The sequence below is a fragment of the Kitasatospora sp. NPDC057015 genome, from assembly GCF_042673745.1.
Lineage (GTDB): Bacteria > Actinomycetota > Actinomycetes > Streptomycetales > Streptomycetaceae > Kitasatospora.
This window is the reverse complement of record NZ_JBHUSG010000011.1, coordinates 154,514-211,210: the sequence shown is the minus strand read 5'-3', so window position 1 is coordinate 211,210 and position 56,697 is coordinate 154,514. Positions and strand designations below refer to the sequence as shown.

At 74.9% G+C, this 56,697-nt stretch carries 49 protein-coding genes and 1 riboswitch (2 of these 50 only partly in view); of the genes, 28 read left to right on the top strand and 21 right to left on the bottom strand.

Translation table 11 applies throughout. From position 1 onward, the window contains the following. On the bottom strand, positions 1 to 475 hold the 5' portion of the coding sequence (locus tag ACFTWP_RS14185; protein ID WP_380264778.1) for an MFS transporter. It extends 1,007 nt beyond the left edge of the window; only the first 475 of its 1,482 coding nucleotides appear in the window; the start codon lies at positions 473 to 475; its stop codon lies off the left edge, out of view. A gap of 27 nt (positions 476 to 502) precedes the next feature. Continuing rightward, positions 503 to 1,954 carry an RNB domain-containing ribonuclease gene (locus ACFTWP_RS14180; RefSeq protein ID WP_380264777.1) on the bottom strand — a complete coding sequence of 484 codons (1,452 nt, stop codon included), beginning with the start codon at positions 1,952 to 1,954 and terminating at the stop codon, positions 503 to 505. Between the two features lie 230 nt (positions 1,955 to 2,184). Between ACFTWP_RS14180 and ACFTWP_RS14175 the strand changes: the two genes are divergently transcribed. Then, positions 2,185 to 2,625 carry a DUF3995 domain-containing protein gene (locus ACFTWP_RS14175; protein WP_380264776.1) on the top strand — a complete coding sequence of 147 codons (441 nt, stop codon included), beginning with the start codon at positions 2,185 to 2,187 and terminating at the stop codon, positions 2,623 to 2,625. Positions 2,626 to 2,805: 180 nt separating this feature from the next. Continuing rightward, positions 2,806 to 3,603: a peroxide stress protein YaaA gene (gene yaaA / locus ACFTWP_RS14170; RefSeq protein ID WP_380264775.1), complete on the top strand. Its 798-nt coding sequence runs from the start codon at positions 2,806 to 2,808 to the stop codon at positions 3,601 to 3,603. Positions 3,604 to 3,663: 60 nt separating this feature from the next. Here yaaA and ACFTWP_RS14165 read toward each other — a convergent pair whose 3' ends face one another. From ACFTWP_RS14165 to ACFTWP_RS14155, 3 genes are read right to left on the bottom strand one after another with little or no spacing between them, the layout of a single operon-like run. Further along, a complete protein-coding gene (locus ACFTWP_RS14165) occupies positions 3,664 to 4,815 on the bottom strand; it encodes a bifunctional RNase H/acid phosphatase (protein WP_380264774.1) in 1,152 nt (383 codons plus the stop codon). A 4-nt stretch (positions 4,816 to 4,819) separates the two neighbouring features. Continuing rightward, entirely contained in the window at positions 4,820 to 5,563 is a 744-nt protein-coding gene (locus ACFTWP_RS14160) for a zinc ribbon domain-containing protein (protein WP_380264773.1), read from the bottom strand. A 23-nt stretch (positions 5,564 to 5,586) separates the two neighbouring features. Further along, on the bottom strand, positions 5,587 to 6,423 hold the full coding sequence (locus ACFTWP_RS14155) for a Nif3-like dinuclear metal center hexameric protein (RefSeq protein ID WP_380264772.1): 837 nt from the start codon (positions 6,421 to 6,423) through the stop codon (positions 5,587 to 5,589). A gap of 692 nt (positions 6,424 to 7,115) precedes the next feature. On the opposite strand from ACFTWP_RS14155, the gene ACFTWP_RS14150 reads away from it, so the two are divergent. From ACFTWP_RS14150 to ACFTWP_RS14125, 6 genes are all read left to right on the top strand, one after another. After that, complete coding sequence (locus ACFTWP_RS14150; RefSeq protein ID WP_380264771.1) at positions 7,116 to 9,266, top strand: alpha/beta fold hydrolase; 2,151 nt, start codon at positions 7,116 to 7,118, stop codon at positions 9,264 to 9,266. 271 nt (positions 9,267 to 9,537) lie between these two features. Continuing rightward, on the top strand, positions 9,538 to 9,711 hold the full coding sequence (locus ACFTWP_RS14145; protein WP_380264770.1) for a hypothetical protein: 174 nt from the start codon (positions 9,538 to 9,540) through the stop codon (positions 9,709 to 9,711). A gap of 293 nt (positions 9,712 to 10,004) precedes the next feature. Further along, complete coding sequence (locus ACFTWP_RS14140) at positions 10,005 to 10,667, top strand: class I SAM-dependent methyltransferase (protein ID WP_380264769.1); 663 nt, start codon at positions 10,005 to 10,007, stop codon at positions 10,665 to 10,667. A 264-nt stretch (positions 10,668 to 10,931) separates the two neighbouring features. After that, positions 10,932 to 12,242, top strand: coding sequence for a hypothetical protein (locus tag ACFTWP_RS14135; RefSeq protein WP_380264768.1), 1,311 nt, complete (start codon positions 10,932 to 10,934; stop codon positions 12,240 to 12,242). Positions 12,243 to 12,249: 7 nt separating this feature from the next. Continuing rightward, complete coding sequence (locus tag ACFTWP_RS14130; protein ID WP_380264767.1) at positions 12,250 to 13,278, top strand: N-acetylmuramoyl-L-alanine amidase; 1,029 nt, start codon at positions 12,250 to 12,252, stop codon at positions 13,276 to 13,278. A gap of 171 nt (positions 13,279 to 13,449) precedes the next feature. Beyond that, positions 13,450 to 14,379 carry a hypothetical protein gene (locus tag ACFTWP_RS14125; RefSeq protein WP_380264766.1) on the top strand — a complete coding sequence of 310 codons (930 nt, stop codon included), beginning with the start codon at positions 13,450 to 13,452 and terminating at the stop codon, positions 14,377 to 14,379. 164 nt (positions 14,380 to 14,543) lie between these two features. On the opposite strand, the gene ACFTWP_RS14120 is transcribed toward ACFTWP_RS14125, so the two are convergent. The 3 genes from ACFTWP_RS14120 to ACFTWP_RS14110 form a co-directional block, all read right to left on the bottom strand. Then, positions 14,544 to 15,602 (bottom strand): prenyltransferase, encoded by a 1,059-nt coding sequence (locus tag ACFTWP_RS14120; protein ID WP_380264765.1) that lies wholly within the window; start codon positions 15,600 to 15,602, stop codon positions 14,544 to 14,546. Further along, on the bottom strand, positions 15,599 to 16,369 hold the full coding sequence (locus ACFTWP_RS14115; RefSeq protein ID WP_380264764.1) for a class I SAM-dependent methyltransferase: 771 nt from the start codon (positions 16,367 to 16,369) through the stop codon (positions 15,599 to 15,601). Before ACFTWP_RS14115 ends, ACFTWP_RS14120 begins: the two co-directional genes overlap by 4 nt. Positions 16,370 to 16,489: 120 nt before the next feature. Continuing rightward, the gene (locus tag ACFTWP_RS14110; RefSeq protein ID WP_380264763.1) at positions 16,490 to 17,797 is read right to left on the bottom strand and encodes a glycosyltransferase family 4 protein; all 1,308 of its coding nucleotides are present in this window, start codon (positions 17,795 to 17,797) and stop codon (positions 16,490 to 16,492) included. 250 nt (positions 17,798 to 18,047) lie between these two features. Between ACFTWP_RS14110 and ACFTWP_RS14105 the strand changes: the two genes are divergently transcribed. From ACFTWP_RS14105 to ACFTWP_RS14080, 6 genes are all read left to right on the top strand, one after another. Further along, complete coding sequence (locus ACFTWP_RS14105) at positions 18,048 to 18,695, top strand: TetR family transcriptional regulator (RefSeq protein WP_380264762.1); 648 nt, start codon at positions 18,048 to 18,050, stop codon at positions 18,693 to 18,695. A gap of 116 nt (positions 18,696 to 18,811) precedes the next feature. Then, a riboswitch (cobalamin riboswitch) is annotated at positions 18,812 to 18,885 on the top strand. A gap of 107 nt (positions 18,886 to 18,992) precedes the next feature. Further along, complete coding sequence (locus ACFTWP_RS14100) at positions 18,993 to 20,273, top strand: prenyltransferase/squalene oxidase repeat-containing protein (protein WP_380264761.1); 1,281 nt, start codon at positions 18,993 to 18,995, stop codon at positions 20,271 to 20,273. Further along, a complete protein-coding gene (locus tag ACFTWP_RS14095) occupies positions 20,270 to 20,926 on the top strand; it encodes an SCO2322 family protein (RefSeq protein ID WP_380264760.1) in 657 nt (218 codons plus the stop codon). Before ACFTWP_RS14100 ends, ACFTWP_RS14095 begins: the two co-directional genes overlap by 4 nt. 118 nt (positions 20,927 to 21,044) lie before the next feature. Then, a complete protein-coding gene (locus tag ACFTWP_RS14090; RefSeq protein WP_380264795.1) occupies positions 21,045 to 22,103 on the top strand; it encodes an energy-coupling factor transporter transmembrane protein EcfT in 1,059 nt (352 codons plus the stop codon). Beyond that, positions 22,100 to 23,776: an ABC transporter ATP-binding protein gene (locus tag ACFTWP_RS14085; protein WP_380264759.1), complete on the top strand. Its 1,677-nt coding sequence runs from the start codon at positions 22,100 to 22,102 to the stop codon at positions 23,774 to 23,776. Before ACFTWP_RS14090 ends, ACFTWP_RS14085 begins: the two co-directional genes overlap by 4 nt. Beyond that, complete coding sequence (locus ACFTWP_RS14080; protein ID WP_380264758.1) at positions 23,773 to 24,729, top strand: ECF transporter S component; 957 nt, start codon at positions 23,773 to 23,775, stop codon at positions 24,727 to 24,729. The genes ACFTWP_RS14085 and ACFTWP_RS14080 overlap by 4 nt, the downstream gene beginning before the upstream one ends. A 101-nt stretch (positions 24,730 to 24,830) precedes the next feature. Here ACFTWP_RS14080 and ACFTWP_RS14075 read toward each other — a convergent pair whose 3' ends face one another. Next, on the bottom strand, positions 24,831 to 25,163 hold the full coding sequence (locus tag ACFTWP_RS14075; protein ID WP_380264757.1) for an antibiotic biosynthesis monooxygenase family protein: 333 nt from the start codon (positions 25,161 to 25,163) through the stop codon (positions 24,831 to 24,833). A 1,021-nt stretch (positions 25,164 to 26,184) separates the two neighbouring features. Here ACFTWP_RS14075 and ACFTWP_RS14070 point away from each other — a divergent pair. From ACFTWP_RS14070 to ACFTWP_RS14055, 4 genes are all read left to right on the top strand, one after another. Next, a complete protein-coding gene (locus ACFTWP_RS14070) occupies positions 26,185 to 28,032 on the top strand; it encodes an NAD-dependent epimerase/dehydratase family protein (protein ID WP_380264756.1) in 1,848 nt (615 codons plus the stop codon). 63 nt (positions 28,033 to 28,095) lie between these two features. After that, positions 28,096 to 29,937, top strand: coding sequence for an asparagine synthase (glutamine-hydrolyzing) (asnB, locus tag ACFTWP_RS14065; RefSeq protein WP_380264755.1), 1,842 nt, complete (start codon positions 28,096 to 28,098; stop codon positions 29,935 to 29,937). Between the two features lie 80 nt (positions 29,938 to 30,017). After that, positions 30,018 to 31,289 carry an MFS transporter gene (locus ACFTWP_RS14060; protein WP_380264754.1) on the top strand — a complete coding sequence of 424 codons (1,272 nt, stop codon included), beginning with the start codon at positions 30,018 to 30,020 and terminating at the stop codon, positions 31,287 to 31,289. A 112-nt stretch (positions 31,290 to 31,401) separates the two neighbouring features. Next, the gene (locus ACFTWP_RS14055) at positions 31,402 to 32,703 is read left to right on the top strand and encodes a UDP-glucose dehydrogenase family protein (protein ID WP_380264794.1); all 1,302 of its coding nucleotides are present in this window, start codon (positions 31,402 to 31,404) and stop codon (positions 32,701 to 32,703) included. A 34-nt stretch (positions 32,704 to 32,737) separates the two neighbouring features. On the opposite strand, the gene ACFTWP_RS14050 is transcribed toward ACFTWP_RS14055, so the two are convergent. Then, positions 32,738 to 34,816: a DHA2 family efflux MFS transporter permease subunit gene (locus tag ACFTWP_RS14050; RefSeq protein ID WP_380264753.1), complete on the bottom strand. Its 2,079-nt coding sequence runs from the start codon at positions 34,814 to 34,816 to the stop codon at positions 32,738 to 32,740. A 316-nt stretch (positions 34,817 to 35,132) separates the two neighbouring features. On the opposite strand from ACFTWP_RS14050, the gene ACFTWP_RS14045 reads away from it, so the two are divergent. After that, positions 35,133 to 36,134, top strand: coding sequence for a hypothetical protein (locus ACFTWP_RS14045; RefSeq protein WP_380264752.1), 1,002 nt, complete (start codon positions 35,133 to 35,135; stop codon positions 36,132 to 36,134). 65 nt (positions 36,135 to 36,199) lie between these two features. Here ACFTWP_RS14045 and ACFTWP_RS14040 read toward each other — a convergent pair whose 3' ends face one another. From ACFTWP_RS14040 to ACFTWP_RS14025, 4 genes are all read right to left on the bottom strand, one after another. Further along, the gene (locus ACFTWP_RS14040) at positions 36,200 to 36,784 is read right to left on the bottom strand and encodes a TMEM165/GDT1 family protein (protein WP_380264751.1); all 585 of its coding nucleotides are present in this window, start codon (positions 36,782 to 36,784) and stop codon (positions 36,200 to 36,202) included. 279 nt (positions 36,785 to 37,063) lie between these two features. Beyond that, a complete protein-coding gene (locus ACFTWP_RS14035) occupies positions 37,064 to 37,852 on the bottom strand; it encodes an ABC transporter permease (RefSeq protein ID WP_380264750.1) in 789 nt (262 codons plus the stop codon). Positions 37,853 to 37,858: 6 nt separating this feature from the next. After that, the gene (locus tag ACFTWP_RS14030) at positions 37,859 to 39,472 is read right to left on the bottom strand and encodes a dolichyl-phosphate-mannose--protein mannosyltransferase (protein ID WP_380264749.1); all 1,614 of its coding nucleotides are present in this window, start codon (positions 39,470 to 39,472) and stop codon (positions 37,859 to 37,861) included. Between the two features lie 268 nt (positions 39,473 to 39,740). After that, a complete protein-coding gene (locus ACFTWP_RS14025; protein WP_380264748.1) occupies positions 39,741 to 41,030 on the bottom strand; it encodes an MFS transporter in 1,290 nt (429 codons plus the stop codon). 173 nt (positions 41,031 to 41,203) lie between these two features. On the opposite strand from ACFTWP_RS14025, the gene ACFTWP_RS14020 reads away from it, so the two are divergent. Beyond that, entirely contained in the window at positions 41,204 to 41,764 is a 561-nt protein-coding gene (locus ACFTWP_RS14020) for a MarR family winged helix-turn-helix transcriptional regulator (RefSeq protein ID WP_380264747.1), read from the top strand. A gap of 211 nt (positions 41,765 to 41,975) precedes the next feature. Here ACFTWP_RS14020 and ACFTWP_RS14015 read toward each other — a convergent pair whose 3' ends face one another. The 4 genes from ACFTWP_RS14015 to ACFTWP_RS14000 all read right to left on the bottom strand — a co-directional run bounded on the left by ACFTWP_RS14015 (position 41,976) and on the right by ACFTWP_RS14000 (position 45,657). Next, complete coding sequence (locus ACFTWP_RS14015; RefSeq protein WP_380264746.1) at positions 41,976 to 43,793, bottom strand: glycosyl hydrolase family 18 protein; 1,818 nt, start codon at positions 43,791 to 43,793, stop codon at positions 41,976 to 41,978. Between the two features lie 299 nt (positions 43,794 to 44,092). After that, positions 44,093 to 44,257, bottom strand: coding sequence for a hypothetical protein (locus ACFTWP_RS14010; protein WP_380264745.1), 165 nt, complete (start codon positions 44,255 to 44,257; stop codon positions 44,093 to 44,095). Between the two features lie 76 nt (positions 44,258 to 44,333). Then, a complete protein-coding gene (locus ACFTWP_RS14005) occupies positions 44,334 to 44,954 on the bottom strand; it encodes a hypothetical protein (RefSeq protein ID WP_380264744.1) in 621 nt (206 codons plus the stop codon). Positions 44,955 to 45,096: 142 nt separating this feature from the next. Further along, positions 45,097 to 45,657: a DoxX family protein gene (locus tag ACFTWP_RS14000; protein WP_380264743.1), complete on the bottom strand. Its 561-nt coding sequence runs from the start codon at positions 45,655 to 45,657 to the stop codon at positions 45,097 to 45,099. Between the two features lie 144 nt (positions 45,658 to 45,801). Between ACFTWP_RS14000 and ACFTWP_RS13995 the strand changes: the two genes are divergently transcribed. Further along, entirely contained in the window at positions 45,802 to 46,110 is a 309-nt protein-coding gene (locus ACFTWP_RS13995; RefSeq protein ID WP_380264742.1) for a barstar family protein, read from the top strand. A 42-nt stretch (positions 46,111 to 46,152) separates the two neighbouring features. After that, on the top strand, positions 46,153 to 46,785 hold the full coding sequence (locus tag ACFTWP_RS13990) for a MarC family protein (RefSeq protein WP_380264741.1): 633 nt from the start codon (positions 46,153 to 46,155) through the stop codon (positions 46,783 to 46,785). 107 nt (positions 46,786 to 46,892) lie between these two features. On the opposite strand, the gene ACFTWP_RS13985 is transcribed toward ACFTWP_RS13990, so the two are convergent. Beyond that, positions 46,893 to 47,426: an NADPH-dependent FMN reductase gene (locus ACFTWP_RS13985; RefSeq protein WP_380264740.1), complete on the bottom strand. Its 534-nt coding sequence runs from the start codon at positions 47,424 to 47,426 to the stop codon at positions 46,893 to 46,895. Between the two features lie 24 nt (positions 47,427 to 47,450). Continuing rightward, on the bottom strand, positions 47,451 to 47,885 hold the full coding sequence (locus tag ACFTWP_RS13980) for an Lrp/AsnC family transcriptional regulator (protein ID WP_380264739.1): 435 nt from the start codon (positions 47,883 to 47,885) through the stop codon (positions 47,451 to 47,453). A gap of 248 nt (positions 47,886 to 48,133) precedes the next feature. On the opposite strand from ACFTWP_RS13980, the gene ACFTWP_RS13975 reads away from it, so the two are divergent. The 3 genes from ACFTWP_RS13975 (at position 48,134) to ACFTWP_RS13965 (ending at position 50,825) form a co-directional block, all read left to right on the top strand. After that, on the top strand, positions 48,134 to 48,964 hold the full coding sequence (locus tag ACFTWP_RS13975; protein ID WP_380264738.1) for a tryptophan 2,3-dioxygenase: 831 nt from the start codon (positions 48,134 to 48,136) through the stop codon (positions 48,962 to 48,964). Positions 48,965 to 48,966: 2 nt separating this feature from the next. Then, positions 48,967 to 50,238: a kynureninase gene (gene kynU / locus ACFTWP_RS13970; protein WP_380264793.1), complete on the top strand. Its 1,272-nt coding sequence runs from the start codon at positions 48,967 to 48,969 to the stop codon at positions 50,236 to 50,238. 101 nt (positions 50,239 to 50,339) lie between these two features. After that, positions 50,340 to 50,825, top strand: a complete 486-nt coding sequence (locus ACFTWP_RS13965; protein ID WP_380264737.1) for a F0F1 ATP synthase subunit B — start codon at positions 50,340 to 50,342, stop codon at positions 50,823 to 50,825. A gap of 112 nt (positions 50,826 to 50,937) precedes the next feature. Here ACFTWP_RS13965 and ACFTWP_RS13960 read toward each other — a convergent pair whose 3' ends face one another. Beyond that, positions 50,938 to 52,956 carry a choice-of-anchor A family protein gene (locus ACFTWP_RS13960; RefSeq protein WP_380264736.1) on the bottom strand — a complete coding sequence of 673 codons (2,019 nt, stop codon included), beginning with the start codon at positions 52,954 to 52,956 and terminating at the stop codon, positions 50,938 to 50,940. Between the two features lie 212 nt (positions 52,957 to 53,168). Between ACFTWP_RS13960 and ACFTWP_RS13955 the strand changes: the two genes are divergently transcribed. From ACFTWP_RS13955 to ACFTWP_RS13945, 3 genes are all read left to right on the top strand, one after another. After that, positions 53,169 to 53,882, top strand: coding sequence for a 4'-phosphopantetheinyl transferase family protein (locus tag ACFTWP_RS13955; RefSeq protein ID WP_380264735.1), 714 nt, complete (start codon positions 53,169 to 53,171; stop codon positions 53,880 to 53,882). Between the two features lie 180 nt (positions 53,883 to 54,062). Beyond that, the gene (locus ACFTWP_RS13950; protein ID WP_380264734.1) at positions 54,063 to 54,584 is read left to right on the top strand and encodes a hypothetical protein; all 522 of its coding nucleotides are present in this window, start codon (positions 54,063 to 54,065) and stop codon (positions 54,582 to 54,584) included. A 243-nt stretch (positions 54,585 to 54,827) separates the two neighbouring features. After that, positions 54,828 to 56,697, top strand: the 5' portion of a protein-coding gene (locus tag ACFTWP_RS13945) for a BTAD domain-containing putative transcriptional regulator (protein ID WP_380264732.1). Its footprint extends 1,115 nt past the window's final position; the window shows 1,870 of its 2,985 coding nt (coding positions 1-1,870); the start codon lies at positions 54,828 to 54,830; its stop codon lies beyond the right edge, outside the window.

The following is a 56,697-nucleotide window of genomic DNA, read 5'->3' as shown; positions in this document are numbered from 1 at the left end:
GCAGCGGGCCGAGCGCCATGCTGATGCCGACCACGCCGCCCCAGACGCCGATGGCCCGGGCCCGTTCGCGCGGATCGGTGAAGGTGTTGGTGATGATCGACATCGCCACCGGGTTGAGCATCGCCCCGCCGACGGCCTGCAGCGCGCGGAACCCGATCAGCCATTCCAGGCTCGGCGCGAGGCTGCAGAACAGCGATCCGAGGACGAAGAGCACCAGGCCGGTCTGGAAGACCCGGCGCCGCCCGAAGCGGTCGGCCACCGAGCCGAACAGCATCAGCAGCGCCGCCAGGACCAGGGTGTAGGCGTCGATGATCCACTGGAGCCCGGAGGCGGGGGCGTCGAGGTCCCGCTGGATCGCCGGCAGCGCGATGTTCACCACGGTGTTGTCGAGACCGACGATGAAGAGGCTGAGACAGCAGATCCCGAGGATCAGGTACCTTCGGCGGCGGCCCGGCGGGGCGGTGAGTTCGACCACCCGCCGATCATCGCACCCGCCGTCGCGCTACGCGGGGGCGAAGCGGACCGTACGGGTGGCGGGGTCCGCCACGGTCAGTCGTACCCGGATCAGTTCGCCCAGCGGCAGCCGCGCCGGGCCGTCCCCGTCGCACTTGGCCCGGACGGCCGGCTCGCGCAGTTGGACGGTGCCGTTCACCGGCCTGCGCTCGTCGACGTCGACGACCACCGCGTCGAAGTCCTCGCCCTCCCGGCCGTGCAGGAGTTCCGCCTCCACCAGGTCGACGCAGGCCCGCTCGACCTCGGCGGCCCGGCGGTCCCCGCCGCTCATCAGCGCGGGCACCGCGGGCAGCGCCTCGCGCACCCAGGAGGGAACGTCCACTCCCCCGGCGACGGCGGCGCAGATCTCCTGCGCGAAGCGGTCGGCGAGCCGGCGCAGCGGCGCGGTGCAGTGCGCGTACGGCGCGGCGAGCGCGGCGTGGCCGGGGTCGGCGGGGGCGGCCAGGCCCTGCGACTCGTCGAAGGCCCGGTAGCCGGCGCCGCGCAGCAGGCCGGTGCACTCGTTGAGGAAGGCGGCGTTCAGCGGCACCTCGGGATCGAGCAGACGGATCAGCTCCGGGTAGGCCATGTCCTCCGGCCAGCGCACCCCGAGGGCCCGGGCGATCCGGCGCAGCCGGGCGTACGCGGACTCGGGCGCGGCCGGCAGGGTGCGGATCAGGCCGACGCCCGCGTCGAGCATCAGGTCGGCCGCCGCCATGCCGGTGAGCAGCGAGATCTGCGCGTTCCAGCCGTCGACGGGCAGTTGCGCCCGGTAGGCGAGCCGGTAGCCCTGCGGGGACTCCTCGACCTCCTGCTCCGGGACGGGCAGGCTGATCCCGCCGCGGAGCTGCTCCTGCTGTTCGCGCAGCCGGCCGACGGTGGCGAGCAGGGCCAGCTGGTCGTCGGCGCCACCGGAGTCGACCGCCCGCTGGACGCCCGCGTAGTCCAGGCGGCGGCGCGAGCGGACCCGGGCGCGCCGCAGGTCGGCCAGGACGACGGCGCCGTCGGCGTCGAGGTCGATCTGCCAGAGCAGTGCCGGGCGGATCTCGCCGGGGAGGAGGCTGGCGGCGTCCTCGGAGAGCCGGGCCGGGTGCAGCGGGACGCGCCGGTCGGGGAAGTAGAGGGTCTGGACGCGGCGCCTGGCCTCGGCGTCGACGGCGCCGCCGGGGCGGACGAAGGCGGCCACGTCGGCGATGGCGTAGTGGACGCGGAAGCCGCCGGGGCGGTGTTCCAGGTGCATCGCCTGGTCGAGGTCGCGGGAGCCCTGCGGGTCGATGGTGAACAGCGGTACGTCGGTGGCGTCGTGCGCGGGCAGGCGGGGCGACTGGGCCGCCTCCTCGGCCTCGGCGAGCACCTCGTCGGGCCATTCGGTGCGGATCTCCAGGCGGGTTCGCAGGTCGGCCAGCTCGGTGTTGATCCGGGCGGAGTCGGCGGCTACGACGCTCAACTTTCGACGGGGCATGGGCGCAGAATAGGACGTTTCGGCCGCATCCCGGGGGATCTGGGCCTGCCCGCACGGCGGCGGCGCGGGTCACCCGGGATCGCCCCGGGTCGCCGTGCCGGTCGCGGTGCCGGTCGCGGCCCGGGCCGACCCGGGTGGCGGCGGCCCGTCTGACGGCTCGTAAGGTGGCGCCGACGGACGGCTTCGCCGCCGGACGGGTTCGAGTGGGGGATCGGAAAGGGGCGCGGGCGATGGATGCCGTACGGAGCACGGGAGCGGCGGTGGCGACGGCGTTGGCGGTCACCGGGGCACTGCACGCGGTCTGGGCGGCGACGCCCTGGCCGCTGCGGACCGAGGCGGAGTTCGCGGACGCGGTGGTCGGGGTCGGTGCGGAGGGTTTGCCCTCGGCGGCGGCGTGCCTGGCCGTGGCGGGCGCGCTGGGGTCGGCCGCCTACCTGGTGGGCGCGCGGGCCGGGGTGCTGCCGGCCGCCGGACCGGGATGGCTGCGGACGGCGGGTACCGGGACGGTCGCGGCCGTGCTGCTGGCCCGGGGCGCGGCCGGACCGCTGCTGTTCGGCAGCGGTCGGGTCGAGCGGACGGAGCGCTTCCGGCGGCTGGACCGCCGCTACTACTCCCCGCTCTGCCTCGCGCTGGGCGCGGGCGCCGGCGTGGTCGCGGCCGCCGGGGCGTGACCGCGGCCGGGCGCGCCTGGCCGGGTCAGGGCCGTACCGGTGGCAGGGGCCGGACCGGCGACCGGGGCCGGCCGGCAGGAGCCCGGTCCGGGCCCGGGTGAAGGCCGCGGTTCCGCGCGGCGGCCCCGGTTGCGTAGGGTGGCGGGGGTCAGTTGCCACAATTTGTTGAGGAGTGCCGCCGTGCTGGTCCTGTTGCCGCCCTCGGAGGGCAAGGCCGCGTCCGAGGCCGGGGTGCCGCTGGCGCTGGACGGGCTCTCGATCCCGGGGCTGACGGCGGCGCGCGAGACCGTGCTCACCACGCTGGTGGGGCTGTGCGCGGGCGACACCGACCGGGCCGCCGAGGTCCTCGGGCTCAGCCCGGGGCTGCGCGGCGAGGTGGCCCGCAACGCCGGTCTGCTGACGGCGGGCGCCCGACCGGCCGGCGAGGTGTACACCGGGGTGCTGTTCGACGCGCTCGGGCTGGCGAAGCTGGACGAGGCCGCGTACGGGCGGGCCGAGCGGTCGCTGCTGGTCTTCTCGGGGCTCTGGGGCGCGGTCCGGATCGGCGACCGGATCCCGTCGTACCGCTGCTCGATGGGGGTGAAACTCCCGCCGCTGGGGGCGCTCGGGGCGTACTGGCGGAGCGCGATGGCCCCGGTGCTGCCGGAGGTCGCGGACGGGCTGGTGCTGGACCTGCGCAGTGCGGCGTACGCGGCGGCCTGGAAGCCGGCCGGCGAACTGGTGGAGCGCACGGCGACCGTCCGGGTGCTGCAGGAGCGCGAGGTCGACGGGGTGCTGAAGCGGTCCGTGGTGAGCCACTTCAACAAGGCGACCAAGGGGCGGCTGGTCCGTGACCTGCTGGTCACGGGTGCGGAGCCGAAGACGCCCGGCGAGCTGGTGGACGCCCTGCTGGAGCTGGGCTACCGGGTCGAGGTGGCGGCCAGCGGTACCGCCCGCCGGGCCTGGCAGCTGGACGTCGTGGTCACCGAGATCCACTGAGCCGGGCTCCCGCCGCCCCGGCCGCCGGACGGAGGACCGGCGCGGCGGCGGGGCGCCGGTTCAGCGCAGGTGGCTCGTGTCGTTCAGCAGCCGCAGCGAGGCGTTGCCGTCCGTGTAGTACTGGACCGCCGAGACGGCGGCCGCCGACAGCTCCATCCGGTACAGCGCGTCCGGCGGGGCGCCCAGGGCCAGGCGCACCAGCGTCTTGATCGGGCTGACGTGCGAGACCACCAGGACGGTCCGGCCCGCGTACCGGGCCAGGATCTTGTCACGGGCGACGCCGACCCGGTGCGTCAGGGTGGTGAAGCTCTCGCTGCTGCCGGTCGGTCTGGCCTTCGCGGAGCCCAGCCAGGCGTCGAGGTCGGCCGGGTGGCGCTCCTGCACCTCGGCGAAGGTGAGGCCCTCCCAGTCCCCGAAGTCCAGCTCGCGCAGGCCCTCCTCGATCCGCACGTCCAGGCCGAGCCGGCCGGCCACCGCCTCGGCGGTCTGCCGGGTGCGTCGCATCGGGGAGCTCACCACGGCCTGGATCGTGCCGCGCGCGGCCATCGCCTCGGCCGCCCGCTCGGCCTGCCAGCGGCCCTTCTCGGAGAGCTCCGGGTCGCCGCCGCCGCTGCCGGAGAAGCGCTTCTCCGGCGTGAGCGGGGTCTCGCCGTGGCGCAGCAGGACGAAGGTGGTGGGGGTGCCGAGGTCGGCGGGCGCGGCCCAGCCCGCCTTCGGGGCGGCGGTCTCCAGCGGCGCCGGCTCCTCGGCCGCGACCGACCGGACGGCGCCGGGCGCCTTGGGCTCCCACTGCCGGCCGGCCTTGCCCGCGTCCATCGCCTCGTTGGCCAGGCGGTCGGCGTCCTTGTTCCGCTCGCGCGGGATCCAGGTGTACTTGACCTGGCCGCGCGGCAGCACGGTCTTCGCCTCGGCGGCCAGCGGCTGCATGTCGGGGTGCTTGATCTTCCAGCGCCCGGACATCTGCTCGACGACCAGTTTGGAGTCCATCCGGACGTCCACCGTCGCGTCCGGGTCGATCTCCCGGGCGGCCCGCAGGCCGGCGATCAGGCCCCGGTACTCGGCCACGTTGTTGGTCGCGTGGCCGATGAACTCGGCCGCCTCGGCGATGATCAGACCGGTGTCGCCGTCCCGCACCACCGCGCCGTAGCCGGCCGGCCCCGGGTTGCCCCGGGACCCTCCGTCGGCCTCGACGATGAACCTGCGCGCCGGCATCGGGTCAGACGCCCGACTCGGCGGTCCGGACGAGGATGCGGCCACAGTTGTCGCAGCGGACGACGGCGTCCTTGGGCTCGGCCTTGATGGCGTTCAGGTCGGAGACCGCGAACTCCACCCGGCAGCCCTCGCAGCGGCGCTGGTACAGGCGGGCCGCGCCCACGCCGCCCTGCTGCTCGCGCAGGCGGGTGTAGAGCTTGATCAGGTCGGCCGGGATCACCACGGCGACGGTCTCGCGGTCGCGCCGGACCTTCTCGGCGTCGGCGTCGATCTCGGCGAAGGCGGCGTCGCGGCGGGCCTCGGCCTCGGCCAGGGTGACGGCGGCGTGCTCCAGGCGGGCGCCGAGCTCGGTGACCCGGGTCTGGGCGGACTCCATCCGCTCCATGATCTCCAGGACGACGTCCTCCAGGTCCGACTGGCGCTTGGCGAGCGAGCCGACCTCGTGCTGGAGGTTCTCCAGGTCCTTCGGCGAGGTGATCGCGCCGGAGTCCAGGCGCTGCTGGTTGCGGGCCGTGCGGCTCACGACCTGCTCGACGTCCTGCTCGGCCTTGGTCAGCTCGCGGGTGGTGTCGCCGAGCTGGGCCTCGGCGGCGACCACGAGCGACTTGAGCGCGGCGTGGTCGGCGGAGGCCTTGTCGATCTCGGCGTGCTCGGGCAGGCTGCGGCGCCGGTGGGCAAGCTGGTCGAGGCGGGAGTCGATGGCCTGCAGGTCGAGCAGGCGGATCTGGTCGGCGGGCGCGGCGTTCAAGCGGAGTGCTCCTGTGAATCGGGTCAGGCGGTGAAGGGCATGGGGGCGTGCGCGGTCCACGGGTCGGTGACCCGGTGGGAGACCTTGGTCTCCAGCTGCCAGTCGTTCTTGTCCGAGGCGGCGGCCAGGGCACGCGCGGCGAGGTTCAGCCAGGGCCACTCGGTGGCCCAGTGCGCGGCGTCGACCAGCGCGAGGGGCGCGGCCTGGGCGGCCTCGGACGCCGGGTGGTGGCGCAGGTCCGACGTGACGTACGCGTCGACGCCGGCGGCCCGGGCGTCGGCGAGGAAGCCGTCGCCGGCGCCGCCGCAGACCGCGACCCGGCTGATCAGCCGGTCCGGGTCGCCGGCCACCCGGACGCCGGTGGCGGTGGCGGGCAGGCCCCGGGCGACCCGGGCGGCGAAGGCGGACAGCGTGAGCGGCGGCTCCAGCAGGCCGATCCGGCCGCTGCCGCGGCGGCCGGCCGGGTCGGTCGGGTCCGGGACGAGCGGGCCGGTGACGCGCAGGCCGACGGCCTCGGCCAGGGCGTCGGAGACCCCCGGGTCGGCGTGGTCGGCGTTGGTGTGCGCGACGTGCAGGGCGATCCCGGAGGAGATCAGGCGGTGCACCACGCGGCCCTTGAACGAGGTCGCGGCGACGCTGGTGGTGCCGCGCAGATAGAGGGGGTGGTGGGTGACGACCAGGTCGGCGCCCCACTCGACGGCCTCGTCGACGACCGCCTGGACGGGGTCGACGGCGAACAGGACGCGGCCGACCCGGGCCTCGGGGTCGCCGCAGACCAGACCCACGGCGTCCCAGGACTCCGCCCACTGCGGCGGGTAGAGCTCTTCGAGCGCGCTGATGACCTCGGACAGATTCGGCACCTGTCGAGACTACCGTGCGCGCGGGGCCGTCCGGGCGCACGGCCGCCCGGGCCGCCGGCGGCCACCCGGCCCGGGCGGGCGGCGTCAACACCCGTCCGGGGCGGCCGGGTGGGCCGGCGGGGTCGGCGAGCGGCCGGTCCGACGCCCGCGCGCACGGGGGCGCAGGGGTCGCGGGTGCCGCCGGGGCCGGGCCCGGCGGGCCGGACGGCGCCTGCGGCACCCGCGGGGGCGGCCTTCGGGCCGCGCACACCGAAGGGCTCCGGCACCGGTGAAAGCGGAATCGCATCACCCTTATGAGTGAAGTGACCGGCTTCTCGTTGAGCCCCATTCTCCCCGCCAGTAACTTCACTTCCGCGAACGGGAGTTGCCTCGACCGGGGGTCGGAAGGGTGCTCCGCCGAGTTCTCGGTCCGTGCGGCCCGGCCCCCGAGGGAGCCACCGCCGGAGTAGGGCCCCGGGGCCCGACGGGACCGGCGGAGGCGGCCGGGGCACTCCCGTTCCCGGCGGGGCGGTCCGCCGCCGAGGTGCCCGGCCGGCGCCTCGGCTCCGGCACCGCTCGGCCACCGCTCCACGGCGGCTCCCTGGTCGGGGCAGGCGCCCCGACCAGGAACGCCGGAACGACGACCACCCGGAACGACGACCACAGCCCCGTCCCCGGACGGGCCGAGCCGGGAGAGGGACGGTGAGCACGACGTGAACGTGGCCATCAGCAGCTCCACCCGCGCCCTGCGCCGGCTGGGCTTCACCTTCGCCGCCGACGGCTCGCACGCCGCCTGCCTGGCCGCCGGCGCGGACGGCGGCTGGTACGCGGAGAGTTGGCGGCTCCCGGTCGACGGCGCCGCCGAACCGACCGCGCTGCCGCGGCCCGGCAACCACTCGGAGAGCCTGCACTCGCAGCTGCTGTCGCTGGCCGACGGCGGAGTGCTGCTCTGCCGGCACGACGGCGATCGGCACGAACTCGCCCTGCTGTCGCCCGACGACGGCGAGCCGGGCGGGCCGGGTTCCGCCGGGGCCGCCGGCGCGGCGCCGGGCGGGCCCGCGCGGGAACGGCGGCTGGCCGCGCTGCGGGCGCCCGGCCTTCGGCTGCTGCCCCTGCCGGCCGGCGCGACCGACCCGGGCGCCGCCACGGGCACCGGCACCCGCGCCGGGCACCGCGTCGGCGCCCGGATGACCGCTCCGGCCACGGCGCCGGTCGCGATCGCGCTGGTCGCGGAGGCGCGACCGGTCACCACCGTCCGGCTGGTCCGTACCGACGGCAGCGAGCCCGAACCGGTCGCCGAGCTGCCCGGCCGGTACGCCGGCGGCGTCTGGCTCGACCGCACCGGCCGGCTGCTCGGCCTGGACCGGGTGCACGAGGGAGTGGTCCGGAGCGTGGTGCTCGACCTCGAACTCGGCGAGGTCACCCCGCTGCTGGAGCTCGGCGAGCGGAGCAACGACCGGCTGGTGCTGTTCGACCCGGACTCCCGCTTCGTCATGGTGCGCAGCGACGCGCCCGGCACCGACCGGCTCGGCTGGGGGGTGCTCGGCGAGGACCTGCCGGTGCGGTTCCCGGACTGCCTGCACGTGCCCGGTGTGTTCCTGCGGCCGGTCGCCCTGCGCTCGGGGCCGCTCGGGCCGGTCGGCGCCGGTGGGGGCCTCACCCCGTTCCTCGCCGGCCGGCCCGAGGACGTCCGGGTCGCGTTCCAGATCGACCACGGCGCCGCGTCCGCCCTCGCCCTCTGGCAGCCGGCCGCGCACCGGTTGGCGGCGCTGCCCGTCCCGCCGGGCAGGCTGGGCGCGGTGGCGCACTGGTCCGCCGGCGGGCTGCGGATGCCGTACTCCTCCCCCGACCACCCCGCCGCGCTGGCCACCCTGGAGGTCGGCGCCCTGCTCGGGCCCGGCCCGGCGGGAGCGGTCGGCCCGGTGCCGCTGCAGCTGGCGCCGCTGAGCGGTGGCCCGCAACCGCCGTGGCGGGGGGCCGCGCTGCCCGCGCAGCCTTCCGGCGGCCCGCGGACCGCGCCCGGCACGCCGCCCGGCTGGCGGCTGGACGGCAGCACGGAGCCGCTCGGCGGCGGCCGGTGGCACGGCGCGCGGAGCCTCGAACTGGCCGGTCCGGCCGGCCCGTTGGAGGCCGTGGTGTACGGCGGGGAGGGCTGGCTGAGCAGCCCGCACCTGGTGCTGGCCCTGCACGGCGGGCCGGCGGACGCCTGGCTGCTGGAGTTCGACCCGGCCTTCCAGCGGATGGCCGCCGAGGGCCTGGCGGTGGTCGCCCCGAACCAGCGGGGCAGCACCGGCTACGGGACGGAGCACGCGATGGCGGTGCGCGGCGCCTGGGGCGGGCCCGACCTGGAGGACGTCCTGGGGCTGCTGGAGGGCGTCGCCGGCCGGCGCTCGGCGCTCGGGCTGGAGCCGCCCGCCCTGTTCGGCGTCAGCTACGGCGGGTTCCTGGCCCTGCTGGCCGCCGCCCACGCCCCGCCCGAACAGGTCGCGCGCTGCGCGGTGGTGGCCCCCTTCCTGTCCGGTGCCCGGCTCCTCGCCGAGGCCGCGGCGCCGGTCCGGGCGCTCACCGCCCGGCTGGGCGGCGGCGAGCCGATCGACGACGCCCGGGGCCCGCGCGACGTGCTGCAGGTGGCCCACCGGATCGGCGCCCCGCTGCTGGTCCTGCACGGCGACCGGGACGAGGTCGTGCCGGTCAGCCAGTCCCGTTCGCTCCGGCACGAGCTGATCCGGCTCGGCCGGGTGGAGGGCGCCGACTTCCGGTACGTGGAGGCGGTCGGCGCCGGGCACGAGGTGCTCGCGGAGGAGGGCGCGGCGGTGCTGCACGAGCTGCTGGCCGGCTTCCTGCGCACCGGCGGGACGGTCTGAGCCGGGGCCCGCCGGCCGGGCCCCGCGGTGGCCCCGGGGGCCGCCCGAAGTTACCGGACGGTCGGCACCACCGGTCGGCCCGTCCGGATCCGATCGATAGGATCTGGCCCGTTCCGGCCGTTAGGGTGGCCGGGGCAGAGGCTGTGATCATGCGCCTCCGACGCCCGGCGGGCGTCCTGCCCGGGGCCTTCGGCCCGGGGCGTCCTGCCCTCACCGGTGCCGTGCGGCGGCACCGAACCGCTCCCGCACCCTCGCACGGAAGACGATTTCGATGTCCGACACCCTCAACGACACCACCGGTCACGACAGCACCGGCCCCGGCACCGCCGCGAGCGGCACCGAGGACGACGCGCACGGCCGGCACCGCGGTCACACCGCTCCCGACGACAACCCCCGGGCCGACGCCCACGGCCGACACCGGCTGGCCGCCGGCGACCAGCACTGACCGGCACGACCCGGCGGTGCGCCGCTGCCGCCACTGACCCGGTGTCGCCGGGCGGCACACCCGCGGCACCCCGAGGGCCCGGCTGATCGCCGGGCCCTCGCGCTCGTCCCGGCCGTCGTGGCCCCCGCGGCCCTCGCTCCCCGGCCGGTCCGTCCGCCGGTCCGGCCGCCGGTCGTGACCGCGTCCGCCCCGCGGGCGTCCGAGGCCCTGACGACCACCGCCCTACCGTCGAGTAGGGTCCAAGCCCCGGGCCCGCCCCGGCCACCCGTCCGCCGTCTGCAAGGAGCACCGCGATGTCCGACCTCCGGGAGAGCACCGGCCCCGCACCCGAGGTGCTCGCCGCGTTCGAGGCCGCGACCGGCTTCATGCCCGCGGACGAGGGCCTCGCCCTGTACGCGGTCGCGCTCGACGCGGCCCGCCGCACCGGGCTGCCGGTGCTGGAGATCGGCACCTACTGCGGGCGCTCGGCGATCCTGTTGGCCGCCGCCGCCCGCGAGGCCGGCACCGTGGCGCTGACCGTGGACCACCACCGGGGGTCGGAGGAGCAGCAGCCGGGCTGGGAGTACCACGACCCGTCCCTGGTGGACCCGGAGGTCGGCCGGATGGACACCCTGCCGCGCTTTCGCCGCACCCTGCACGCCGCCGGACTGGAGGACCACGTGGTCGCGCTGGTCGGCCGCTCCCCGCAGATCGCGGCGCTGTGGGGCGGGCGGCTGGGCCTGGTGTTCATCGACGGCGGGCACACCGACGAGCACGCCACCGGCGACTACGAGGGCTGGGCGCCGCACCTGGCCCCGGAGGGCGTCCTGGTGGTGCACGACGTCTTCCCGGACCCGGCCGACGGCGGGCAGGCACCGTACCGGGTGTACCTGCGGGCACTCGCCGAGGGCTTCGAGGAGGTCTCGGTGACCGGCTCCCTGCGGGTGCTGCGCCGCCCGGTGCCGGCCGCCGGCTGAGCACGCCCCCCGCCGCCGCGCCGGCTCCGGACTCCCCGCCCCTCCCGCCGCCGCGGGCGCGGGTGCTGCCGGAGCTCCGTCCCGGCCCCCGGCAACCGGCCCCGCCGCGATCACGGATGCTCTAACGTCGTGCCACGTCGCATGGTTGTCCGGGTGCCGGGGCACCCGGTGCGGAGTTCGCCGGGTACGGTGGCCGCGCGGAACTCCGGCACCGCGGCGACGACACGGACACTCACGGCGAGGCAGGACGGCGGGGGCGAACGCATGACGGACCAGAACAACACCGCTCCGGCGGTCTGGGACCCCACGGCCCGGGGGGGCGCAGGCGGCTGGGTACGAGGCGGCGGTCAGGGCGGTCCGCCGCCACCGGGTCCGGGCGGGGGCGCGCAGCCGCCCCCCGCGCAGGGGGAGCCCCCGGCGGCGCCGCAGCGCCCCGGCCCGGCCGGTGACCAGGGGCCGCCGCCCGGCCGCCCCTATCAGGGCGCCGCCCCCGGGCACGACGAGCCGACCCGGCTCGTCCCCCCCGTCCCCTCGGACGCGCCCGGCGGGTACGGCTTCCCGCCGCCGCCCGGACCGGACCGCCCGCCGTACCAGCAGGCCTCGCCCCCGGCGCCGCCGACGCCGCCGTACCAGCAGGCGCCCTACCAGCAGCAGCCCGGCCCCGGCCAGGGCTTCCCCTCCCACGCCACCGCGGGGCCGCCGGCCGGGGCGCCCTACGAGCCCTACCCGCCGGGCCAGTACCCCGCCGGGCAGTTCGAACAGGGGCAGTTCGAGCAGGGCCAGTACGACCAGGGCCGGTTCCCGCAGGGCCAGTACGCCGGTTACCAGGAGATCGACCTCCAGGACGAGGAGCGGCGGCCGCGCAACCGCACCCCGCTGCTGGTCGCGGTCGGCCTGCTGCTGGTGCTCGGCGTGGGCGCCGGCGCGGTGTGGGCGGTGCAGAACTCCAGTTCCGGGCCGGAGAACAAGGCCGGCTCGGCCTCGGCCACCGGGCAGGCCGGCGACACCGGCGGTCAGCCCGCGCCGCTGCCCACCGGGCAGGCCTCCGCGCCGGCGAGCGCGCCGGCCTCGGCCGCCGCGAGCCCCTCGGCGACCCCGAGCGCCGACGGTGTGAAGGCGCAGACCCAGGCCAGGGCGCTGGACGAGCTGCTGACCCGCGCCGAGGGCGCCAAGGCTCCGATCGGCAGCGCGGTGGCCAAGGTCAGCAGCTGCCCGGCGAAGGCCGACATCGAGAGCGCCGCGCAGGTCTTCGACACCGGCGCCCAGCAGCGCGAGCAGTTCCTCGCCGAGCTCGTCAAGCTCGACTTCGCGGACGTGGCCGGCGGCGCGGAGGCCGTCCAGTCGCTGCGGACGGCCTGGCAGCAGTCGGCCGAGATCGACCGGGCGTACGCGGCCTGGGCCCGGGCGGTCAGTGCCCAGGGGTGCCCGAGCGGCAACGCGCCGACCACCGCCGAGAAGAAGCGGGCGGACGAGCTCAATCCGCAGGCGACCCTCGCCAAGAAGGACTTCGTCACGAAGTGGAAACCGGCGGTGGACACCTACGGGCTGACACCGCGCACCTGGGACAGGATCTGAACGACCCGTGACCGGCACCACCCCTCACCACCCCGACTCCCCCGGCCCCTTCGAGAGCCCCGAGGAGGCCCGCCCCCGGCGCGGCCGCCTGCTGGCGGTGACCGTCGGCGGCGCCCTGCTGCCGCTCTGCTTCGCCGGCTGGCTGGGTTGGCAGGCGGTGGCCGGCAAGTCCTCGGACAGCCGTCCGGCCGCCGCCTCGGACGCCCTGGCGCCGACCGGCCCGGCGCTGCCCGGCGGCTCACCGGCCGCGGGCCCGGGGAGCTCCCTGCCCACCGCGCCGGCCCAGGGCGGCACGGCGGCCGCGGCGGCGGCGCAGCCGGCCGAGCCGGCCGCCTCCCCCAGCGCGGCCGCCGCCGGCCGGGTGCTGGTCGGCCGGACGGTGCTGCTGGATCCCGGGCACAACACCGGCAACTCCGCGCACACCGCCGAGATCAACCGACAGGTCGACATCGGCAACGCCCGCAAGGAGTGCGACACCACCGGTACCTCCACCAACGCCGGCTACTCCGAGGCCGAGTACACCCTGGACGTCTCCCGGCGGGCCCGCACGATCCTGGAGGCGCGGGGCGCCACGGTGGTGTTCACCCAGGACGGTGACAAGCCCTGGGGTCCGTGCATCGACCAGCGCGCCCTGGCCGGCGGCGCCGCGCACGCGGAGGCCGCGGTGTCCGTGCACGCGGACGGCGGCCCGGCCGCCGGCAGCGGCTTCCACGTGATCATGCCGGCGAAGGTGGCCGCCGGCCGGGCCTCGAACGGCGCGATCGTCGCACCCTCGCACCGCCTGGGCCTGCTGCTGCGGGACAGCTTCAAGGCCGCCACGGGCGAGCCGTTCGCCGACTACATCGCCTCGCAGGGGCTGGACACCCGCTCGGATCTGGGCGGGCTGAACCTCTCCGCCGTGCCCAAGGTGTTCATCGAGTGCGGCAACATGCGCAACTCCGGTGACGCGCAGCGGATGACGGACCCTCAGTGGCGCCAGCAGGCGGCGCAGGGCATCGCCGACGCGCTGACGACGTTTCTGACGACACCGGGCTGACCAGCGACGGTCTTATTGCAACGACTTCGCCCCATTCCGGAACCCGCCGTGCACACGCTCGGGCGTTGGCCCTAGGCTCTTGGTCCGTTCGGGAGTTTTCCCGTCCGGTGACCGTCCGGCAATCCGGACACGCAAGCTGCCGTACACGACACACCAACGAGGGGAACGTTAGTGAATCTGCGCGCTCTCACCAGGGGAGACGCCGCCGTCGCAGGCGCGGCCGTCCTGCTGTTCATCGCGTCCTTCCTGCCGTACACGACCTTCGACGCCTGTTCCGGTGTCAAGAGCCCGACCTGCTACTCGGTCTCCAACAGCGCCTGGAACACCGGTCTCTTCCCGATCCTGCCGTCGATCTTCCTGCTCGGCCTGGCCGCCGCGGCCCTGATCCTGGTGCAGCGCTTCCAGGGCGCGGCGGCCGCCACCCGCCAGGTGCTCGGTCTGCGGCTCGACCAGTGGGGCATCGCCTTCGCGGTCGCCGCGCTCTGGTCCGCGGTCTGGGCGCTCGGCGGCGGCGGCGACAGTTCGGCGTACGGTCACGGCTTCGGTGCCTGGCTGGCCGTCCTCTCGCTGATCGTGCTCGCCGGTGCGGCCGCCGCCGGTCCGCTGGTGCCCGCGCTGCAGGCGCCGCTGGTCACCGACAAGCCGGCCGTCCAGCCCGGCTACCCCGGCACGGCCGGCTACCCGGCGCCCGGCGTGGGCCAGCCCCAGCCCGGCCAGTACGGCTACCCCGTCCCCGGCCAGGAGGGCGCGCAGCCGCCGGCCTACGGCCAGCCGCAGCAGGGCGGTTACGGCTACCCGGCGCCCGGCCAGCCGCAGGACGCCTCGCTCGGCGGCCAGCCGGCCCAGGTCCAGCAGCCGGTGCAGGCGCAGGCCGCGCCGGTGCAGGCCGCGCCCGCCGCGGACTTCGCGCCGTTCTGGTTCGCCGTCCCGGAGCAGCGCCAGCTGGCTCCGAAGGACAACCCGCACGGCGGCCCGGTGGGCGAGCTCGTCCCCGGCACCTGGTACCTCGCGGTCGAGCAGCGCGGTGCGGCCCTGGTGGCCCAGCTGCAGGACGGCAGCCAGGGTGTGCTGAACGACACCACGGGCATCCAGCGCGGCTGAGTGCCCCGCGGGAGCAGACGAGTGGGGCGGGACCGGATCTCTCCGGTCCCGCCCCACTCGTTTTCGCTCGTTGTCACCGGGCCCGCTTCGGCCCGCTCAGCCGGCTCGTTCGCCCGGCTCCGTTGCCCGGCCCGGTCGCCCCGGCCCGCCCGCCGGGCGGCGGCTCAGCAGCAGTCCTGCACCAGCAGTCCGGTGGGCAGCTGCTCGCCGCCGAAGACCGCGACGGTGGCCGGGTCGCCGCCCAGGGCGGCCACCGCGAGCAGCAGCGCACCCGCCGTCCAGGTGGTGCGCTCCTCCGGCCACACGGCGTCGTTCTCGAACACGTACCCCGTCCAGTACGAGCCGTCGGTGTGCCGCAGCCGCTGGATCCAGCGCAGGATCTCCACCGCGCGGTCGGACTCGCCGACCGCCCAGAGGGCGAGCGCGAGTTCGGCGCTCTCCCCGCCGGTCACCCAGGGCCGGTCGCTGACGCAGCGCACGCCGAGCCCGGGCACCACGAAGCGCTCCCAGTCCCGCTCGACCCGCTCCAGCGCGGCCGGGCCGCGCAGCGCGGTGCCCAGCACCGGGTAGTACCAGTCCATCGAGAAGCGGTCCTTGTCGAGGAACCGCTCCGGGTGGCGGGCCACCGCGTGCTGCAGCCGCCCGGCCGCCAGCTCCCAGTCGGGCTGCGGCTCCTCCAGGTAGTCGGCGACGGCCAGTCCGCAGCGCAGCGCGTGCAGGATGCTGGACGAGCCGGTGAGCAGCGCCTCGTCGGGCGCGGTGCCGTCCTCGTCGAGCCGCCAGGCGATCGGGCCGCCGGGCAGGCGCAGGCCGACGGTGAAGTCCAGGGCGCGCCGGACCGTGGGCCAGATCCAGTCCAGGAACGCGTCGTCGCCGGTGCTGAGGTGGTGGTGCCAGACCCCGACCGCGACGTACGCGCAGAAGTTGGTCTCCTTCGAGGCGTTGGAGACCGCCCCGGCGGTGTAGCCGGCGTACCAGGACCCGTCGGCGTTCTGGTTGGCCGCCAGCCAGCGGTAGGCGGCCTCGGCGGCGGCGTGCTCGCCGGCGGTGTCCAGGGCCATCGCGGCCTCGGTGTGGTCCCAGGGGTCGAGGTGGTGGCCGGTGAACCAGGGGATGGCGCCGTCCGCCTGCTGCTCGGCCAGGATGCTGCGGACGGTGGCGGCCGCCTGCTCGGCGTCGAGCACCCCGTCCAGCAGCAGTGCCTCCGGAACGGCGGCGGTCACGCGCCGGCCTCGTCGGCGGGCTGTGCGGCGGTCTGGGCGGCGGGCCGCTGCGGCTTGCTGGCGTACGCGACGAAGCTCTTGCCGATGACCGGGTTGAGGGCCTTCTCGGCGGCCTTGGTGAGGGTGCTGATCACCGGGGTGCCGACGATGTCCCAGACCAGCAGCTGGTGGTAGGCCTTGACCGGCAGCGCCTTGTCGTTGTCGACGCCGACCGCGCACTTGATCCACCAGTACGGGGAGTGCAGCGCGTGCGCGTGGTGGGTGCCGTACGGCGTGAGGCCGGCGTCGGTCAGCTTCTCCAGCAGTTCGTCGCCGCGGTAGATCCGGATGTGGCCGCCCTCGTTGGCGTGGTACTCGTCGGAGAGCGCCCAGCAGATCTTCTCGGGCAGCCAGCGCGGCACCGTGACGGCGAGCAGCCCGCCGGGCTTGAGCACCCGGAACATCTCGTTGAGCACGCCCTTGTCGTCCGGGATGTGCTCCATCACCTCAGAGATGATGATCTTGTCGAAGTACTCGTCCTCGAACGGCAGCGCGAGCGCGTTGCCCTCCATCGCCTCCGCGGACGCGCCGGCCGGGGCCTCGCCCGCCTCCGCCATCGCCGCGAACCACTTCCGGACCTCGGCGATCTCCTCGGCGTTCTGGTCGAGGGCGACCACCCGGGCGCCGCGTCGGTAGCACTCGAAGGCATGCCGGCCCCCGCCGCAGCCCAGGTCGAGCACCCGGTCGCCGGGGGCGAGCGGGAAGCGCGAGAAATCGACGGTCAGCACTGCGGGGCTCCCATTCCTTGGTACCAAACGTTCTTGAGGTCACGTCGGACGACGCCGCCCGGCTCCGCCGGAGCGATGTCCGGGGTGGCCGCGCACCGGCAACCGCACACGGCCGGGCCGTCAGGCCACGTAGCGCCAGCCCGCACCGGAACGGGCCCGCTGCCCGGCCCCGGTGGCGATCGCCGCCCGGTAGCGCTCGACGGTCAGCTCCGCCGCCCGCTCCCAGGTGAACCGCGCCAGCACCCGCTCGCGCCCGGCGGCGCCCAGCGCCGCCCGCAGCCCCGGGTCGTCCAGCAGCCGGCCCAGGGCCGTCGCCAGCGCGCCGGCGTCGCCCGGCGGGACGGCCAGGCAGCTCTCCCCGTCCGGACCGGCCACCTCGGGGATCGCCCCGCCGGTGGTGGCGACCAGCGGCGTACCGGTGGCCATCGCCTCCGCCGCCGGCAGCGAGAAGCCCTCGTACAGCGACGGCACGCAGGCCACCTCGGCGGAGCGGTAGAGGTCCACCAGCTCCCGGTCGGTCAGCCCGCTGCGGAACTCGATGTACGGCTCCAGCCCGAAGCGCCGGACGGCCTCCGCCACCGGGCCGTCCGAGCGCTGCTTGCAGACCACCACCAGGTGCGCCTCGCGCTCGGTGCGGACCTTCGCCAGCGCCTCCACCAGGTGGACCAGTCCCTTCAGCGGGACGTCCGCGCTGGAGGTGGTGACGATCCGGCCGGGCACCTGCGCGATCTCCCCGGAGGGCGACCACAGCCGGGTGTCGGCACCGATCGGCACCACCGAGACGGCGCCCGGCGCGGCGCCCAGGTGCTCGGCGATCTCGGCCTTGGAGCTGCCGGAGACGGTGATGATGTGGTCGAGCCGGGCGGCCACCCGGCGCTGCATCCGGGTGAAGGAGTACCAGCGGCGCAGCGACAGCCGGCGCAGCCGGGTCGGCGCGGCGTCGAGCTCCAGCTGCCGGTCCACCGTGATCGGGTGGTGGATCGTGGTGACCAGCGGGAACCCGTGCCGCTCCAGGCCCAGCAGGCCGTAGCCGAGGGTCTGGTTGTCGTGCACGACGTCGTAGCGGCCCTTGTGCGCGGCCAGGTAGCGGCGGGCGCGCAGCGAGAAGGTCAGCGGCTCGGGGAACCCGCCGGTGCGCATGGTGGCGACCTCCAGCACGTCCACCGGCCCGCGGTACTCGGCGAGCCTCGGGGTGCGGAACGGGTCGTCGGCGCGGTAGAGGTCCAGGCTCGGCAGCTCCACCAGGCGCACCGAGCCCGGGCCCGCCACCTCGTCCAGCACCGGGAAGGGCTGGGATCCGATCACGTCCACGTGGTGGCCGAGGCGGGCCAGTTCACGGGACAGGTGCCGGACGTACACGCCCTGACCGCCGCAGAACGGGTCGCCGCGGTAGGACAGCAGGGCAATCCGCAGCGGCTGCGCGGTCATCCTCGGCCCCTCATCTCTGCTGCTCGGGTGTGATCCACTCGTCCGGGCCGGAGCCGGCCCACGGCGCTAAAGTAGATCAGGTTTCACTGTGGCGTGGAGCTCGTCATTGAGCATGTGAACAATGAGAGACCTTGAAGATACCGGCCCGTAGCTTGTGGTTCAGAGCCAGGGATGGTGATTCACGCCACGCCCGCGGCCCACTCCGCGACCCGATCTGCGACCCATCGTGACCTCGCGCCCTGGGGGCCCCATGCCGACCACCACGCCCGACCCGGCCGCCGCCCGGATCGCGGGCCCCGCGCTCAGCGCGCGCCAGGCCGAGCGCCGGTCGCGGATCCTGCGCGCCGCCTCCGCCCTGGCGGCCCGGGGCGGGTACGAGGCGGTGCAGATGCGCGAGGTGGCGGACGGCGCGCAGGTCGCGCTCGGCACGCTCTACCGCTACTTCCCCTCCAAGGTGCACCTGCTGGTGGCGGTGATGCAGGAGCAGCTCCAGCAGCTGCACGAGCAGGTCAGGCGGCATCCGCCGGCCGGGGACGACCCCGCCCTGCGGGTGGCCGAAACCCTCACCCTGGCCTTCCACGCCCTCCAGCGCGAGCCGCTGCTGGCCGAGGCGATGGTGCGTGCGCTGTCCTTCGCCGACCGTTCGGTCAGCGCCGAGGTCGACCGGGTCAGCGGCCTGACCTCGCAGATCATCCTGGACGCCATCGGGCAGGCCGGGCCGCCCAGCGAGGAGCAGCGCGCCGCCGTCCGCGTGATCGAGCACACCTGGCACTCCGCGCTGGTCTCCTGGCTCTCCGGCCGCGCCTCGATCGGCGAGGTCCGGGCCGACCTGCGGACCGCCGCCCGGCTGCTCGACCTGCCGGGCGCCCCGGGGTCGGACGCCCCGCGCCGGCGATAACCGGTTCTCGTTCCCGCCCGCGGTGTGCGACCGAGCCCACACCGCACGCGCACCTGGCCGGCGGACGCTGCGGATAGAGTCGACGGGCACCACAACTGCATCCGCCTCTCTTCCGGGGAAAGCCGGTGCGAAACCGGCGCTGACCCCGCAACCGTGAGCCCGCGCGCCCAGGCGCCGGGCGAGCCGGACCGCCCGGGGAGCGGCGAGCGGCCAGGCCGGGCGCCCGCCCGGCACCGTCGAGGTCTACGGACGGCCCGTCACGGGCCACCCACCGCTCATCGAAAGGCACCACCCGCCATGCTGACCGCCGCCCGCACGGGCGCCGCCGTCCTGTCCGCCCTGCTGCTGGCCGGCGCCGGCGCCGCGCCGGCCCTCGCCGACAGCCCCTCCCCCACCGCCACCGTCGCCGTCCCCGCCGGGCTCTACGGACAGGGCGACCCCACCTACGACGGCGTCTGGCGCCAGTCGCTGGCCCTGGCCGCGCTCGCGGGCGTGCACGCCGTGCCCGCCGACAGTGCGGTCGGCTGGCTCACCGGCCAGCAGTGCGCGGACGGCGGCTGGCCGTCCTTCCGCCCCGACACCGCCGTCCCGTGCGACGCCCCGACGGAGGACAGCAACGCCACCGCCGTCGCCGTCCAGGCCCTCGCCGCGCTCGGCGGCCACCAGGACGCCGTCGACAAGGGCGTGGCCTGGCTGAAGGCCAACCAGAACGCGGACGGCAGCTGGGCCTACAACCCGGGCAGCCCCGGCGACGCCAACTCCACCGGCCTCACCGTCACCGCCCTGCTCGCGGCCAAGGCCGACCCGGCGACCGTGGCGAAGGCCGGCCGCAGCGGCTACGACGGCCTGGCGCTCTTCCAGCTCGGCTGCGCCTCGCCCGCCGAGCAGCGCGGCGCGTTCGCGTACCAGCCCGACCCGGCCGGTGCGCTGGCCGCCAACGCGCTGGCCTCCTCGCAGGCCGCGCTGGCCGCCGCCGGGGGCCGCCTGCCGGTCGTCAACACCAACCAGGTCGACGCCGCGGCCAAGGCCCTCGCCTGCACCGCCGGCGCCGCCGCGCAGCCCGTTGCGCGCGCCGACTCGGCCGAGGCCGCCGCCGCGTACCTGGCCGGGCAGCTCGCCGCCGGCGACCAGCACCTGATGCTGACCCTGCCGGGCGCGACCCCGACCCCCGACTACACCGCGACCGCCTGGGCGGCGCTCAGCCTGATCCAGTCCGGTCACGCCAAGCAGGCCGTCGGCGCCGTCGACTGGCTGGCCGCCCAGGGCGGCACCTGGACGAAGGGCGGCACCGACGCGTCCGCCACCGCCACCCTCGTCCTGGTCGCGCAGGCCGCGCAGCGCGACCCGGCCGCCTTCGGCGGGACGAACCTCCTCCAGCAGCTCACCGCGGCCGGCCCGGCGCTCAAGTCGGCGCCGGCCTCGCCGGCCGCCACCGCCGCGGCGAAGGACGACAAGGGCGGCGTCTCGACCCTCTGGGTCATCGGCGTCGGCCTGCTGATCGGCATCGGCGGCGGCCTGCTGCTCAGCCTGCAGCGCCGGCGCGGCAACCGGGACGCCGCCGGGAAGCCCGGCAGGTGATCCGCCAGGCACGCCCCCGGGCGGTGGCGGCCACCCTGGTCGCCACCGCCCTGCTGGGCCTCCTCGGTGCCCTGACCGCCGCCCCCGCGCACGCGACCGGCTACCGCTACTGGTCCTTCTGGAAGTGGTCGGCCGGCGCCTGGACCTACCAGCAGCAGGGCCCGGCCCTCTACGTGCCGCCGGACGGCTCGGTGGACGGCTGGCGCTTCGCGGTCAGTCCGGACGGCGGCCGGGACGCCGCCCGACCGGGCTCGCCCGGCGACTTCGACGCCGCCTGCGCCGCCACCCCGGCGCAGGCCGGCCGCAAGCGGGTCGCCGTCGTCCTGGACTTCGGCACCGCCGCCGACGCCCCGCCCGGCGCGCTCCCCGACGGCGCGGCGCCGCCCGCACCGCGGACGGGCTGCGCCTCGGTGGCCACCGCCGCCAGCTCCGCGGAGGTGCTGGCCGCCCTGGCGCCGCCGCTGCGCTACGACGGCGCCGGCATCCTGTGCGCCATCGCCGGCTACCCGAAGGCGGGCTGCGGCGAGGCCCTCGCCCCGTCCGGACCCGACTCCGGCGGCTCCGGCGGCCCGGACCTCGGTCTGATCGCGGGTGGCGCCGTCGTCGCGGTGCTGGCCGCCGGCGCGGTCTGGCAGGCCCGCCGGCGCCGCTGACCGACCGGGCTTGCCACACCCCATACCCCGCACCCCTGTTGACCTCCCAGGACACTCCCCACCAGGACCTCTCGTGACCAGAGCCCGCCGCACCCGCCCGGCCGCCGGCCCGCGCCACCTGCACCCAGGGGCGTGGTGGCTGTGGGCGCTCGGCATGGGCGCGGCGGCCTCCCGCACCACCGATCCGCTGCTGCTCCTGCTGATCATCGCCGTCACCGGGTACGTGGTCGCGGCCCGGCGCAGCGACGCACCCTGGTCGCGCTCGTACGGGACCTTCCTGCGGCTGGGCCTGCTGGTGCTGGGCATCCGGCTGCTGTTCGCCGTCCTGCTGGGCTCGCCCGTCCCCGGCACGCACGTGCTCTTCACCCTGCCGGAACTGCCGCTGCCCGCCTGGGCGCAGGGGGTGCGGGTCGGCGGCCGGGTCACCGTCGAGGGCCTGCTCTTCGCGCTGTACGACGGGCTGAAGCTCGCCACCCTGCTGATCTGCGTCGGCGCCGCCAACGCGCTGGCCGGCCCGGCCCGGCTGCTGCGCACCCTGCCCGGCGCGCTCTACGAGGCGGGTGTCGCCGTGGTGGTGGCGATGACCTTCGCACCCCACCTGGTCGCCGACGTCCGGCGGCTGCGGGCCGCCCGCCGGCTGCGCGGCCGCTCCGACCGGGGCGCCCGGGCCCTGCTCAGCGTCGGACTGCCGGTGTTGGAGGGCGCGTTGGAGCGCTCGGTCGCGCTGGCCGCCGCGATGGACACCCGGGGGTTCGGCCGCACGGCCGACGTGCCGCCCCGGGTCGCCCGCACGACCGCCGCGCTGACCCTGGCCGGACTGCTCGGGATCTGCGCCGCCGCGTACGGGCTGCTCGGCTCGGCGGCCACCGCCTGGACGCTGCCCGTCCTCGGGCTCGGACTGGCCGCCGCGTTCGCCGGACTGCTGCTCGGCAGCCGGCGGGCCCTCAGGACCCGCTACCGCCCGGACCCCTGGGCCTGGCGGGAGTGGGCGGTGGCCGGCTCCGGGGTGCTGGTGGCGGCCCTGGTGATCCGGCTGGCGGCGCTCGACCCGGCCGCCTTCACCCCCTCCCTCGTCCCGCTCGTCGCACCGGCCCTGCCCCTGACCGCCGCGCTGGCCGTGCTGGTCGGCCTGGTGCCGGCGGTCGCCGCCCCGATCCCGCCCCGGAGTGTCTCGTGATCACCTTCGACCAGGTCTCGGTCAGCTACCCGGACGCCTCCGCACCCGCCCTCGACGGCCTCGACCTGACCGTCGCCGAGGGCGAACTCTGCCTGCTGGTCGGCCCGTCGGGCTCGGGCAAGTCCACCCTGCTCGGCACCGTCAGCGGTCTCGTCCCGCACTTCACCGGCGGCGTGCTGCACGGCCGCGTCACCGTCGGCGGCCGTGACACCCGCACCCACCGGCCGCGCGAACTCGCCGATCTGGTGGGCACGGTGGGGCAGGACCCGCTCGCACACTTCGTCACCGACACGGTCGAGGACGAACTCGCCTACGGCATGGAGTCGCTCGGCCTGGCCCCCGAGGTGATGCGCCGCCGGGTCGAGGAGACCCTCGACCTGCTCGGCCTCGCCGACCTGCGCGGGCGCGCACTGGGCTCGCTGTCCGGCGGGCAGCAGCAGCGGGTGGCGATCGGCTCGGTGCTGACCGTCCACCCGAAGGTCCTCGTACTGGACGAACCCACCTCCGCCCTCGACCCCGGGGCCGCCGAGGAGGTGTTGGCCGTCCTGCAGCGGCTCGTCCACGACCTCGGCACCACCGTGCTGATGGCCGAGCACCGTCTGGAGCGGGTCGTCCAGTACGCCGACCAGGTGCTGCTGCTGCCCGGCGCCGGGCAGCGGCCCGTCCTGGGCGAGCCCGCCGAGGTGATGGCGCAGTCGCCCGTCCACCCGCCCGTCGTCGCCCTCGGGCGGCTGGCCGGCTGGTCGCCGCCGCCGCTCTCGGTCCGCGACGCCCGGCGCCGCGCCGGCGCGCTGCGGGCCCGCCTCGACGACCTGCCGCCGGCTGCCGACGCACCGGACGGCGCCGCACCGGACGCGGACCGGGCCGCCGCCGCGACCGCCGGCCGAGCTCCGGCCGGCGACCCGGTCGCGACCGTCGAACGCCTGGTCGTCCGGCGCGGGCCGGTGCCCGCCCTGCGCGGCGTCGACCTGACCCTGCACGCCGGCGAGATCACCGCCCTGATGGGCCGCAACGGCGCCGGCAAGTCCACCCTGCTCGGCAGCCTGGTCGGCCTGCACGCGCCGGCGGCCGGCAGCGTACGGGTCGGCGGGCTGACCCCGCACCGGGCCCGGCCGAAGGACCTGGTCCGCCGGGCCGGGCTGGTCCCGCAGGATCCGCGCGACCTGCTGTTCTGCGAGAGCGTCGGCGCCGAGTGCGCCGCCGCCGACCAGGACGCGGACGCCGCCCCCGGCACCTGCCGCGCCCTGGTCGAGCGGCTGCTGCCGGGCATCGGGGACGGCGCCCACCCGCGCGACCTCTCCGAGGGCCAGCGGCTCTCGCTCGCGCTGGCCGTCGTCCTGACCTCCCGGCCGCCGCTGCTGCTGCTGGACGAGCCCACCCGCGGGCTCGACTACGCGGCGAAGGCCCGGCTGGTGGAGATCCTGCGCGGGCTGGCCGCCGACTCGCACGCCGTCCTGCTCGCCACCCACGACGTCGAACTCGCGGCCGCACTGGCCCACCGCACGGTGATCCTCGCCGAGGGCGAGGTGGTCGCGGACGGCCCGACGGCGGACGTCGTGCTCTCCTCCCCCGCCTTCGCCCCGCAGGTCGCCAAGATCCTCGGCCCCGCGCGCTGGCTGACCGTCGAGCAGGTCGAACGCGCCCTGGCGGGAGCGGAGGTCGGCCCGGCATGAGCGCACAGCCCGCCCCCGGCGACCACGGCACGGCCGGTACCGCCGGCCCGACACCCGCGCCCGCTTCCGCCTCCGCCTCCGTCGACCGCGCCAGGCTGGCCCGTCCCGTCCCGCTCGGCCGGCGCTCGACCGCCACCCTGCTGCTCATCTCGGCGATCGGCGTGGTGGCCTTCGGCTGGCCGCTGCTCGCCTCGACCGGGTCCGCGCTGGTCGGCCACTCCGCCGACGCCCCCTGGCTCTTCGCCCTGCTGCTGCCGCTGCTGCTCGCCGTGGTGGTGGCGCAGATCTCCGAGGGCCGCTCGGCCACCGGCGAGCCGGGCATGGACGCGAAGGCCGTCGCCCTGCTGGGCATGCTGGCGGCGGCCGGCGCGGCCCTGCGCCCGCTGGGGGCGGGCACGGCCGGGCTGGAGCCGATGTTCTTCCTGATGGTGCTCTCCGGACGGGTCCTCGGACCGGGCTTCGGCTTCGTCCTGGGCTCGGTCTCGATGTTCGCCTCCGCCCTGCTGACCGGCGGCGTCGGCCCGTGGCTGCCGTTCCAGATGCTCTCGATGGGCTGGGTCTGCCTCGGGGCCGGCCTGCTCCCGGGCGCCGCCGCCCTGCGCGGCCGGCGCGAACTCGCGTTGCTGGCCGGCTACGGCGCCTGCTCCGCCGTCGCGTACGGGACGATCATGAACCTGCAGGGCTGGCCGTACATCGGCGGCCTCTCCAGCTCGATCTCCTTCGTGGCCGGCGCGCCGCTGAGCGAGAACCTCCCCCGCTTCGCGGCCTACTGCCTCACCACCTCGCTCGGCTGGGACCTGCCCCGCGCCGCCCTCACCGTCGTCCTCTGCCTCACCCTCGGCGGGCCGGTGCTGCGCACCCTGCGCCGGGCCTCCCGCCGGGCCGCCTTCGGCGCCCCCGTCGCCTTCACCGCGGCGCGGACGCCGTCCGAGGAGGACGCCCGCCCGCGCTGAGCCGGCGCTCCGGGCCGTCGTGTCCCGGCCGACCGCGCTCCCGTGCCGGGGGCTCCGCCGCCGCCCTTACGGACGGGCGGCGGAGCCCGGGCACGGCGGGGTCAGGCCTTCGGCCCCGCGGACTGGACGACCTCGAAGGACCACAGGGTGGACCCGGAGGCGGCCGGTCGCTGCGCGGCGCCGCCCTCGGCGGCCGGCGGGCCCTGGCGGTGGGCCGCCTGCATCGGGCCCTCCATCCACGCCTTGAAGTGCTCCTCGGTGGCCCAGCGGGTGTAGACGAGGTACTGGTCGGTGCCCTCCACCGGTCGCAGCAGCTCGAACCACTCGAACCCGTCCGAGTTCTCGACCGCACCGGCCCGCGAGGCGAACCGCTGCTCCAGCACCTCGCGCTGCTCCGCCGGAACGGTGAGCACGTTGATCTTCACGACTGCCACTGCTGGCCCCTCTCATCCAGCCGGGCCCCGGCGTGCGGGTACCCGGCCCCGACCTTCTCCGAGCAGTCTCCTACACCGCCGCGGGCCGGGGCCGGGCGCCGCCCCCGTCTCCCCCCGACACCCCAAGTGGTCTGGACCATTTGCCCCCCATGCGGCACTATGCTCGGTTCACGATCTTTCGGCCCCTTGCGCTCCCAATCGGCGAATTATCTGCTTCGCCGGGGCTTTATCCGAATTCCTGCGCGGATCCCCCGGAACCGGACTTCCGCACCGGCAGTCCACTCGAATCCCTTGACGCCCCGTCAATTCCGTCAGTAGCCTTTCGGCAGCAGGAGAGCAGCCACGGGACAGGTCGGACCCCGGGCCGCACACCTGGTGAATTCACGGCGATCGGATCGTGGCCCCGGGCCACCGACCGCCGGCCGGTCGCCGCCATCGCAGTCGGCCACCGGGCCGGCCGGACACCGCTCCGCCCTGCACCGCTCCGCCACCGGCACGCCGGCTCCCGAGTCCGCCGTGCGCGCCGCCCCACCGCGCTGCCCACCCCGTCATGCTGCCCTTCACGGCGTCCGCCCGACGCTGCCGTTCGGCGTGCCCGGACGGCGATCACCCCGGTACCCCCGCCACCGGCGGCACGTCCGCGCCGGTCGGGACGCTCTCCCACCGCACCCGCACCCGCATCCGCATCCGCACCCGCGTACGACGTGCCGCGCCCGCCCACCGATCCGCCTCCCCGGACCACCGCAGGCGAGGCGCACCCCCTCACGGTCGAACCCAGCCGCGAAACGCGGCCGGGCGCCCGACCGGCCTCCGGCCTGCCCGAACGGAAACCGACCGCGCGCCCGACCACCCCGAGGAGCGGGATCCGCCGCCACCGGATCACCGCTCCCGGGCAGCCGCGGAAATTCGTCGGAATATCCCCGGCGGCATTCCGTGCGGCGACACCGAAAGCGACGAAAAGCGCTCCGCACTCGATCCCGGCAAAAAGACCGCCCGCCCCGACCATCGACATGAGGTATTCATGGACCCGCTCGACCGTCCGGTGAAGCTCAGCGGCGCAGTGATGACCCACCCCGACCGCCTGGCCGAGGCCCGGCAGATCGCCGAGGTCGACCCGCTGGGCCGGATCAAGGTGGTGGTGGACCCCGAGCCCGCGGGCCGGCCGACCGCCCTCCGGGTGGCGCCGCTGTCCTGGGCCTGCGTGGAGCCCGACGCCACCCACCACCTGGTGCTCCAGGACGACGTGGCACTCGCCGAGGGCTTCTTCGACCACGTCGAGAAGGTCGCGGCGGCGGCCGGGAACGAGGCGGTCGCCTTCTACGCCGGCTGGGACAGCCGCAACGGCGGCGTGGCCCGGCTCGCGGCCCTGACCGGCGCGCCCTGGGCCTACACCCTCCAGGAGCACGTGCCCTGCTACGCCCTGCTGCTGCCGGCCGAACTGGCCCGGGGCTACGCACAGTTCCAGCAGGAGGACGAGCCGGGCTGGCCCTACGACGTCGTCGTGCAGCGCTATCTGAACGCCCGCGGGGTGCCCGTCCGGTTCTGCACCCCCAGCCTGGTGCAGCACATGGACATGCCCAGCCTCGCCGGCAACGCCTACCACGGGCTGCGCCAGGCCACCCTCTACTCGGACCGGGTGGTGGAACCGGCGACCTACGAGAGCGTCCGGTTCCCGGTCGTCCCGTTCTACCGGTACGGCCTGGCCCGGTGCGCGATCCGCGACGGCGGCGAGTGGGAGTACGTCGAGACCGAGCGCCACCTGCGGCGGACCGGACTGCTGGACGCCTGCCTGGCCGGCCTCGCGACGGCCGAACCCGCCCCGCGGCTCTCGGAGCGGATCCGCCGGGACGTGTGGGTGACGGCGTTCGCCATCGGTGCGGTCACCGCCGACGCACCCGAGCCCGACGCCGCGGTCGCCGCCGCGGCGATGCAGACGCTGGGGCCCGGCGGCCTGTGCGAGGACTACCCCGCCGGCGAACTGCTCGACCTGGCCCACCCGATCCGGGACCTGGCGCTGGCCGCGCTCGGAGCGGGCCGCCGGGCCGGGCGGCCCGCCGCCGACCGGGCCCCGGTCGCCGTCACCGGTGGCGAGGGCCGCTTCGCCGGCCAGCTGGCGCGGCTGCTCGGCGACCAGGACCACCTGGTCGGCCGGGTCGCCGGGGGGCCGGCCGGCCCCGACCTGGCCGGCGCCGCGTACGTGGTGCACCTGGGCGACCCCTCCGCGGGCCCCGAGCTGCTGGACGAGGTCCTGGCCGCCGCCGCTGCCGCCCGGGTGGAGCGCCTGGTGTACGCCGGGTCCGCCGCGGTGTACCGCGGCAGCGGCGACCGGGTCGTCACCGAGCAGGATGTGACGGCGCCGCCGCAGGACGGGGTCGCCCGCTCCTGGTGGCAGGAGGAGCAGCGGTGCCGCGAGTGGGGCGAGCGGACCGGGACGGCCGTCCAGGTGCTGCGCCTCGCCGACCCGGTCGGGCCGCACGCCGCCCGCGGCAGCGCGCCCGTCCAGTTCGTCCACCTGGCCTGGACCCGCCACCCGCAGTCGATCCGGCCCGGGCGGGTGCACCAGGTACTGGACTACCGCGACCTGGCGGACGTGATCGGCACCGTCCTCGCCGCGCCGGTGTCGGCGCCCGTCCTCAACGTGGCCTCGGCCACCTACACCGAGGAGGAGCTGGCCGACCTGGTCGCCGAGGTCTCCCGCCGCACGCCGTGGGAGGTCGACCCGCAGGGCGCGGTCGAGCGGTGGAGCATGGCGACGGGCCTGGTCGAGGGCGAACTGCGCTGGAGCCCCACGGCCTCGGTCTTCGAGGGGATGCGCGACCTGTCCCAGTGGTACGCCTGCGACATCCACGGCGGCGAGGACATCAAGTAACCGGACGACCCGGACCGGCCGGCGGCCACGCCCGCCGACCTCACTGACCTCAAAGGAGACACGATGTCCGGTATAGCCGGGTTGGTAGATTTCGCCCGCGACGTGACGCTCAGCCCGGGCGCCGCGCAGGCCATGACGGCGACCATGGTGCGGCGCGGCCCCGCGGCCGGCGGCACCTGGATCTCGAAGCACGCCGCCCTGGGACAGCGGATGCTGTCCACCGCCGGCCTGGAGGGGGAGAGCCTCCCCGTCAGGGTCGAGGACGGCTCCGGCCGGCACGCGGTCGTCACCTTCAGCGGCGAGACGTACAACTCCGGGGAGCTGCGCGCCCGGCTGCGCGCCCTCGGCCACTCCTTCCGGACCGCCACCGACGCCGAGGTGGTCCTGCACGCGTACCTGGAGTGGGGTGCCGACTGCGTCCGACAGCTCGACGGCGTCTACGCGTTCGCCGTCTGGGACGAGCGCCGCCAGGAGCTGCTGCTGGTGCGCGACCGGGCGGGCGTGAAGCCCCTCCACTACGCGCCGACCCCGTCCGGCGTGCTGTTCGGCTCCGAGCCGAAGGCCGTCCTCGCCCACCCGGACTTCGCACCGGTGGTCGACGCCGACGGCCTGCGTGACATCCTCGCGGTGGCCAGGGTGCCCGGGCGGGCGGTCTTCCGCGGCCTGACGGAGGTCCTGCCCGGCTGCACGGTGCGGGTCACCCGGGAGGGCGTCACGGCGCAGCGCTACTGGGGGCTGCAGGTCAGGGAGCACACCGACTCGCTGGAGCGGACCGTCGCCACCACGCGCGAACTGCTGGAGTCGGTGGTGGCCCAGCAGATGGTGGCCGACGTCCCCCCGTGCGCCCTGCTCTCGGGCGGCCTGGACTCCAGCTCGCTCACCGCGCTCGCGGCCGGGGTGGCGCGCCGCGAGGGCCTGGGCCGGATCCGCTCGTTCACGGTCGACGACCGCGATCCCGCCCGGCCCGACGGCGGCCTCGGCAACGAGGACCACCTCTACGCGCGCCTGATGGCCGAGCACGTCGGCTCGGACCTGAGCGAGCTGCCGCTGGACGCGCTCGACCTGCTCGACCCGGCCCTGCGGGCCGCCGTCCTCGCCGCCTACGACCTGCCGATCAACAAGGGCGACCAGTACGCCTCCCTGCACCTGCTGTTCGCCGCCGCGCGGCAGCACGCCACCGTGGCCCTGTCCGGGGAGTGCGGCGACGACGTCTTCGGCGGGTACAACTGGCAGCGCCTGCCGGAGTGGGTCTTCAGCGGCACCTTCCCGTGGGTGCAGGAGGGCCGGGCGCGCTACCAGGGGTACGACGCCGTCTTCGACCCCGACCTGCTCGGCAAGCTCGACCTGGCCGCGTACGAACACGACTCGCACAGCGCGGCGGTGGCGGAGATCGCGGCGAAGGAGCACGTCACCGACCCCGCCGAGGCGCGCTACCGGGAGGTGACCTACCTCGCGCTGACCCGGCACTCCCGGGTGCTCTTCGACCGGCTGGACCGGCTGGGGATGAGCAGCGGGCTGCAGATCAGGATCCCGTTCGCCGATCACAAGCTGCTCGACTACGCCTTCAACATCCCCTGGGCGATGAAGAGTTTCGACGGCCGGGAGAAGAGCCTGCTGCGGGCGGCGATGCGCGACCTGCTGCCCGAGGCGGTGGCCATGCGGATCAAGACGCCGTACCCCAACCTGCGCGCCGGTGCCTACGATCGGATGCTCCGCGAGCGGCTGGCCGACGTCGTCCGCGATCCGCGGAGCCCGGCCGCACCACTGTTCTCCGACGCGCTCCGGCAGGCGGTGGCCGAGAGCGGGAGCGCCGCGCTGGAGCACGGCGTGAGCCGCGCGGCCCTGGAGACCGGGCTCCAACTGGACGGCTGGCTGCGGGCATACGACGTGCGGATCGCCCTCTGAGCCAGGCCTGATCCCACGGCTCCCCGGGGCGACCGCGCCTCGGGGGGCCGACACCGACGCCGTACCGAAGAGGATCCCTGATGCGACAGCCCGCCGCCCCGTCCCGCCTGTGGACGTGGAACTTCGGCTTCTACTTCACCGCCCGCGTCGTCTCGCAGGTGGGCGACACGATGATCCCGGTCGCGACGGCGGTCGCGATGCTCTCGCTCGGCTACGGCGTCAGCGGGGTCGGCTTCGCGCTCGGTGCCTGGATGGGGGCGTTCGCACTGTTCGTGGTGTTCGGCGGGGTGTTCGCCGACCGGTTCCACCCGCGGCCGCTGATGATCGGCGCGGACGCCGTCCGGTTCCTGGTGCAGGTGGCGGTCACGGCCTGTCTCTGGCTCGGGCACCCGCCGCTGTGGTTCATGGTCGCCGCGGCGCTGGCCGGCGGCGTCGCCACCGCGATGTTCCAGCCCGGTACGTCGAGCCTGGTGCCGCAGGTCGCCGCCGACGCCCAGCAGGCGAACGGGGTGCTGCGGGTCAGTGAGGGGTTCGCCACCATGGCGGGCCCGGCGGTGGCCGGGGTCCTGGTGGCCGCGACGTCGGCGGCCTGGGTGTTCGCGATCGACGCGGCGACCTTCGCGGTCAGCGGGATCTGCCTGGTGGCCCTGCGGCTGCCCCGGTTCGAGGTGGACCGCTCCGCCTCCACCCTCACCAACCTCCTGACGGGCTGGCACGAGTTCCGCTCCCGGTCCTGGTTGTGGGGCGTGATCCTGATCTGGTGGGTCCTGGGCGTGTTCGTCTGGGGTCCGATCACCCCGCTCGGCGCCGTGTCGATCATCGAGGCGCACGGCAAGGCGGCCTTCGGCTACGCCGAGGGCGCGTTCGGCGCCGGGTGCATCGTCGGCGGCCTGGTCGCGATCCGGGTCCGGCCCGAGCGGCCGCTGTTCGGCGGCGGCCTGGCGATGCTGCTGTTCCCGCTGATGCCGCTGGCGGCGGCCACCGTGCCGGCCCTGCCGCTGCTGATGCTCGGGTACGCGACGGCCGGGGCCGGCTGGGCGTTCTGGGGTGTCCAGTGGGCCACCACGGTGCAGACCCGGATCCCGGAGGACCGGCTGAACCGGGTCGCCGCCTACCAGGTCGCGGGGTCCATCCTCGCCGTGCCGCTCGGCCAGGCGGTCTCCGGGCCGGCCAGTGGCGTCGCCGGGGTCCATCTCCTCCTGGGGGTCGCGACGGTGGCCGCCGTCGGCTGCGCGGCGGCGCTCCTGTGCAGCCCGCCGATCCGCGGTCTGCGGCGGGCCCCGGAGCCGGCCCCGCCGGGCCGGGCGGCGGACGGCGCGACCGGCGTGCCGGTGCCCTCCGCGGGCGGCTGACCGGCCCGCCCCTCCCACCCTCGTCCACCGCGGCACACCGGCTCCACCTCAGACGTCCACGATCGTCCAGCACTCGACTGCAAAGGGGTCGGCCTTGCGCGCACGGCATCGAATGACCGTCATCGGCACCGGATACCTGGGCATCACCCACGCCGCCTGCATGGCCGCGCTGGGCTACCGGGTGCTGGGCCTGGACATCGACGCGGACAAGGTCCGCCATCTGAACGCAGGACACCTGCCGATCCACGAGGAGGGCCTGGCGGAACTGCTGCGCGACGGCCTGGACTCGGGCCGCCTGCGGTTCACCACCTCCGTCGCGGAGGCCGCCGACTTCGGCGACGTGCACTTCCTCTGTCTGGGGACGCCCCAGCGCGCCGGCGGGTCCGCGGCGGACACCTCGCAGCTCGACGCGGCGGTCGAGGCGCTCGCCCCGCTGCTCACCCGGGAGTGCCTGGTGGTCGGCAAGTCCACCGTCCCGGTGGGGACGGCCGGGCGGCTCGCCGACCGGCTGGTGGAGCTCGCCCCGGCCGGCCGGGCCGTCGACCTCGCCTGGAACCCCGAGTTCCTGCGGGAGGGCTTCGCCGTCAAGGACACCCTCAGCCCGGACCGGCTGGTGCTCGGGGTGCGGACCGGGCGGGCGGAGCGAACCCTCCGCGAGATCTACCGGCCGCTGGGCGAGGTCCCCGTGGTGGTGACCGACTTCGCCACCGCCGAGCTCGTCAAGTCCGCCGCCAACTCCTTCCTGGCCACGAAGATCTCGTACATCAACGCGATGGCCGAGGTGTGCGAGGCGGTCGGCGCCGACGTCCTCGCCCTGGCCGAGGCCCTCTCCCACGACGACCGGATCGGCCGGCGCTTCCTGAGCCCCGGCATCGGTTTCGGCGGCGGCTGCCTGCCGAAGGACATCCGCGCCTTCGCGGCCCGCGCCGAGGAGTTGGGGGTCGGGTCGGCGCTCGCCTTCCTGGGGGAGGTCGACGCGATCAACGGCCGGCGCCGGGCCCGCGCCGTGGAGCTGGCCCGCGAGCTGGCGGGCGGAACGCTCGAAGGCCGGACGGTGGCGGTGCTGGGAGCGGCCTTCAAGCCGCACTCCGACGACATCCGGGACTCCCCCGCTCTCGCCGTGGCGCTGGCGGCCAGGGCGGAGGGCGCCGTCGTCCAGGTGTACGACCCGGTCGCGCTGGACAACGCCCGCAAGGCGTACCCCGAGCTGGACTACGCCGGCTCGGCGGCCGAGGCGGCGCAGGGCGCGCACGTGACGATGGTGCTGACCGAATGGCCGGAGTTCGCCGGGCTCGACCCCGGGGAGCTCGGCGAGGTGGTCGCCGCCCGCGCCGTGGTCGACGGCCGCAACGCCCTCGACCCGGTCGCCTGGCGGGCCCGCGGATGGCGGTACCGGGCCCTGGGCCGCCCCTGACCGGCCGCGGTCTCCCGGCGGCGGTGGCGCCCGGTCAGGCCGGGCGCCCGCCGCCGTGCGGGGCGCGGCCCGGCGGGATCCGGTCCGGACGGTCCCGCGCGTCGGCGCACAGGCCGGAGCTGAGGCGGGTGAGCAGCGCGGCGAGGTCGGCGTACTGCTGCTCGTCCCAGTCGCCGAGGAGTTCGGCGAGCTGGGTGCGCCGGGCGGCCACCAGGCGGGTGGCGGCGGCCTCGCCGGCCTCGGTCAGGCGCAGCGGGAGCCCGCTGCCGCGGGAGGCCAGGCCGCGGCTCTCGACCTCCCGGGCGGCGGTCTCGACGACCTCGACGGGGACGATCCGGCGCTCCGCCAGTTCGACGGTCTCGACCGAGCCGTGGTGGTGCATCTGCAGGATCAGCCAGCTGGCGGCGGGCTGCAGGTCGAGTCCGGCGGTGGCGGTGATCCGGCGGAAGAGGTCCCGGCGGGCCTCCCTGGTGTTGAGCGTGGACAGCGCGCGGGCGATCTCGTCGAGCGAGCTGCGCTCGACGGGGTTGACGCCGATCGACTCGCCGAGGTCGGGGGCGGTCACGGTGGAGCGCAGGGGCTGTTCGCGCAGCAGCAGCGAGAGCACGAAGGCGACCAGCACGACCGGCACCGCGAACAGGAAGACCCGGGTGATCGACTCGGAGTACGCGTGGTGGATCCCGTCCTGGACGGCGGGTGGCAGGAGCTCGACCGTCTGCGGGTCGGAGGCGATCGAGCCGGCGCTGAACCCGGGCGGCAGCGGCACTCCCGCCAGGGCGTCGGCCAGCCGGCGGTCGAGCCCGTTCGCGAAGACGGAGCCGAAGACCGAGACGCCGAAGGAGGCGCCGATGGAGCGGAAGAAGGTCGCCCCGGCGGTGGCGACGCCCAGGTCCTCGTAGCCGACGGCGTTCTGCACGGCCAGCACCAGGACCTGCATGACCAGGCCGATCCCGAGCCCGAAGACCAGGAAGCAGACGCTCATCTCGGTGGTGGTGCTGTCCTCGGTGAGCCGGGAGAGCAGCAGCAGGCCGACGGCGGTGAGGGCGGTCCCGAGGATCGGGAAGATCCGGTAGTGCCCCGTCCGGGCCACGATCTGTCCGGAGCCGATGGAGGTGAGCAGCATCCCGAGCACCATCGGCAGCATGTGGATGCCGGACATCGTGGGCGAGACCCCCTGGACGACCTGGAGGAAGGTCGGCAGGTAGGTGAGCGCGCCGAACATGGCGAAGCCCACCACGAAGGAGATGACGGCGACCAGGCTGAAGGTGCGGATGCGGAACAGCCGCAGCGGCAGCACGGGCTCCTCGGCCCGGCGCTCCACCGCGACGAAGGCGACGAGCAGCACGACGCCGAGGACGCCCAGTCCGACGATCTGCCAGGAGCCCCAGGCCCAGGTGGTTCCGCCGAGCGAGGTCATCAGCACCAGGCAGGTGGCGACCGAGGCGATCAGGACGGTGCCCGGGTAGTCGATCCGGTGGCGGTGCTTCACCCCGGTGCCGTGCAGCACGGCGGCGATCACCAGCAGGGCCACCACGCCGATCGGCACGTTGATGTAGAAGACCCAGCGCCAGCTGAGGTTGTCGACGAAGACGCCGCCGAGCAGCGGCCCCAGCACGCTGGTGACGCCGAAGACGGCTCCGAACAGGCCCTGGTACTTGCCGCGGTCCCGGGGTGGTACGAGGTCCCCGACGATGGCCTGGCTGAGCACCATCAGGCCGCCGCCGCCCAGGCCCTGGAGGGCGCGGAAGCCGATCAGCTGGCCCATGTTCTGGGCGAGGCCGCAGAGCACCGAGCCGATCAGGAAGATGACGATCGACGCCTGGAAGAAGGTCTTCCGGCCGTACATGTCGCCGAGCTTGCCCCAGAGCGGGGTGGCCGCGGTGGAGGCGAGCAGGTAGGCGGTGACCACCCAGGAGAGGTGCTCCAGGCCGCCGAGGTCACTGACGATGGTGGGCAGCGCGGTGGAGACGATGGTCTGGTCGAGGGCCGCGATCAGCAGGGCCAGCAGCAGCGCGCCGATCGGCAGCCAGAGGTTCTTCACGGCGGTCTGCGGGGGCGCCGGTACGGGCGCGGGCGCCGGAGTCCGGCCGGGATCGGCTGCCGGGTCGGCCATCGCGCGGCTCCTCGTGGGTGGGGGCCCGGACCCGCCGGAACCCCGGGTGGATGATCATTCCGACAGGACCATAGTGTCAGGAATGCCCTGGTATGGGGCAGCTGATTGCGCCATCCGTAAGAAGACCGGACACCGCCCGCCCACGCCGCCCGCACTGATTGTTCATCGGGTCCAATCACCACCAACCGGCACAAGAGCCCCGTTGATGACCGATCACCCCTGTCCCCCCTTTGGGAACGTCATGCATAATCGGGCGCGTTCGCCTCCCAAACCCGGATCGGGCGCGTTCACCACCCAGACCGAGGAGGACCGGCCGATGCCGGACCAGCACTGCCCCGTGTGCGGCACCGTACGGACCGCCGGCAGCTGCGGATGCTCCTCCGACTTCACCGACACCGCGGTACTGCCGCACATCGAGGGCCCGCCGCTGGTCCGCCCGTACGTGCCGCAGGCGCGCGGCCGGGTCGGCGCGGAGCCCGGTCCGGCGGCCGGCTACGACCCGTTCGGCGCCCCGCCCGCGGCCGACTACCGGACGGCGCTGATGCCGCCGGTGCCGCTCGCGCCGCCACCGCGCGGACCGGAGTCCCACCCGTACCCCGCCGACCCCGCCACCCCGGGCGAGTTGGGCCTCTTCGCGTTCGACAACGCCCCCACCGCCCCACAGGACGCGCCGCCCGGCGGCCGGGCCGCGCGGCGGGCCGACCGGCAGAGCCCGACCGCCCGGCGCCGGGGCGCCGTGCTGGCGGCGGGCGCCGGCGTGGTCGTGCTGGGAGTGGGCGCGGCCTTCCTGGTGACGCCCTCGGGCAGCCCCGAGCACAAGGCGCTGCCCACCCCCACCGCCGTCCTCTCACCGACCGTCATCGCGCCCTCGGACCCGCCCAGTACGGCGGTCCCGAGCCCGAGCGCCACCTCCGGCGAGTCCGTCGCCCCCTCGGCCTCGGCCCCCCGGACGGCCAGGCCGACCAGCAAGGCGCCCGCCCCGGCGCCGACCACCGAGGCTCCGGCGGCGCCCGCGCCGACCGCGGTGGCCCCGACGCCGACCGCGACCACGCCAAGCCCCTCGCCGAGCCCGTCGGCGACGGTCCGGATCCTGGAGCGGGACATGAAGGGCGACGACGTGAAGACGATGCAGCAGCTGCTCGTCACGGAGAGCTGCGGGCGGGTCGACAAGTCGCTGATCTCCGGCACCTTCGACTACTGGACCGAGTTCGTGCTGAAGTCCTTCCAGGACAGCCGCAAGTCCTCGCTCAAGAGCGAGTCGGGCAGGTACGGCCCACGGACGAAGGCCGCGCTGGAGACCGCGCCGCCGAACTGCTGAAACGCCCGGTGGCCCGGCCGTCGGAACGGCCGGGCCACCGGGCAACGGGGGCTGTGTTCAGCCGGTCAGCCGGTCACGGCCTGGAACAGGCTGAACCCGCCCATCAGCAGCATCACGCCGGCCGCCACCCGGATGATCACCTTCATCGGCACGTGCTTCAGCAGCTTCTGCCCGCCGACGATGGCGATCCCGGCCACGGCGCAGAGCGCCAGCCAGGCGCCCAGGCCCACGGCCAGCGGGTCGTCGTACTTGGCGGCGAGGTTGGCGGTCATGATCTGAGTGAGGTCGCCGAACTCGGCCACCGCGACGACCGCGAAGCTCGCGCCCGCGACCTTCCAGAAGCTGCCGCTGGAGGGTTCCTTGGCGGCGTGGCCGTCCTCGTCGCCACCGTGCTGGAAGAGCAGCATCGCGGCGCCGGCCAGGAAGAGCAGGCCGGTGACGCCCTCCACCCAGCGCTGCGGCAGCAGGGCGAGCAGCTGACCGGCGATCAGTGCGAGGCCCACCATGACGGCCATCGCGGCGGCGACGCCGGCGAAGACGTAGCTCGCGCGGTAGCGGGTGCCGAGGACGAGGCTGGCCAGGGCGGTCTTGTCCGGAAGTTCGGCCAGGAAGACGATGCCGAAGGTGATGACGAGGACGGTCGGACTCACGGGTTCAGGATTCCCTAGATCGGGCTGCCCGGCCTCGGCAGCTCCGTCGCAGGACGCCTCGGCCCGACAGCGCTGGTTGGTGGGCACAGCACTGCGGCCGAAGGTCTCGCCGGCACCCGTGGGATCCGGATGCCCCGGGCGCCGGGCCCCGCGAGGGGCCAGTATGTCGACGGTCCGGTGGAGGGCTACTCCCCTTCAACGTCGTCCATGGTACCCGACGGCGATCGCCGGGCCCCGCCCGGCCCGACGGCACCCGGCCCCGCCCGGCCCCGCGGCCGGTCACCCGGCGGCGCCCGGGGCGGCGGCGACCGGCACCAGCCCCCGGCCGACCAGCTCCATCACCGCCACGATCGCCACCGCCTCCACCACCAGCAGCGCCACCAGCACGAACAGCTGCACCGCCCCGGCCTGGACCGGCGAGGCCCCGCCGAGCAGCATCCCGACGAAGGCCCCGGGCAGCGTGACCAACCCCACCGTCCGGGTCTGGTCCAGGGCCGGGACGAGCGAGGTCGCCCCGGCCGTCCGGCAGATCTCCAGCCGGGCGTCGCGCTCCTCCAGCCCCAGCGCGAGCGCCGCCTCCACCTCGCCGTGCCGCTGGCGCAGCTCGTCCAGGGCCCGCCGGCCGGACAGCGAGGTGGCGGTCAGCGCGCCGCCGATCAGGATGCCCGCCACCGGGATGACCGACAGCCCCTGGCGCGGCAGCAGCCCGGAGGCCAGCAGCAGCGCCAGGACGGGCAGCACCGCACCGCCGATCGGTACCGCGGCCCAGACCCAGGCGGGCCCGTCGGTGATCCGCCGCCCGGCCGTCCGGACGGCGACCGTGAGCATCAGCAGGACGAACAGCGCCGAGGTCCAGAGCGAGCCGACCACCCAGGCGATGACCAGCGCGACGGCGGCGAGCTGCAGCACCGCGCGCAGCCCGGCCCGCAGCACCGCGTGCCCGTACCCGAGCCGGCCCCATCCGGCCACCGCGACGGCGGCGCCCAGCAGCAGGGCCACGGCCCAGCCGAGGGCCGGGGTCACCGGCAGCAGCTGGCCGGTGGCCGCGAACGCGACGGCCGCGGGCACCCCCGGTCAGATCCAGCTGGTGAACCACATCCGGTCCTGCCAGTCCGTCATCGGGAACACCTCCGCCGTGTAGAGGGGGTAGAAGTACGCGAAGCAGGCCATCACCGCCAGCACGACCAGGCCGGCGCCCGCGGCGCCGATCCTGCGCCGTTCGGGCGAGCAGCCGGCCGGGCCGAGCATCGCGCCCAGCATCTGGGCGACCGCGAGGCAGAGGAAGGGGACCAGCACCACCATGTAGAAGGAGAAGATCGTCCGCTCCTGGTACTGGAACCACGGCAGGTAGATGCCCGCGACGGCGCAGAGCACCGCGCCCGAGCGCCAGTCGCGGCGGAAGAACCAGCGCCAGAGCAGGTACACCAGCGCGAAGCAGGCCGCCCACCACAGCACGGGGGTGCCGAGCCCGAGGATCTGGCTGGCGCAGCCACCGGGGGCCGTGCAGCCCTTCTGGCCCTGCGGCAGCTGCTCCCAGTACATCGAGACCGGACGGCCCTGGACCAGCCAGCTCCAGGGATTGGACTGGTAGGTGTGCGGGGTGCTCAGGCCGGTGTTGAAGTCCCACATCTGCGAGTGGTAGTGCCACCAGCCGCGCAGCGCCCCCGGCACCCAGGTCAGGTCCACCTGCGGCAGCGGGACGCCGAACAGCCTGCCGGTGGAGAGTCCGGCCCGGCCGTCGGCCCAGTGCCGGTCGTAGCCGCCGTCGGTGGCGAACCAGCCGCTCCAGGACGCCACGTACACCGCGGCGGCGGAGCCGACCACGGAGAGCAGGGCGGGGCCGGCGTCCCGGCGCAGCATCGAGCGGTACGGGTGGCGGGCGCCGGCCCAGCGGCGCCGGGAGGCGTCCCACAGCACGGTCAGCAGGCCGAGGGCGGCCAGGATCGTCAGACCGTTCCACTTGGTGGCGCAGGCGGCGCCGAGCAGCACCCCGGCGCCGATCCGCCACGGCCGCCGGCCGAGGGTGGCGCGGTCGCCGTCGGGCCTGGTGCCGTCCGGGCGGGCGGCGAACCGCTCCCGGGCGTGGTCCCGGTCGACCAGCAGGCAGCCGAAGGCGCCGAGGACGAAGGCCATCTGGACGCCGTCCAGCAGGCTGACCCGGCTCATCACGAACGCCAGGCCGTCGACGGACATCAGCAGGGCGGCGGTGCAGCCGATCAGGGTGGACCCGAACAGCCGGCGCCCGATCCGGGCCAGCATCAGCACCGCGAGGGTGCCGAGCAGCGCCGTCATGAAGCGCCAGCCGAAGGGGTGCAGGCCGAACAGCTGCTCGCCGAGCGCGATGACCCACTTGCCCAGCGGCGGGTGCGCGATGAACTCCGGTGCCGGCATCAGCGGGACGGCCTGCGGGACGGCCAGGATGTCGGCGTTGGCGTTGTCCGGCCAGACGCCCTCGTAGCCCTGCCGGAGCAGCGACCAGGCGTCCTTGGGGTAGTACGTCTCGTCGAAGACGAAGGCGTTGGGGTAGCCCAGGTGCCAGAAGCGCAGGAGTCCGGCGAACAGCGCCACCGCGATCGGCCCGAGCCAGCCGGAGTGCGCGACGCCCCAGGACACGATCCCCCGCCGGCCCGGTTCGGGGCCCGCGGGGGCCTCCGGTGCCGGGGTGTGCGTGACTAGCGCTTGTGTCATTGCCTCGCCGATTCGCTCACTCGCCTGCTCGGCCCGGGGTACTCCCGGCCCCGTGCCACCAGCGACTGACACTATGTGGCTCCAGGCGCGAATCCAAGCATGCCGGGGCGTGCGCGGGGCGGTCACCGCACGGCCCCGCCGCCGCCCGGCCGGGCCCCGCCCGCGCGGGGCCGGGCCCGGTGGATCCGGGCCGGCGGATCCTGGCCGCCAGGTCGGGACCGCCGGGTCGGGACCGACCGGTCAGGACCGGCGGGTCAGGACCGGCGGGTCAGGCCGCGGTCTGCAGCTCCCGGACGGCGACCGGCAGCGGTGAGGCCTGGCGGGCGTTGTCCTGCGCCGGCGTCAGGTGGCCCCGGAGCCGCATCGCCATCACGACGATCAGCAGGGTGCACAGCGCCATCGCGGCCAGGTAGAGCGGCCAGGTGCCGGAGCCGACCAGCAGGACGCCGACGGCCGGGCCGACCGCGACGGCGATCTGCTTCACCAGGGCGTACCCGGCGTTGTAGGTGCCGAGCAGCCGGGCGGGCGCCAGATCGGCGACGATCGGGCCCAGCGTCGGGGCGAGCAGCGACTCGCCGACGCCGAACAGCGCGTAGATCGAGACGATCGCGACCGTCGCGGCCAGTGCCTCGGCCCGGATCAGGCCGGCCACCAGGGCCATCGTCCAGGCGCCGAGCCAGACCAGGCCGGCGGCGGCCATGGCGGTGGTCCGCCGGCGGCGGGCGGTGATCCGCACCACGAACATCTGCAGGACGACGATGGTCAGCGCGTTGGCGCCGATCGCCAGGCCCAGGGTGGCCGGCGCGACGCCGACGGTGTCGGTGGCGAAGGCCGCGACCCCGGACTCGAACTGGCCGTAGCAGGTGAAGAAGATCAGCGCGGCGAGCACGCAGAGCCGCAGCATCGCCTTGTCGGCGACCAGGGCGCGCAGGCCGCTCGGGCCGGCCTTCTCCCCGGCCGGCACCGGCTCGGCGGCCGGGATCCGGGCGCTGCCCGCGACCAGGCCCATGGCCAGCAGGGCGGCCGCCTCGATGGTGAAGAGCGTGGTCAGGCTGCCCGGGTCGGCGACGTCCACGATCTGGCCGCCGATCAGCGCGCCGATGCCCATGCCCAGGTTGACCAGGGTGAACTGCAGGGCGAAGGCGTGCGCCCTGGTGGCCCGGGTGGAGCTGCGGACGATCATCGTGGCGAGCGCGGGCTGGCAGGTGGTGAAGCCGGCGCCGAACAGGAAGGAGAAGAGGATCAGCTCGGGGGTGCCGGTGGCCCGCCCGAAGGCGAACGCGCCGGTGGCGGCGACGGCGGCGCCGGCCAGCAGCACCGGGCGCGGGCCGAAGCGGTCGATGCCCCGCCCGGTCAGCGGCAGCACGGCGAGCGCGGCGAGCGCGAAGACGGTGAACACCATCCCGGCGGCGAGCGACCCGAGCCCCCGCACCTGGTCCACGTAGACGAACATGTACGGCATCGTGAAACCGCTGCCGAAGGCGCTGAGCGCGTTGCCGATCTGGACGCGGCGCAGCGGGCCGCCCGCCCCATGACGCCGCTGCCTCTGCTGCTTCACCGTGCCGGTCACCGTGCACACCCTTTCCCTGGAGCCCGCTCCGGACCTTCGCCCGCCGGACTTTCGCTGCATACGCTTAACTGCGCAAGATTTCAGAGCTAAACTCTAAGGATCGGAAGTCTCTCGTGTCAAAGGCTTAAACAGTGCACCCCTCGCGTGCGACACTGGTCCCCATGAGCGCACGCAAGCCCGAGCCGCCCGCCACCGGCGAGCTGGGGATCTCCGAGCAGGTGGCCGTCTACCAGCGGGAGTTCCCCCTGGTGGATCCCCAGGTCGAGACCATCGTGCAGACCCTCTCCCGGGTCACCCGGCGGATGAACGTGGCCTACACCCGCCAGCTGACTGTGCTCGGAATCACCTCCGCCGACTGGGAGGTGCTCAAGGCCCTGGTGATCGCCGGCAGCCCCTACCGGCTCGGCCCCGGCGACCTGGCCAAGCGCCTCGGCCTCACCCCGGCCGCGATGACCCACCGGATCGACCGGATGGTCGCCGAGGACCTGGTCACCCGCGAGCGCGACGAGAACAACCGGGTCCGGGTGATCATCGAGCTGACCGAGAACGGCCGCGACAAGTGGCTGGAGTCGATGCGGATGGCCGCCGTGTTCGAGGAGGAGCTCCTCCAGGACGTGGTCGGCGACGAGCGCGCGGTGCTCTCCGGCATGCTGGGCCGGATGCTGCGCCGGATCGAGGAGAGCCAGCCGGACGCCCTGGGCCGCACCGACGACCTGGACTGACCGGCCGGAACCACGACGAACGGCCCGCCTCGGCGGGCCGTTCGTCGTGTCACGGGGTCGCCCGGCCCGGGAGGGCCGGGCCCGGACAGCCCTCCGGCCCGCCGGGTGGGTACCCAGCGGGCCGGATTCGCGGACGTCCGGGGTGGCCCGTCCGAGGGGGATTCATCGTGGTGCGGGCTCCGTCAAGCGCCCTTCACTCAGCTGAGCGTTGTCAGCAGGCGCCGTTGTCGGTCCAGACGCCCCACTGGCCGCTGAGGCTCGGGTCCTCGTTCGTGGTCCACCACTTGTTGGTGTAGTAGTGGCCCTTCCAGGAGACCTTGGTGGGCGTCGCGTAGACGGCCGAGGCGCTCCAGCTCGGGGCGGTGCAGGCACCCGAGGTGGCGGTGGCGGTCGGGGAGACCGTCGCCGTCGGGGAGGACGTGGCGGTGGCGGTGGCGGTCGGCGACGCGGTGGTCGACGGGGTCACGGTCGGGGTGACCGTGGCGGTCGGCGAGGCCGAGGTGGTCGGGCCGGCCGGGCAGTTCGCGGCGGAGCCGTCGGTGGCCGAGGCCATCTTGTCGAACAGCGCGGTCTGGGTGCCCATGTCGTACAGCGAGAAGGCGAAGGAGCCGCCGAGGCCGTTGCAGTGCGCGTAGTCGACCTTGGCCTGGATGGACTGGGCGTTCTCGCCGGACCAGAAGGTGGTGCCGTCGTAGAAGTACGCGGCCTTGGCCGTGTCGTCCCAGTAGGTCTTCGACGGGTTGTCGACGAAGCCCGCGAGCTCCTTGTACATCTGGATGCCGGGGACGCTGCCGGACATCGCCGCGCCGGCCGCCGGGCCGGTGGCGGTCTGGAAGAGGCCGTTCTTGCCGTTGTTCGGCACGCCGGTCCAGCCGCGGTAGTAGAACGGCACGCCCATGTTGATCTTCTTGGCGGGGAAGCCGCCGGGGATGCCGTACTGCGCGTCACCGACCGTGAAGGCCTTGATGGCGTTGTCGATCGAGTACTTGCCGGTGCCCGGGGTGACCGGGGTCATCGGGTCGTTCGGACCGGAGTAGATCGGGGCCTGGTGGTTCGTCGGGCCCTTCGCCTCCCAGCCGCCGTGCATGTCGTACGTCATGACGTCGAGGAAGGTGAGGTACTGACCGATCTTGTCGGTCTCCAGGTTCTTGATCTTGTCCTGGCCGGCGCCGACCGCCGCCGCCGTGGCGTAGGTCTTGCCGTCGGCCGCACCCTGCGCGTCCAGCTGGGTGCGCAGCTCCTTCAGGAGCAGGGTGAAGTTGGCCTTGTCGTTCGGGCTCTCGTGGTTGCCGAGGTGGCCGCCGCCGCCCGGGTACTCCCAGTCGATGTCGATGCCGTCGAAGATGCCGGCCGCCGAGCCCGCGCCGCCGTAGCCGGCGTCGACGGGCAGGTTGCCCTTGATGAACATGTCGATGCAGGACGAGACCAGCTTCTTGCGCGAGGCGTCCGTGGCGGCCGCGTCGGAGAAGTACTTGGAGTACGTCCACCCGCCGAGCGAGATCAGGATCTTGAGCTTCGGGTTCTTCGCCTTGAGCTTCTTCAGCTGGTTGAAGTTGCCCGCGATCGGCTGGCCCCAGGCGTCGCCGACGCCGTCGACCGAGATGTCCGGACCGAAGGACTTCTGGTAGTCCGCGAACGCGTCCGCCGCACCGTCACCCGCGCTGGGGTTGTTCTCGTCCTGCGAGGCCGCCTTGGTGGCCTGGAAACAGGAGAGCGTGGTGGGGTTGATGTTGGCGAAGTCGTAGATCAGGTAGTCCAGCTTGCCGGCGACGCCGGTGTCCTGAATCGTCTTCGGGTAGTACGCGTTGCCGTAGATCGACCACTGGTCGAAGTAGGCGACCTTGATGCCACCGGAGGTCGCCGCAGCGCCGGTGGTGTTGGTGGCGGCCGCACTGGCGGTGCCGCCGGAGGTGAGCGCGAGGCCCGCGCCGAGCAGCAGCGAGGCGGCGGTGCCGGCCGCGACCGCGACCAGGCTCTTCGGCCGCCGCCTGCGAACCGGCTCCTGGGCCGGGGGAACAGAGCGAAGCATGGGTGCGTGACTCCAGGGTTGTGGGGGATCCGCCACAGCCCTGGCGGAGTTCGCGCGGGGTGGGGCCGCACGACCAGGGACATGACAGAAGGGAATCGAGCTGGGGCATGCCTTGACGGACGCCGGGGTGCGCCGAACCGGCGCCAGAGGTCTGGACCTCCGACGCCGGCTCAGGGGCTCCCTGCACCTGGGGATTAAAATGGACTAGACCAACTCACCCGTCAAGAGCCCCGGTTGACCCTTGAGTCGCCCTTAAGGTTGCCCGATTCGCCTCACCGCGCCTGACCTGCGGGTAAACCTCAGGAGTCTGAGAGACGGTCGATCTCTGTCAGGTCGATGTCGACCGGGAACGGCGCGCCGACCTTCAACCGGCCGTGGTGGATTCCGTTGACGGCGTACGTGTCCGTGGCCGGGTCAAGTTCGTAGACGTAGACCACCGGCCGCCGCCCCTCGGCCTTCTCCACCCGCCGGAAGCATCCTGTCGAGGTCGTCGGCAGCCACCCGGGAACCGCGTGTTGACGACGGGATCGGCAGCGGCGCTCAGTACCGCACCGCGCGGACGACCACCGCCTTGACGTCGCCCGAGAGGTCCCGGTTGCTGGTGGCGGTGGCCTGCGCGCTCTGGCCAGCCGCGACCTCGGGGACGCTGACGACGGTCGCGTCCAGCACGTTGCCGGACTGGTCGGTCCAGTTGACCTGGATGCTGTAGCGGTAGGACTGCGACTGCCCGTTCTTGACCGTGAGCTGCGTCTGGGCCCGCCCCTGCGAGTCGGTGGTGACGTCGCCGACCGTCACGTCGCCCTGGGCCTCCAGGCCGCCCTTCACCCCGGCGATCGCCGAGGACGCGGCGGCCTCGGCCGAGGCCGCCGCCGAGGACAGCTGCGAGGCGCCCGAGCCGATCGCCGACTGCGCGGCGGAGGCCCCGGAGGCGATCGCGGACTGGGCGGCGGAGGCGGCCGCCGAGAGGGCCGACTGGGCGGCCGAGGCCACCGCCGACACCGCGGAACTCGGTGCGCCGTCCGAGGAGCAGCCGGCCAGCGCGGCCGTACCGAGCGCCATCGCGGCGACCGCCGCCACCGCGCCGGCGAGCGCCGCGCGGGGGCGGCGGACGGTGGGGGCGGCGGTGTCCTGGTGGGTCCGGCGGGGCTGCTGACGCTCCATGGGGTCCTCTTCTCTCGTGGGTCCCCCGGGCGCCGCACGGGGAGCGGGGGGCGGTGCGCTGCGGGGTCGTGCTCGGCGGATTCGTGCTCGGCGGGGTCGTGCTCGGGCGACCGGAAGCGGTGGCGGGCGGCTGCCCGCGGGCTCAGGACAGCCCGGCCCCCTCCTCGCCCGCGTCCATCGCGGCCCGCTCCTCGCGCAGCCGCACCACGTGCCGGCGCCGGGACACCACCGAGTACGCCCCCACCGCGCTCGCGACGAAGGCCAGCACGCCGATCCAGGGCCGGTCCACCCGGTGGCCGAGAGCGTGGTCCAGCGAGTAGCGGCCCGCCCCCGACAGCCCCAGGGCCAGCCCGGTCGCGCCGAGCAGCGCGGGGTACTCGTAGCCGCCCGCGGTGCTGAAGAACCCGGCCGGGGCGTGCACCGAGATCGCGCCCGCCATGGTGCCGGCCACGATCGCGCCGGCGGCCGGGGTGGCCAGGCCGACCACCAGCATCGCGCCGCCGCCCGCCTCCCCCAGTCCGGCGGCTATCGCGCTCTGCCGGCCCGGATGGAAGCCCATCTGCTCCATCGCCTGCGCGGTGCCGTCCAGGCCACCGCCGCCGAACCAGCCGAAGAGCTTCTGCGCGCCGTGCGCGATCAGCACACCGCCCACCGCGCCGCGCAGTGCGAGCAGGCCGAGATCCTTGCGATTCAGACAGGTCATGTCGGGCCTCTGTTCGTACGGCTGATGATCCTGCTGTCCATCCCAGCCCAAAGGCCGCCCGGACTCGACCCGGCGCCGCCATCCGGGCGAAGATCGTGGCGTGACCCCCGCGCCCGCCGGGGGCGCGGAGACGAGGGAGCCGCGATGCCCCAGCCCCTGCCCGAACACCACCTGGACGGCTCCGGCATCACCGACCGGGCGTCCTGCTACGCGGCCCTCGGCGAGGCCGTGAACGGCCCCGGCGGCTACTACGGCAGCAACCTGGACGCCCTGGCCGACTGCCTGCACGGCGGCTTCGGCGCGGAGCCGCCCTTCACCCTGGTCTGGCACGACGCGGCCGTCGCCCGGCGGCGGCTGACCGGCCCGGCGGTGATCGGCGAGCGCGAGCTCGGCTACTTCGAGGCCGTCCTCGCCACCCTGCGCGAGGGCGGGGTGACGGTACTGCTGCGCTGAGCCTCCGCAGCGGGGCGGCTCTCCTGCGGTATGGCTTGGGCCATGTACGTCTTCGATCTCAGGAGTGCGTTCATCGCGTTCTTCGCGGTGGTCGGCCCGCCCAAGGTGCTGCTGTCCTTCGCCCAGCTGGGGGCCGGCCGCAGCACCGGCTACCTGCGCCGGCTCGCCCTGTGGAGCGCGCTGATCGCCGCGGTGGTCGGCGGAGTGATGTCGTACACCGCCGACTTCGTCACCACGCTGTTCCACGTCAGCGACCAGTCGCTGCAGCTGGCGGGCGGGGTGATCTTCTTCATCTACGCCGTGGCACTCGTGCTCGGCATCCACCTGGGCGGCGGGGAGGCGGAGGACGAGCACCTCGCGAACCCGATGGTGGACGGCGTCCGGGCGCTGCTGCTGCCCTACATCGCCAGCCCGCTGGCGATGACCGGCGTGATGATCGGCTCGCTGAGCAAGGACACCTGGGCCTGGCACACCACGGTCGCCGCGGCGTACCTCGCGGTGGTGGCGCTCAACTGCGTCTGCGTGCTGGTGCTGGCCCCGCTGCTCCAGCGCAGCCGGCGGACCTCGCTGGAGCTGCTGTCCCGGCTGCTCGGGCTGCTGCTGGCGGCGGTCGGCGTGGAGCTGTTCCTGAACGGGCTGGCCGGGCTGGGGGTGCACATGGCGATCGGGCACTGAGACCGGGCGACGGGCGGGGCCGGGATCGGGCACTTGGCACTAGGCACTGGGCACTGGGCGGCGCCGGCCGGGGTAGGCCGGGGTAGGCCGGCGGGCGGGCCGCCGGATCAGCCCGCCGTGAGCAGCGCCAGCACCCGGACGATCTCCGCGCGGGCCGCCGGGTCGGTGAGCACGCCGTCCGGGCCGACCGCCGCGCGGTCCACCGGGACGGCGGCGCAGGCCTCCTCCCGCACCACCGCGCCCGTGTAGCCGAGCACCAGGCGCAGGGTGGCCTCGGCGCCGAGGCCGCGGCCGGGGTGGGCGGCGTTGATCCAGGCCGCCGGCTTGTCGGAGATCTCGGTGCCGCCGACCGTCCAGTCCAGCAGGTTCTTGAACGAGCCCGGCAGCGTGCCCGCGTACTCGGGGGTGCAGACCAGCACCGCGTCGGCCGCCGCGAGGGCCGCGCGCAGCTCGGCGACCGGCGCCGGCAGCGGGTCGGTGTCGTCGTCCGGGTTGAAGTGCGGCAGCCCGGCCAGCCCTTCGTACAGCGTGGTGGTGACCCCCTCCGGGGCCAGTGCGGCGGCCGTCCGCAGCACGATCTCGTTGGAGGAGCCGGTGCGCAGGCTCCCGGGGAGCAGCAGGACGTGACGGTTCGTCGGCATGCCGGCCAACCTACCCGGCGGGTCTCAGGGGGCGACCACGGGCCGCCAGGGCACGGGGCTGGAGAGGATCATCGAGCTGGCCGGCTGGCCGTAGCCGGCCAGCCGGTCGATCAGCGCCTCGAACTGCGCCATCGCGGGCACCGCGACCAGCAGGACGCAGCAGGCCCCGCCGGTCACCCGGTGCAGTTGCAGCACCTCCGGCCAACCGGCCACCTCGGGGTCGCGCAGCAGGCAGCGGGGGCCGTAGCACTGGATCTGGACCAGCGCGGTGACCGGCAGACCGGCCTTCGCGAGGTCGATGTGGGCGTGGTACCCGCTGATCACCCCGTCGGTCTCCAGGCGGCGGACGCGTTCGGCGACGGCCGGCGCGGAGAGGCTGACCCGGCGGGACAGCTCGTTGTAGGAGAGCCGGGCGTCGGTCTGGAGTTCGGCGATCAGCCGGCGGTCGACGGCGTCCATGGTGGCTCCCTGGTGGTGCGGTGGCCGGGCGCCGGTCACCGATGTGTCGGATGGTGTCAGTGGGACGGTTTACGTTCCCGAAGTCGAACGACCGGAAGACCATGCGATCACAAGGCCGCTCCCCCGATCCGGTGTCCACATCCCATTCAAGAGCGGCCCTGGACCGCCGCACAATAGGTCCGCCCCACCGGAACGGACCGGAACGCACGGAGGAACCGGCGCGGGGCGGCTGTGAGGAGGGACCGGAAATGGGGCACGACGCGGTGAGCACACCCAACCTGTCGTTCGGCAGGACCGAGGAGCCCGGCAGCGGGACACCGTACGCCCGCTACGTCCGGCTGGAGGAGCTGCACAGCCTGCAGCACCCGCGCAGCAAGGTGCCGGCCGAGCTGTCGTTCATCATCACCACGCAGGTGATGGAGCTGCTCTTCGACCTGCTGCGGCACGAGTGGACGCTCGCCCAGCAGGCCCTGCGCGAGGACGACGTGCGGTCCGCACGGGCGGCGCTGCGGCGCGGAACGCACGTCCAGGACGTCCTGGTGAACTCCTGGGACCTGCTCGCCACCATGACGCCGCTGGAGTTCAACGCCTTCCGCGAGGTGCTCGGCGAGGCCTCGGGCTTCCAGTCCTCGGCCTTCCTGCGACTGGAGTTCCTGCTCGGCAACAAGAGCGAGCACCTGCTGCGGATGTACGAGGAGGTGCCCGGGACCCACCAGGACCTCGCGGGCGCGCTGCGGGCCCCGAGCCTGTACGACGACGTGCTGGCGGTGCTCGCACGGCGCGGCCTGGACACGCCCTGCGAACCCTCGGTGCAGCGGTACCAGCCGCTGCCGCAGGTGCAGGACGCCTGGCGGCGGGTCTACACCGAGCCGGCCCTCGCGGACCTCGCGGACCTGGGCGAGGCACTGCTCGACACCGCCGGGCGGGTCACCCGCTGGCGGCAGGAGCACTACTCGGCGGTCAAGCGCTCGATGGGCGACAAGCCCGGCACCGGCGGCTCCAGCGGCCTGGTCTGGCTGAAGCGCTCCGCCGAGCAGGACGTCTTCCCCGAACTGTGGACCGTGAGGAACGAGCTGTGAGCATGGCACCCGACATCGACCGCGCCCCCGGCGCCCGGCCCGGCACCACCCGGGCGCAGTGCGAGGCGCTCGACGCGGCGGACCCGCTGGCCGGCTTCCGCGCGGAGTTCGCGCTGCCCGAGAAGGGCGTCTACCTGGACGGCAACTCGCTCGGCGCGCTCCCGCTGCGCACCTCCGAGCGGGTCCGCGAGGTGGTCGAGGAGGAGTGGGGCCGGGAGCTGATCCGCAGCTGGAACGACGCCGGCTGGTTCGAGCAGCCGTACCGCCTGGGCGGCCGGATCGCACCGCTGGTCGGGGCGGCGGCGGGCCAGGTGGTGGTCTGCGACACCACCTCGGTGAACCTCTTCAAGGTGCTGACGGCGGCGCTGCGGCTGCGGCCCGGCCGGCGCACGGTGCTCGGCGACGGCGCGGCCTTCCCCACCGACCTCTACATCGCCGAGGGCGTCACCGGACTGGTCGACGGCGCCCGCAGCGTCCTGCTGCCCTCGGCCGACGCGGCCGAACTGGACCGGCACCTCGACGGCGACGTCGCGGCGGTCGTGCTCTCCCACGTGGACTACCGCACCGGCGAGCTGCTGGACATGGCCGGCATCACCGCCCGGGTCCGGGCGGCCGGCGCCCTGATGATCTGGGACGTCTGCCACTCGGTGGGCGCACTGCCGGTCGAACTGGACGGCTCCGGCGCGGACTTCGCGGTCGGCTGCACCTACAAGTACCTGAACGGCGGGCCCGGCTCGCCCGCCTTCCTGTACGTCGCGGAGCGCCACCAGGCCGCGGCCGAGCAGCCGCTGAGCGGCTGGTTCGGGCACGCCCGCCCGTTCGCCTTCGAGCCGCGGTACTCCCCCACCGGCGGGATCGGGCGGTTCCTGACCAGCTCGCCCTCGCTGCTCGGGCAGGCCGCGCTCGGCGCGAGCCTGGACGTCTGGGAGCGGGCCGACCTGCGGGCCGTCCGCGCGAAGAGCCTGGCCCTGACCGACCTGTTCATCAGCCTGGTCGAACCGCTGGACGGCATCGAGGTGGTGACGCCGCGCGAGCACCACCGCCGGGGCAGCCAGGTCGCCCTGCGCCACCCGAACGGCTACCCGGTGGTGCAGGCGCTGATCGAGCGCGGGGTGGTCGGCGACTTCCGCACGCCCGACCTGATGCGCTTCGGCTTCACCCCGCTGTACGTCTCGTACGCACAGGTCTGGGACGCGGCGCAGCAGTTGGCGGAGGTGCTGGAGTCCGGCGAGTGGCGGGCGGAGCGGTTCGGGCGACGCGGGGCCGTGACGTAGGCCCCTGCGGTGCGGTGTGACCGCTCCCGCCTCGGGCCGGAGAGCGGTCACACCCCCCTTCACCCTTATGTGACGGACGATCAGTTCGTATGCTCGTCGGTATGGGACCCCTGGAGCCTGACCCCGCCGAACTCGTGATCGGACTGCTCTGCTTCTTCCTGATCTTCGGCCTGCTCGGCCGGATCATCCTGCCCCGCCTGGAACGCACCCTGGCCGATCGCCGGTACGCCATCGAAGGCGGCGTCGAGCGGGCCGAGGCCGACCAGGCCGAGGCCCTGCGCACCCTCGCCGCCTACCGGCGCGAACTCGCGGACGCCCACCACGAGGCCGCCCGGATCCGCCAGGCCGCCGCCGAGGAGGGCGCCGCCCTGCTCGCGGCCGCCCGCGAGGAGGGCCACCGGGAGCGCGCGGAGCTCGTCGCCGCCGCCCGCGCCCGGCTGAGCGTGGACCGGGAACTCGCCCGCGTCTCGCTCCGGGCCGCCATAGGCCCCCTCTCCACGGACCTCGCCGGACGGATCGTGGGCGAGCCGCTCGACGCGTTCGCCGCCCGGCACGGCTCGGTGGAGCGGTTCCTCGAAGGACGCTGACCCCGCGCCGGCCACCACCGCCCGGCGCACCGGTGCCCCGGCGTCCTGGGACGCCGGGGCACCGGGCTACCGGGGTGACGGAGGCCTCAGCGACCGGCCGCCCCGCGGTGGATCAGCTGTGACGTCCGCGACGACGGACCACCATCACCACCAGACCACCGACGGCCAGCAGTCCCGCACTGGCGAAGCCGATCGTGACCGGGCTGACACTGCTACCCGTGGACGGCAGCGACGGACCGCTCGGGGACCCGTCACCGTGCCCGTGACTGCCCGACGGGCTACCGGGCGTGCTGGGCGGAGGCACGACGCTCGGGCTGTGACTCGGGCTCGCACTCCGGGTCGGGCTCGGGCTGTGACTCGGGCTCGGGGAGGGCGAGGGCGAGGGCGAGGGCTTGGGGCTGTAGGAGTGGCTCGGGCTGTGACTCGGGGACGGGCTCGGGCTCGGGGACGGGCTCGGGCTCGGGCTCGGGCTCGGGCTCACCGACGGCGACGGGCTCGGCTTCGGGCTGTGCGTCGGAGACGGCTTGGGGCTGTACGAGTGGCTCGGGCTGTGACTCGGGGACGGGCTCTTGCTCGGGGACGGGCTCGGGCTCGGGCTCACCGACGGCGACGGGCTCGGCTTCGGGCTGTGCGTCGGAGACGGCTTGGGGCTGTACGAGTGACTCGGGCTCGGGCTGTGACTCGGGGACGGGCTCTTGCTCGGGCTCGGAGACGGGCTCACCGACGGCGACGGACTCGGCTTCGGACTGTGCGTCGGAGACGGCCTCGGGCTGTGGGTCGGGCTCGGCGAGGGACTCGGCGACGGCGACGGACTCGGGGAAGGACTCGGGCTCGGCGACGGGGAAGGCGACGGACTCGGGCTCGGGGAAGGACTCGGGCTCGGGCTCGGAGAGGGGCTCGGCGACGGCGACGGGCTCGGAGAGGGGCTCGGCGACGGCGAAGGCGACGGGCTCGGGGAAGGACTCGGGCTCGGCGACGGCGACGGCGACGGGCTCGGCGTCGAGCACTCCGGCAGATCCCCGTCGAACGGGTAGGCGTGCAGCTCGTACCCGCCGGAGCCGCGCTGCTCCAGGTTGCCGGCCAGGTAGACCCGGCCGTTGTTGCCGGCCTGCTGAAGGGTGGTGGTGCCGGCCGGGTTGCCCGCCATGATCGTGCCCTGGAACTGGGCGCCACCGGTGAGCAGTGCGGTGCTGGAGGTCGGGAAGTTCCACAGCAGCTTGGACCGCAGGTCGGTGGTCTGGTCACCGGGGATACCGGTTCCGGTATAGGTATTGATGATCGGATTGTCCGACAGCATGTTGACCACCACGGTGGCGCCCGCCGGGATGCCGGCGAACACCAGGCCGATCTGACCACCCGTCGGGCCGGTGAGGTTCCCGGGGACGTTGAAGACCTGGCGCGCGCTGGTGCCGTCACCGGTGAAGGTGGCGTCGAAGTTGGTGAGCACGACCGTGCCGGTGGCCGCCGCCTGGCCCGTGCAGACCGAGGTGTTCTGGATGGTGGTCCGGACGGACTGGTACTGGGCCACCGCGTTGGGGTCCTGGATGGCCGTTCCGGTGGGGGCGATGCTGGTGGTGCCGGTGAGGGTGCCGGCGTACCGCAGGTTTCCGAAGGCCGTGGTGTTGGTGATGATGTCGAAGCCGCCCAGGAGCAGGGTGTTCCCGGTCTTCACGTCGACGTTGCCGCCCACGGTGAGGTGGTCGGTGCCGTCCGGCGGTACGACCCGCGAACCGACCCCGACCACGCCGGCGTTGAAGCTGCCGCCGGCACCGCCGACGAGGTCCTTGTCCACGGTGAAGTTGCCGAGCGTGACGATCTTGCCCTCGGCCTCGGCCGCGTGATCCGACACCCGGTAGTAGCCGCCGGTGAAGATGTTGATGGTGGCGTCCCGCCCGGCGAACCCCAGGTTGTTCGGCGGCGGGAAGACGGCCGGGCAGTCCGGCCCACTGCACGGACCGAGCGGCGGCGCCAGGGGTGCGGCGGTGCCGATGCTCAGCAGAGCGGTCAGCGGAGCCAGCGTCAGCCCGGCGATCAGCGCGGCCCGTACCAGCTTGCGGTTGCGGGCCGGCGGCGGATCGCTCGCCGGGAGGGGCGGCTCGACCGGCCCCACGGTGCCGACACCAAGATTCATTGACTGCCCCTTACCTGTGGAAGCGGGCAGCCCCCCACCACCCGCCGCTCATCTGATGATGATTTCCATCCAAGCCCGCGGATCGCCTGCGCCCGAGTCACCACGCCGTCCCTTTTGTCCGCAGATCATGCGGTTGGTCGCCCGGTGACAGCTTGTCCGAACAGGCCCCCGACTCATAGGTTGGGAGACGGCGATCGGAGAGGGCGGCAGCGATGGACAACGGTTCGAACGAGCCCGGCGGCCCGCTGGTGGCGGTGTCGGCGAGCACCGAGGTCATGCGGCACCCCGAGGCGGGCGAGCACCTGCTCGGCCCCACCGAGCGGCAGCGCGCGGCACGGTTCCGCCAGGAGGAGGCCCGGCAGGACTACGTCGCGGCGCACGTCCTGGTCCGGATCTGCGCCGCCCGGGTACTCGGCGTGGAGGCCGCCGCGCTGACCCTGGCCCAGCAGTGCCCCGACTGCGGCGACCACGGACACGGCAAGCCCTACCTGGCCGGGCACCCGGAGATCCACGTCAGCCTCTCGCACACGCACGGCGTGGTGGCGGCCGCCGCCGGACACCACCCCGTCGGCGTCGACGTGGAGCTCCCCGGCCGGACCGGTACGGCCGTCGAGGTCTTCGAACGGGTGCTCGCCGAGGCCGAGCTGAAGCTGGTCCAGGCCCACCCGGACCCGGGGCGGGCGTTCCTGCGGCAGTGGGTCCGCAAGGAGGCGCTCATCAAGATCGGCCGGACCACCCTGGACACCCTCGGCGAGCTCGACCTCTCCGCCCTGCCGCTGGACACGCCCGCCGGCCTCCCGCTGCACAGCAAGTACGAGGACCTGTACCTGCTCGACTGGCAGGACGACACCGGTACCGGCGCGACGGTCTGCGCCGCCGCCACCCGGCCGCCGCACCTGGCCACGCCGGCCGCCCTCGCCCCCTAGGACCGCCCTCGCCGGGTCCGCTCCATCGGGCCTCCTGCGCCGGCCCCCGCGCCGAAGCCGTCCGGCGGCCGGGCGACGACCCGGCCGCAAGGGGCCCGGGGGCCCGGTGTTAGCGTGCTCGGGGCTTCGCTCCGGTGGACGCCCGCCGTACCGTCCGCCCGAGCACGAAGGGGCCCCGCCGTGGCCAAGTTCCTCCTCAGCCTGCACGTCCTCGTGTCGGTGCTGTTCGTCGGCCCGGTCGCGGTGGCGGTCAGCATGTTCCCGACCCGGGCCCGCGCCGCGCTCACCGCCGCGTCCGGTTCCGCGACCGGCGGCGAACCCGGCCGGGGCGACGGTGGCGCGGCGGAGGCCGGCTCCGTCCGGCTGCTGCACCGGATCACCCAGGTGTACGCGCTGCTGGGCCTCGCCGTGCCGGTGCTGGGCATCGGCACCGCGCAGGTCATGGACGTGCTCGGCCAGTCCTGGCTGATCGTCTCGATGGCGCTGACCGCGCTGGCCGCGCTCTCGCTGCTGCTCTTCGTCCTGCCGGCCCAGCAGGCCGCCGTGGACGCGCTGGACCCGGCCGATCCGCAGGCTCCCGAGCACGACCGGGCCCTGCAGGGCCTGCGGCGGCTGCCGATGACGGCCGGGGTGTTCAACCTGCTCTGGGCGGTGGTGGTCGTCCTGATGGTGATCCGGCCGGGATCGACCACCGGCGCCTGAGCGCGGCCGCTCCGGCGAGCGGCCGCGGATCCGGGGCCCCGACAGAACCGAACCCGCCACCCGACACGTCCACAGATCGGGTACGGGGCGATCCGGCCCCCCGCGACCGGACCGTCCCACACCGGACCGGTCATCGACTGCCGATCCTCCGGGGCCGCGCCAACGGACCACTAACATGTGACCAACAGGACCGCCGGCGGACAGTCGATGGGGCGACCAGGTCCATCACGGGAGACTTCTGACATGCGTTTTGGTCTGCTCGGCCCGCTGACCGTGCACAGCGACACCGGCGCCGGGCGCCCGGTCGGCGCGCTCAAGAGCAGAACGCTGCTGACCGCCCTGCTGCTGCGCCCCGGCCGCCAGGTCCCGCTGGACACCCTCAAGGAAGCCCTCTGGGGCGAACACCCGCCGGCCACCTCGACCGCCTCCCTGCACAACCACGTGGCCCGGCTGCGGCGCGTCCTCGACACCGGCGGCGAACCGCGGCTGCGCGCGGTGCCGCAGGGATTCCTGCTGCACGTCGAGCCGGGCGAGCTCGACAGCGAGCTGTTCACCGCCCGGTTGGGCGCGGCCCGCGCCGCGCACCAGCGCCAGGACTGGGCGGGCGTGGAGCAGGAGAGCTCCGCGGCCCTGGAGCTGTGGCGCGGCCGTCCGCTCGCCGACGTCCCCGCCTTCGCCCAGCACCCGCTGGTGGAACGGCTGATCGACCAGCGCCTCCAGCTGCTGGAGTGGCGTCACGACGCGGCGCTCCAGCTCGGGCAGCACGAGTTCATGGTCGGCGAGCTGGGCGTGCTGGCCCGCGAGTACCCCTACCGGGAGGCCTTCCACCGGCAGTTGATGCTCGCCCTGCACCGGACGAACCGGCAGGCCGACGCGATCGCCGCGTTCCACGCGCTGCGCCGCGCCCTGGTCGACGAGTTGGGGGTCGAGCCGGGCCGCGCCGTCCGCGAGGCGTACCAGGAGATCCTGACCACCCAGCCCGGGTCGGCCGACCAGCCGGCGCCGCCCGCGCGGCGCCCGCGACCCGCCCAACTCCCGGTGCCGCCGGCGCACTTCGTCGGCCGGACCGAGCAGATCCAGGCCGTGCACACGGCGCTCGGCGGCAGCGACGGGAAACCGGCCGTCGCGGTGGTCAGCGGCATGGCCGGCGTCGGCAAGACCGGGCTTGCGCTCCAGGTCGCCCGCACCCTGCGCGAGCAGTTCCCCGACGGCCAGCTGTTCCTCAACCTGCACGGCGCCACCCCGGGCATGGTCCCGCTCGAACCGCTGCAGGCGCTCGGGGTGCTGCTGCGCGGGCTGGGCGTGGAGCCCCGGCTGATCCCCGGCGACGCCGAGTCCGCGGCCGCCCTGCTGCGCTCCACCCTGGACGCCACCCGCACCCTCATCGTGCTCGACGACGCCGGCTCCGCCGCCCAGGTCCGCCCGCTGCTGCCGGCCGAGCCCGGCTGCGCCGTGCTGGTCACCAGCCGCCCCCCGCTGGCCGCGCTCGACGGCGCCACCCACATCCCGCTGGCACCGCTGACCGCCGCCGAGAGCACCGCACTGATCGCCAGCGCGTCCGGACGCGAACCGGGTGAGGGCGACTGCCCCGCGGTCCGGCGACTGGTCGAACTCTGCGGCCAACTGCCGCTCGCCCTGAGGGTCGTCGCCGCCCGCCTCGCGGTCCGGCGGGCCCTGACCGCCGATGCGCTGGTGGAACTGCTCACCGACGAGGAGCGCCGGCTCGACCAGTTGGAGTACGACGACCTGAGCGTGCGCCGCTCGCTCGCCGTCGCCCACGACGCCCTGCTCACCTCCGAGCGGGAGGACGACCGCGACGCGGCCCTCGCGCTGCGCCGGATCGGCGCCCTCGACCTCGCCGAGTACGGGGTGCCGCTGCTCGCCCGACTGATGGACGGCGAGGAGGACCGGGCCGCCGCGGCACTGGAGCGACTGGTGGACGTCGCCCTGCTGGAGGAGACCGAGTTCGGCCACTACGCGCCGCACGACCTGGTCCGCGACTTCGCCCGCGAGCTGGCCGGGCGCCACGACCCGCTGCCGGCCCGCGAGCAGGCCACCGCCCGGGCGCTGCGCTGGTACGCGGCGACCGCCCGGGAGTCCGTGCTGGCGATCC

Bases quoted from the DNA above. Each gene is read 5' to 3' on its own strand.
- ACFTWP_RS14180 (WP_380264777.1), bottom strand. From the start codon at position 1,954: ATGCCCCGTCGAAAGTTGAGCGTCGTAGCCGCCGACTCCGCCCGGATC.
- ACFTWP_RS14175 (WP_380264776.1), top strand. From the start codon at position 2,185: ATGGATGCCGTACGGAGCACGGGAGCGGCGGTGGCGACGGCGTTGGCG.
- ACFTWP_RS14165 (WP_380264774.1), bottom strand. From the start codon at position 4,815: ATGCCGGCGCGCAGGTTCATCGTCGAGGCCGACGGAGGGTCCCGGGGC.
- ACFTWP_RS14145 (WP_380264770.1), top strand. From the start codon at position 9,538: ATGTCCGACACCCTCAACGACACCACCGGTCACGACAGCACCGGCCCC.
- ACFTWP_RS14140 (WP_380264769.1), top strand. From the start codon at position 10,005: ATGTCCGACCTCCGGGAGAGCACCGGCCCCGCACCCGAGGTGCTCGCC.
- ACFTWP_RS14135 (WP_380264768.1), top strand. From the start codon at position 10,932: ATGACGGACCAGAACAACACCGCTCCGGCGGTCTGGGACCCCACGGCC.
- ACFTWP_RS14110 (WP_380264763.1), bottom strand. From the start codon at position 17,797: ATGACCGCGCAGCCGCTGCGGATTGCCCTGCTGTCCTACCGCGGCGAC.
- ACFTWP_RS14105 (WP_380264762.1), top strand. From the start codon at position 18,048: ATGCCGACCACCACGCCCGACCCGGCCGCCGCCCGGATCGCGGGCCCC.
- ACFTWP_RS14100 (WP_380264761.1), top strand. From the start codon at position 18,993: ATGCTGACCGCCGCCCGCACGGGCGCCGCCGTCCTGTCCGCCCTGCTG.
- ACFTWP_RS14080 (WP_380264758.1), top strand. From the start codon at position 23,773: ATGAGCGCACAGCCCGCCCCCGGCGACCACGGCACGGCCGGTACCGCC.
- ACFTWP_RS14070 (WP_380264756.1), top strand. From the start codon at position 26,185: ATGGACCCGCTCGACCGTCCGGTGAAGCTCAGCGGCGCAGTGATGACC.
- asnB (WP_380264755.1), top strand. From the start codon at position 28,096: ATGTCCGGTATAGCCGGGTTGGTAGATTTCGCCCGCGACGTGACGCTC.
- ACFTWP_RS14060 (WP_380264754.1), top strand. From the start codon at position 30,018: ATGCGACAGCCCGCCGCCCCGTCCCGCCTGTGGACGTGGAACTTCGGC.
- ACFTWP_RS14055 (WP_380264794.1), top strand. From the start codon at position 31,402: ATGACCGTCATCGGCACCGGATACCTGGGCATCACCCACGCCGCCTGC.
- ACFTWP_RS14050 (WP_380264753.1), bottom strand. From the start codon at position 34,816: ATGGCCGACCCGGCAGCCGATCCCGGCCGGACTCCGGCGCCCGCGCCC.
- ACFTWP_RS14045 (WP_380264752.1), top strand. From the start codon at position 35,133: ATGCCGGACCAGCACTGCCCCGTGTGCGGCACCGTACGGACCGCCGGC.
- ACFTWP_RS14030 (WP_380264749.1), bottom strand. From the start codon at position 39,472: ATGACACAAGCGCTAGTCACGCACACCCCGGCACCGGAGGCCCCCGCG.
- ACFTWP_RS14020 (WP_380264747.1), top strand. From the start codon at position 41,204: ATGAGCGCACGCAAGCCCGAGCCGCCCGCCACCGGCGAGCTGGGGATC.
- ACFTWP_RS14015 (WP_380264746.1), bottom strand. From the start codon at position 43,793: ATGCTTCGCTCTGTTCCCCCGGCCCAGGAGCCGGTTCGCAGGCGGCGG.
- ACFTWP_RS14005 (WP_380264744.1), bottom strand. From the start codon at position 44,954: ATGGAGCGTCAGCAGCCCCGCCGGACCCACCAGGACACCGCCGCCCCC.
- ACFTWP_RS14000 (WP_380264743.1), bottom strand. From the start codon at position 45,657: ATGACCTGTCTGAATCGCAAGGATCTCGGCCTGCTCGCACTGCGCGGC.
- ACFTWP_RS13995 (WP_380264742.1), top strand. From the start codon at position 45,802: ATGCCCCAGCCCCTGCCCGAACACCACCTGGACGGCTCCGGCATCACC.
- ACFTWP_RS13990 (WP_380264741.1), top strand. From the start codon at position 46,153: ATGTACGTCTTCGATCTCAGGAGTGCGTTCATCGCGTTCTTCGCGGTG.
- ACFTWP_RS13985 (WP_380264740.1), bottom strand. From the start codon at position 47,426: ATGCCGACGAACCGTCACGTCCTGCTGCTCCCCGGGAGCCTGCGCACC.
- ACFTWP_RS13980 (WP_380264739.1), bottom strand. From the start codon at position 47,885: ATGGACGCCGTCGACCGCCGGCTGATCGCCGAACTCCAGACCGACGCC.
- ACFTWP_RS13975 (WP_380264738.1), top strand. From the start codon at position 48,134: ATGGGGCACGACGCGGTGAGCACACCCAACCTGTCGTTCGGCAGGACC.
- kynU (WP_380264793.1), top strand. From the start codon at position 48,967: ATGGCACCCGACATCGACCGCGCCCCCGGCGCCCGGCCCGGCACCACC.
- ACFTWP_RS13965 (WP_380264737.1), top strand. From the start codon at position 50,340: ATGGGACCCCTGGAGCCTGACCCCGCCGAACTCGTGATCGGACTGCTC.
- ACFTWP_RS13960 (WP_380264736.1), bottom strand. From the start codon at position 52,956: ATGAATCTTGGTGTCGGCACCGTGGGGCCGGTCGAGCCGCCCCTCCCG.
- ACFTWP_RS13955 (WP_380264735.1), top strand. From the start codon at position 53,169: ATGGACAACGGTTCGAACGAGCCCGGCGGCCCGCTGGTGGCGGTGTCG.